Here is a 42,764-nt window from a genome sequence, read left to right as displayed (position 1 = left end):
ACAAAGGCTTTGAGATCTGGGTGCTGCCGATCCTTGCGTACGGACCTCCCACGCCAGACACCCCCTACCACTACAACGGGTACGTATGTCGACCCGGGGCCGACGTGCATCATGCCGGGCAACGCACCCAGTTTTATGAACTCGGCAACGTCTTTGAGACCGAAGCAAAGGCACTGGATGCGGCCTATCATGCGGGTCGCGACATCGTCGACAAGATGAGTGACAACGGCTGAGTAGCCGCTGACTAGCGACCGAGCGGCGGTGAATTTCAAGTCCACCACCGCTTTTCCATTACTGCGATGCCACGCTCAGCAGCACCGGTTTGTCGCGATACAGCGTCGGATAAAGGCGCTTCAGGTTCTCGACCTTCGGCATGTCATTGATCGCGATATACGGTGCATCCGGATGCAGCGTCAAATAATTCTGGTGATAAGACTCGGCGGGATAAAAGCCCTTGAGCGAATCTGTCTTCGTCACGATCGGCGAGGAAAATACATGCGCTTTGTCGAGTTGCGCGATATAGCTTTGCGCGATGTGTTTTTGCATGTCGTTGGCCGGGAAGATTGCCGAACGATATTGCGTTCCGCTGTCCGGGCCTTGCCGGTTCAATTCCGTCGGATCGTGAGCGACCGAGAAATAGATCTGCAGCAACTTGCCATAGGTAATCTTCGTTGGGTCATAAGTGATCTGCACAGACTCGGCATGACCCGTCTGACCCCCGCTGACGGTCTCGTATTGCGCGGTCTGAGGCTGACCACCAGAGTAGCCCGACACAACTTTCGTCACGCCATTGACGTGCTGGAAGACGCCTTGAACGCCCCAAAAACAACCGCCTGCCAGCACTGCGGTTTCCTGGTGCGCTCCGTTCACGGGTTCGTCGAGCGTGGGCGGGGCAATGACGACCGCGGCTTCTGATGAATGTGCTGGATGCATGGATGCGAACAGGATACCGACGCCCAGGCCAATGGCCGTCAACAGCGCCGCGCCCCGCGAACGCAGAAACGTGGCAGGATTTTGCTTCGTGGAAATCATGGAGAACCTCCGGGTTTGAGGACGACGCGCTTTAACTGACGCCCGGCGATCACATGCCCGGGCGGGCGCTTAAGCGTCGTCCTTTTGCGCCATGGTAGCGCGCCCGGAGACGGGTGGAAGCTTGATGACAAAGATGTCATCGACAGGTCATGGAAAGGTCAGGACGAGGTGCCGCAGTGTTGCCGAGGTGCTGCAAATCACGGGGTAAACAACGAGCAGGGAATGCTCGTCGCCGAAGGTTACAGGCACGACGCGGAAAGTACAAACCGCGCGCGCCAGCACAGTAAAGATTGCTTGGTCGATGTGCAAAAAATCTTGTGCATCGACCTGCGCTTGCCCTCTCCTGCTTGCCTCGTTCGTTACGTCGCCTGCGGAACGGGTGCGCGTCGCGGTGTGACCATTGATACAACAAACGCCACCACAATATTCAGCGCCAATGCAATCAGGCCGATATACAGCGGATACGTCGCCCCACCCAGATGCAACGCGAACACCGGCTTCAAACCCTGCGCGATCGCCATGCCGGTTCCGAGCACGATTCCGGCCAGCCAGCCGAGGAACAGCCCCGGCGTGTTCAGGCGCCGTGTATAAAGCGAAAACACAATGGCCGGGAATATCTGCAGGATCCACACGCCACCGAGCAATTGCAGATCGATTGCATATTGCGTCGGCAGGAACACGATGAACAGCAGCGCGCCGAACTTCACCACGAGCGACACCAGCTTGGCTGTCTTCGCTTCCTTCTCGGGCGTGATATCACGCGCCATCAGCGGCCACAAATTACGCGTGAACAGGTTCGCTGCACCAATCGACATGATCGCGGCCGGCACAAGCGCGCTGATCGCGATGGCCGCGGCTGCGAAGCCAACGAACCACGACGGGAACAACTGGCCGAATAACGCGGGCACGACGTCGGACGCGGATTGCACCTTGATGCCCGCAGCAATTGCCATGTAGCCGAGCAACGCGATCAAACCGAGCAGCAGCGTATAAGCCGGCAGGAAGATGGCGTTCTTGCGTACGGTGGCAGCCGACGACGACGACAATACCGCGGTCATGGTGTGCGGATACATGAAGGCCGCGAGCGCTGAGCCTAAAGCAAGCGATGCGTACGCGGTGAATTGCGTCGGCTTGAGGAGAATCCCGGTCGCACCGCCCTTGGCCTGGAAGAACTGATCGGCGGCATCGAACACATGCGCATAGCCGCCGAGTTTCGATGGAATCAGCCAGACTGCCGCGATCACCACGATATAAATCATGATGTCCTTCACGAACGCGATCATGGCCGGCGCGCGCAAGCCGCTGGTGTAGGTGTAGAGCGCGAGGATCACGAACGCAACAATCAGCGGCAACTCGCCGCTCACGCCCAGACCCTTGATCACGACCTGCATACCCACCAGCTGCAATGCAATGTACGGCATGGTCGCGACAATCCCCGTCACCGCCACGGCCGCCGGGAACCACTTGCCGCCGTACTCGCCTTGCACGTAATCGGCTGCCGTAATATGGTTCTTCGCGTGCGCGACCTTCCATAGCTTCGGCATGACGGCAAACACAAACGGATAAACAATGATGGTGTAGGGCAGCGCGAAGAAACCATAAGCGCCTACGGAATACACCAACGCGGGTACGGCAATGACGGTATAGGCGGTATAGAAATCGCCCCCTACCAGGAACCATGAAATCACAGTGCCAAACTGGCGGCCGCCCAAACCCCATTCATGCAGTTGCGTCAGGTCGCCGCGCTTCCAGCGCGCCGCGAAAAATCCCACCACCGTCACCAGCAGGAAGAAGGCGATGAAGACGGTCATGGCTACCGGATTGACCGGAACGATATCGCTCATTTGACACCTCTATACACGATGTAAATGATGAGCGAGGTCAGCGGCACCCATAGGAACTGGTACCAGTAGAAGAATGGGAAGCCGGCGAAAGACGGACGGATATCGTTATAAAAAGGCAGCCAGAGCAAGGCGACGTAGGGAATGAGCAAGACCAGCCAAAGCCAGGAATGCTTTGTCTCTTCTGATGTTTTCATAGTAGTTTGATTCGTGATAGAGGTTCGACCTGTCGCGCTTCGCGGCAGCCGGGCGCTGCGGCGAAGCCCGGAATAAGGACACCCGGAATTATGTTCGAGTTTTCGAAGATGTGCTGAATGCCCCGGGCAGGAGGGCTTGGAATGCTGATGGATCGGGGAGATTGAAGCAGTCTGCGGGGAGCAGTCGGTTTTTAATGCACGTCGGTCTTCGGCCTCTATCCGTGCCAGTGCGGAATACCGCTTCGTTCCTTTGCAAGGCCGCAAAGGAACGAAGCCTGGAAGCATGGAACGCTTAGGACTGTTGCCCGAGCAAATCCGCAAGTGCAATCGCAACAGTTTTTGTCGCGACCTTCAAGTCTTCGAGTGCAACCCGCTCATCGGCCCGATGTCCGTTAGCCTCAAGCAGCGTCCGCGGACCGGCGCCGTAAATGACAGTCGGTACACCCGCCTCGCAATACAAACGGGCATCGGTATAAAGAGGCACGCCCTCGGTAGGAATGTCGCGCTGCAACGTAACCAGCGCTGCGCGTTGCAACGCTTGTGACAAGCGCTCTGCGCCGTCAAGCGAGCGCAACGGCGACGTAACCAACACCTCTTCTATCTCCACGCCAATGCCTGGCAGGCCTCCCACCGACGCCATGATCAGCGTCTTCAATTGCCTGAGCACGTCTTGCGGATTCTCCTCCGGCACCACGCGCCGGTCGAGCCGCATACTCACCTTGTCGGGTACCACGTTCGTGTTGATGCCGCCTTTGATCAGACCCACCACCAACGTAGGATGATCGATGCCCGGCGTCTCCGAATGGATCTCGCGCAATGCGGCCCTGTGTGCGTACAGCGCATTCAGCACCGCCGTAGCGGCCTCCAGCGCGTCATGCCCGGTATCGGGCCGCGCCGCGTGCGCCGACTTGCCCCGTACCGTGACTTCCAGATGGATCGCGCCATTGTGTGCGGTCGTGATCGAATAGGAAAAACCTGCACAGATGGCGTAATCGGGCTTCACAATGCCCTGCTTCAGCAACCACCCCGGGCCAATCAGGCCGCCGGTTTCTTCGTCATAGGTCAGGTGCAGCTCCACCGTTCCGCCGAGCGTCGCACCACTCTCGATCAATGCCTTCAACGCGAACGCATAAGTGGCGAAGTCCGACTTCGATACCGCCGCTCCGCGCCCGATCATGAAACCATCGCGAATCTCGGCACCGTAGGGATCGGCGGTCCAGCCATCGCCGGGCGGCACCACGTCGCCGTGCGCGTTCAGCGCGATCACCGGCCCCGCACCAAAGCGATGGCGAACCACCAGGTTCGTCGCGCTGATCATGCCGGCGCGCGTGACATCGTCGGCCGGCACGACGTGACGCTCGACCGTGAAGCCGATCCGTTCAAGCCATTGTGCCGCCATCTCAGCGTGGCCCGCGCAATCGCCCGGCGGATTGTCCGAAGGTTTTTGCACAAGCGCGGCAAGAAACTGAACCTCCTGGTCAAAGTGATGATCGACGCAGTCGGTAAGGGTCGAGGCGAGAACGGGTGAGGTCATGAGCGGCGGTCTATCTAGGTAATTGGCTGGGGGTTGGCTGCATGGTAACGAGTAACGCTGCTGCCGGCGAGCAGCGCCAGCTTAGCGGACCCGCCCCATCAATGGGTGAGCGCACCCGAATGCCGCCCATAACAGATCGCAATCAATTTATCGCGCTTAAGCGCGGTTTTCATCGAAGAATATTGCACCGGAGCGTAAGCGCCGCGTTTGTTTCGCAATCAATTAACGGCCATTCTCAGCTAAGCTTTCAGGCATGGGCACGCGCTCCCCAGACGGCGGCGAGACGCGGATTTCCGTCAGGCACGGACACAATAATTCACCGGAATACGCTTCAATGAACCATAGAGACGATGCTGCGGCGCTCGACCGCGACGATCCACTAGCCGGTTTGCGCGACCAGTTCGCGCTCGGCCACGACACCATCTATCTGGACGGCAACTCGCTTGGCGTACCGCCCAAGGCTTCAGCCGCACGCGCCACCGCCGTCATAACCGGCGAATGGGGCGACGGTTTGATCCGCTCGTGGAATACGGCGGGATGGTTCGCGTTGCCCAAGCGGCTTGGCAACAAGCTGGCTCCGTTGATTGGCGCAGCCGAGGACGAAGTGGTCGTCACCGACACCATCTCCATCAACCTGTTCAAGATCCTGTCGGCAGCGCTGCGGGTAGCCAACGAACGCGATCCCAAGCGTCGTGTCATCGTCTCCGAACGCTCGAATTTCCCGACCGATCTCTACATTGCTCAAGGCGTGATTGAACAACTGGATCGCGGATACGAACTGCGTCTCGTGGATCACGCATCCGAGCTCGCCGGTGCTATCGACGAGAACACGGCCGTTGCCATGATCACGCACGTGAACTATCGCACGGGGGCCATGCACGACATGGCCGCGCTAACCCGTATGATTCATCAAGCGGGCGCGCTCGCGGTGTGGGACCTGGCGCATTCGGCAGGCGCGGTTCCGGTCGATCTCAACGCCGCCGGTGCGGATTACGCCGTCGGCTGCACCTACAAATATTTGAATGGCGGACCGGGTTCGCCCGCGTTCATCTGGGTGCCGAAGCGGCTGCAGAATGTTTTCTCGCAGCCGCTGTCCGGCTGGTGGGGCCACAAAAAACCGTTTGAAATGAGCCCTGAGTACCGGCCCGATGACGGTATCGGACGGTTCCTGTGCGGCACGCAACCTATTGTCTCGATGTCGATGATCGAATGCGGCCTCGACGTATTCGGGCAAACCGACATGGCCGCGTTGCGCCGGAAATCGCTGGCGCTGAGTGACTTGTTCATTGAACTCGTGGAGACGCGTTGCAGCGAATTTCCGTTGCAGCTCGTGACGCCGCGGGCACATGCTGAACGCGGGTCGCAGGCAAGCTTCGAACATCCGCATGGGTATGAGGTCATGCAAGCGATGATCGCGCGCAACGTGATCGGCGATTACCGCGAGCCGCGCATTTTGCGCTTCGGCTTCACGCCGCTTTATACGCGCTATGTGGATGTGTGGGACGCTGTTGAAACATTGCGCGACGTGCTCGCGACTGAAGCATGGCGTGCACCCGAGTTCGCCGAACGTGGCGCGGTTACCTGACACAAGCGGAGAACGCGCGATGACACAATCACACGAAAGCGAAGGCACGGGCGGCTGTCCCATGGGGTATGGAACGGCAGGAATCACGGGAACCACTGGAACGGCAGGCGACGCTGCGCAGAAGCCCGAAGGCTGGCATGACGCACAGCTCGACTTCTCCAGTTCGATGAGCTATGGCGACTATCTCTCGCTCGATACGCTCCTGTCGGCGCAGCACCCGCTCTCGCCTGATCACAACGAGATGCTGTTCATCGTGCAGCACCAGACGAGCGAGTTATGGATGAAGCTCGCGCTGTATGAGCTCCATGCAGCGCTCGCCGCCGTGCATCGCGATGATCTTCCGCCTGCGTTCAAGATGCTTGCGCGTGTTTCGCGCATACTCGATCAGCTGGTCCAGGCGTGGAGCGTTCTCGCCACCATGACTCCCTCCGAATACACGGCGATGCGGCCTTATCTGGGGGCATCGTCCGGATTCCAATCGCATCAGTACCGGCAAATCGAATTCCTGCTTGGCAACAAGAATGCGCAGATGCTCAAGCCGTACGCGCATCGTCCGAACGTGCTTGCCGAGGTCAAGGCGACGCTTGACGCCCCCTCGTTTTACGATGAAGTCATTCGCCTGCTTGCACGCCGCGGTTTTCCGATCGCACCGGAAAGGCTGGAGCGTGACTGGACCCAGCCGACCACGCACGACGCCAGCGTGGAAGCCGCGTGGCTCAAGGTGTATCGCGAGCCGACCCAGCATTGGGAGCTCTATGAGATGGCGGAAGAGCTCGTCGATCTTGAAGACTCGTTCCGGCAATGGCGCTTTCGCCACGTCACCACCGTTGAGCGGATTATCGGCTTCAAGCAAGGCACGGGCGGAACCAGCGGTGCGCTCTATTTGCGAAAGATGCTGGATGTCGTGCTGTTTCCTGAGTTATGGCACGTCAGGACGTTGCTCTGAGCGTTTGATTGAGTGGTTCATTTAGAACAGCGCTTGTCGCACGGATCTTCGAAAAACCCAAAGGCCGTGCGAGTAAAACGGACACGCTCTGACAAGCGGCCCGCTTTGTCCGATAATGTCTCGCATGAAAATGCTCCCTACCCCCCGTCTCATGCGGCGTGCTTTCCTGGCGTTGCCCGCAGCCATGCTGCTAGCGTCGTGCGCGACACCTACCGCACCGATATCACTCGATACCGCCATTGCCGCGCCGTATCGTGGCGAAAAAGCGCAGGCGCGCGATGTTTATAGACACCCGAAAGAGACGCTGGAGTTCTTCGGCCTTGCGCCTAACCAGAGCGTGCTGGAGATCGCGCCGGGCGGCGGCTGGTACACGGACATCCTCGGGCCTTATTTGCGCGCACGTGGCACGCTTTACGAAGCGCAATATCTGCCGCCCCAAGGGGGGCTTCCTGCTGGTGAAGCAAAGAGCAACGCCTTGTTCGAGCGTAAGCTCGCTGCCGCGCCCGACGTCTTCGGAACGGTTGTGGTCGGCACGTTGCAATCAGGGCAGTTCAGCGGCTTTCCCGCCGGGCTGCAAGTGGATCGTGTGCTGACGTTCCGTAATATTCATAACTGGATAGAAGACGGTCAGGTCGATGCCAACTTGCGTGCGTTCTATTCGGTCCTGAAACCGGGCGGCGTGCTTGGTGTGGAAGAGCATCGCGCAATACCGGGTACATCGGTTCAGCAAATGATCGATACCGGCTATATGACAGAAGCCTACGTGATCGAGCATGCACGGGCAGCGGGTTTCAAGCTTGCGGCGCGTAGCGAGATCAACAGCAATTCCCGCGATACGAAGGACTATCCAAACGGCGTGTGGTCGTTGCCGCCGACCTACCGTGGCGGCGATACTGACCGCGCACGCTTCGCAGCCATTGGCGAATCCGACCGGATGACGCTGCGTTTCGTCAAGCCGTAGGATCGTCAAGCGGGTGGTTCTCAACCCGTAAGCAAGCACGCGCGCCCGCAAGCCCGCCGCGACGCGCGCTAGCCGATCTCACCGCCGCCAGTTTGAATCACCTCTCCTGCGAAAAGAATCATTTGCAGAGATAGGTCTCGTGGACAACACGTTCATTACGCGGCATGTCAGCGGATGCCGACGCTGGATGGGTCGCAAGCGGGACCGTAGCTTGCGTGCCAGTCGCAGATCGGCAGACCACTCCTTTTCCAACGTTTGAATCACAAGGCTATTCATGATCGAAGTCCATCATCTAAACGAATCCCGGTCGCGCCGTATTACGTGGCTGCTCGAAGAACTTGGACTCGACTACACCGTCCATGCTTACCAGCGCAATCCAAAGACCCGGCTTGCGCCGCCCGAACTAGAAAAGATTCATCCGCTGGGCAAGGCGCCCGTGATTCGCGACGGCGACGAGGTCATCTTCGAGTCCGGTGCGATCATCGAATACCTGGTGCGCAAGTATGGCAACGGCCGTCTTGCGCCCGCGGCGGATTCGCGTGACTACAATCGCTATTTGCAGTTTCTGCACTATGCAGAAGGTTCCGCGATGTTGCCGCTCATGCTCAAGCTCTACACGAGCCGGCTTGGCGATGGCGCTGCACCATTGCAGCCACGCATCGAAAGTGAAATGCAAAGGCACCTTGGCTTTCTGAACAGCGAGCTCGCAGGACAGGACTATTTCATTGGGAATGAACTGACGGGCGCGGATGTTCAACTGTCGTTCGCGGTCCAGATGGCCGTGAAGTTCTGCGGCGAAGAGGCATACCCCAACCTCACCGCGTTCGTCCGGCGTATTGAAGCGCGTGACGCGTATAAGCGGGCGATCGAGAAGTCGGGGGAGTGAAAAGCTTTGTGCGTCGTTGGCGGGGGCAAGGAACGCTTGCTTAGCCAACGACGCTCACGCCAATCAACAGTGGCTATTAAATTGCCATGTTAAGGGTAGCTATTGCAAGCTGTTTCCTAACGGCCACGACCGGCAGCAACGCTCGCGAAGCCCTCAGCCACGGCGTCGCCAAACACAGCGGCTGCACCCTTTAGATTGCCTAACTGAACAGAGTGGATCAGCCAGATATCGAGACTTAGTGAAAAATCTTTCACCTCAACAATAGATAGTTCGGCATACGAATCACTCCGGCGAAGCACAGTCCGCGGCACAAGCCCCAAACCGAGCCCCGCAGCAATCAACTTCAGTTGCATCTCGGTGCCGTGCGTATCCACGCTCAACTTGAGCTCGCGCCCGGCGCCTTGCATCGCCCGGTCAAGCGCGGCACGGTAGCCGCAACCCAACGGATTCAGGATCCATTCCTGCTCCGCAAGCGCCTTGATGGTTGAACGACGCTCAACCACCGGCCGCCTTTTGCTCTGGACCACCAGCACCTCGAGCGTTGTGATAAGCCGGCCTGCCATATTGTCCGGCAGCGTGCTGGGAGAGGGCAACAGCAACGTGGCCGCGTCGAGTTTCCCAAGACTGACCTGCTGCAACAAGCCCGTGCTCCACTCGGTATGCGACTGAACCTCTAGCGCCGGAAATGCCGCTTTCAGACGCATCACCGCGTCGAACAAAACGATCTCCGCTATCACTTGCGAAAGGCCTAGGCGAAACGTCCCGCTCGGCACAGCGTCTTCCCGGGAAATCTCAAGCAGTTGATTCACGCTGCGCATGAGCGGAACAGCGTGTTCGTAGATTCGGCGCGCAAGCGCGGTTGCTTGAGGCGGCTTGCTGTTTCGGTCCAGGAGTTCCGCGCCAAGTACAGCTTCAAGATGCTGAATCCGCCGCGATATGGCCGATTGCGTCAGCGACAGCACATCCGCCGCCCGAGTCAACGAATTTTGGTCAATTACCGCAACCAAGGTTTTAAGATCTTCGAATAACATGCTTGATTCTCATGGTTCGTATGAAAACTATGCGCTTGATGCAAGTTATCACCTAGTCTAATCTTCAATGGCGAACCATGCGAAGCGATATTTTTTAATGCACGGCGCAAATTCTGACCGCCACAACTTGCCACGCATGTCGTGGCCAGCGCGCCCTTATTTCCCACTTAATCCTGAGGTCAAAGCCATGCCACTCGTTCGAATTAATCTCGCGCAAACTGCGTCACCGGAAGTCGTTCAGGCAATCAGCGACATCGTGTACGACGCAATGATCAATGTCGTCAAAGTGCCCGAGCACGACAAGTTTCAGATCATCACGCGCCATGCGCCTGACGAATTGATCTACCCGGCGGAGGGATACCTGGGCGTGACCTACACGCCGGGGATCGTATTTATTCAGGTGACATGGAACACCGGCCGCACGACTGAAATGAAGAAAGCGTTTTACCGCGCGGTGGCGGATGGCATACATGCCAAGACGCGCGTACGAAAGGAGGATGTCTGGATCAACCTGGTCGAGGTGAACCGGGAGGACTGGTCGTTCGGCAATGGCGATATGCACTACGCGCCGAAGTAGTCGCCATGTCCGGGCAGGCGTAATGAAGCACTGCCGGTCGCGCACGAACGTGCACAAACGCGGCCGGCGGCCATTCGATCACGCGTTAATGCGGACGCCTGTGATTCAAAGCGATGAACACACCCATCAGCGTGACAAAGGCCAGCACGAGCAAGCTTGCGTTGAGCAGCACATGCGGATAGCCAAGTTCACCGACATCAATAAACGGATACGGATAAAAGTCCGACGTACTGCCGCGCCAAAGCGTGATGCAAAGATAAGCTAGCGGATAGATCAGCCACAGCAGGCATTGCCGCAAAGTCAGATGAAAGCGCGGCACGAACAGCACCCAGTAGATTGTCGACAACACGGGAATAACAGTGTGCAGACATTCGTTGAGCATCGCCCGGTATCCCGAAGGCGTCCATAGGTGACGCAGCAACAGGTTATAAGCCAGCCCGACAAACACGATGTACACCACGACCGCTGTCACCACCGGCGGCTGGCGAAAAAATCTCCCGAACGGCGAGCGGCCAAGCGCGGCGACACACGAAAAACAAAGGGCAACAGCAAATACGGTCAGGTTCGTCAGATAGCTGCTAAGGCGCTCAATCCCATCGAATACGCTTAGGCCCCTGGCTAGCATCCGGTGGACCGTGATATCGGTTTGCGCCGCGAGCGCGAGCCACGCTATTGTCGCGATGCACGCGGCCAGCAATAACGACGCCGTGCCGGGCGTACGCAAGGGCAACGCGTGCTCTGCCCCCGCCGGTGGTGGGCTTTGCATAGCGCGGTGGGTCTGACTTTCCGGCGGCGAGGAAATCGAGGAATTCGGCTTGAGCATGCCTCGATTTTATACGCGGCCAGTCAGCGCTGCAGAGCTGCAGAGCTGCAGAACGGCGACCAGCCGGCGCAAGCACGTGCAATCAGGCTCAGGATATCTTGAAGATGTTTTGCGACCCGCGTACGTACAGCCCCTCGGCTTTCAGGAGGATGCGTTCGCGATAAAGATCGAAGGCGGCGAGTACGGCGGATTCGTCCGACCCCATTTGTGGATTGAAACTCGATAGAGCTGCATCGTCTATCTGGAATGATATCTCGCGCGAACCGTCATACCCCCAGAAGCACACGCAGTGCCGGGAGTTGTCGTAGGAACGGCTAGGGTTCGGGAAATTGAGTTTCATACGTCATCCTAGTCCTATTAGCGTGACGCGCGCGACGGTGTTATTCCTAGTAGTTACCCTGACTTGGCGATCCTCACGACAAGCATAATGTTCCGACTCCAGGAAAAATCAGGAAGCAATTGCCACTAGCAGCCAACAGGCACTTAAGCCTTAAGCCGCACTCTCCTTGTACGGCTTTTGTAATGAACCTGGGACATCGACGCTCTCGCATCGCGCCCTCCGGTTCAAGTAGACTCTGGTGCCACGCAAGCGATCGAACCCTCGGCGCCTTGGTTGCAGGCGCGTCGCTGGCTCTACCTGAAATACCTTCGCCGCCTTGTGAAACCTGCCAACTTCCGCCTCACCGCCGCCGTTGTAGCCAGCGCGCTTTTTATGCAAAACATGGACGGCACGATCGTCGCGACGGCGCTGCCCGCCATGGCGCGCGACTTGGGCGTTGACCCGGTGCATCTGAGCAGTGCCATTACGGCTTATCTGGTGGCGTTGACGGTGTTCATTCCGGCTAGCGGATGGGTTGCCGATCGCTTCGGTGCGAAGCGTGTCTTCATGTGGGCGATCGCAACGTTCACGCTCGCTTCGCTCGCGTGCGCCGCGGCCGCGAACCTCCCGCAGTTGATTGCTGCGCGCATCGTGCAGGGAATCGGCGGCGCCATGATGGTGCCGGTCGGGCGTCTGATCCTTTTCCGTGGCGTCAAACGCGAGGAGTTATTGCAGGCGACTACATGGCTCACCATGCCTGCTCTCATCGGCCCCTTGATGGGACCGCCACTAGGAGGTTTTCTCACCGATACCCTCTCGTGGCGCAGCATCTTCTGGGTCAACGTACCTGTGGGCATCGTCGGTCTGCTGCTGACCTGGCGCTTGCTGCCGGCCGCGCCTCCCGAACATCACGCGCCACCCGACGTTCGCGGAATGATGTTGATCGGCGGGTCGCTGACGCTGTTCATGACCGGTATTGAATGTGCGGGACGTGGCGTCCTGCCGCCGTTTGCGTCCCCTGCCTGCGTTGCGGCGGGCGTGGTGATGTTCTGGATGGCCGTCAGGCACTGCCGCCGCGTGGACGACCCGGCCGTCGATTTCTCACTGCTCTCCATACCCACTTTTCATGCGGCGACTATTGCGGGAAGCTTGTTTCGCGCCGGTGCTGGCGCGCTGCCGTTTCTCGTGCCGCTGACGTTGCAAGCCGGGTTCGGCTATAGCGCTTCCGCTAGCGGCCTCGTCACGTTCGCTAGCGCGCTAGGATCATTTTGCATGCGCCCCATGACATCGCTTGCACTAAGGCGCTTTTCCGTGCGCACCGTCTTGTGTGCGGGGAGCGTTTCGTTTGCCGCCGTGCTCGTGGTGTGCTCGTTCATGTCGCAGAATTGGCCGGCTGGCGGCATCTTCTTGTTGCTGCTCGTGGGCGGATTGTCGCGCTCGCTCAGCTTCGCCACCATGGGCGCACTCGCTTTCGCCGATGTACCCAAGGCCAAGCTTGCTGCCGCCACATCGTTTCAGGGGACCGCTCAGCAATTGATGAAGGCGGTCGGCGTGACAGTCGCGGCGGGGACAATTCAAGTCACCATGATCGTGGCCCCTGGCGCGCATGCTGAACGGTGGCAGTTGGCATCGGCTTTTATCGTTACCGCGCTCGTTGTCATTAGTTCTTATCCGATGTTCATGCGGATGCCCGCTGAAGCAGGAGAGGGAATTTCTGCTTCGCGAGGGTCCACACGCGGGCGCGCGGGCGAGGTCAAGTGACGCTATCAGGAGACGCTAGCTAAGCACCGATCAACACCCCGGTCCTGAATGGGACTGCGCCCGTTACACGGCCCATTGGTGCGCCGGCGATAACAAAGCGGATCGCCCGGCGCATATAAAAGACACCGTCGTTTTTCGTAGTGAGCGTAGTCACCTCGTCCGTGATCGGATCGACGATGTCGAAGACGGGGTCACCGGCTTTCAGATGTGCCCCAACCTGCGCGCGATACACCACCACGCCGCTTGCGGGCGCAATGAACTGCTCGCTGCCCGCCAGCGGCGTTGCAGGATGATTGAGCGGCGGCAACTCGCGCGCCTCGCCTTCGATCACACCCCGATAAGTCAGGTAGTCGACAATTGCGTCCGCGTCCTGCTCGGCGAACTCATAGGACACGTCGCGCTGGCCGCGATGCTCGACCGTCAGCGCAACGTTAGGCGCGGCGAGCGGCGTGCCCTCGCCCAGAAGCGCACGAACGTCGTTCCAGAGTTGCGTATGAACCTCGTCGAATGACTGGCCGCCCGAGTCCCCACAGAGCAGTACGCCGCTTGCACCCAGATACCGCGCGAGCGGTTCGACCGCCGGCCAGCTCGCTGGGCTCGTGTACAGGTGCATGGTCGCTTCAAGCGAACAGTGCAGGTCGAGGATGACGTCGGCATCGGCTGCCATGATCAGCATCTCGCGGCGCAAGGACTCGAATTCATTCTTCGGCTTGACGTCGGCGAGCATGTCGCATACAGCACGCCGCAACAAGCGCGTATTGCTGTCGGCGTCCTGCGTCCACTGGCTGCCGATGCGCTCGACCAAAGCAGCGGCAGCAGGCAGCGGAAAGCTGCGATTGAAGTTGTGGCCGCTATTCAACTCGAAGCGCCCAAGGAACTGTCCAAGCACATGCTGCGAGAGTCCGATCGGGTTCGCGACCGGCACCAGGATCACTTCGCCGAGAATGCGTCCCGCCTTTTCCAGTTCGATCAGCCGTTGCTTCAGGCGCCACGCGGTCAGCATGGCGGGTATTTCGTCCGCGTGCAGCGACGCCTGTATATAGATCTTCTCGCCCTTGCCCGGCGTACCGAAGTGAAAGCTGACGAACTCGCGGCGCGTGCCAATGAACGTGGAAACCAGCGGCGTGCTTTGGATGTGCATCGAATGCTCCTGAAATCTTGTTAGTTGCCGTAGACGTCGAAGTCAAAGTACTTGCGGGCGATCTTTTGATAAGTGCCGTCGGCACGCATGCCGGCAATCGCGCTGTCGATGCTGGCCTTGAGCGCACCATCGTCCTTGCGCAAGCCGATGCCCGTGCCATGGTCACCCATCTCAAGCGGTCCGCCGACAAAACCGAAACCCTTGCCTCTCGGTGTCTTCAGGAAGCCGTTATCCGCTTCCACCGACCCCAGCAGCGCCGCGTCCAGCCGGCCAGCCATCAGGTCTTCAAAGACGCCCTCCTGGCTTTGATACGCGACCACTTCCACGCCGCCCGACTGCCAGTTCTTCTGTGCATACGTCTCGAACTGCGTGCCGCTCTGCACGCCAATGCGCTTGCCGCGCAGACCCTCCGCGCTGACCGTCAACGGAGCGCCGGTCTTCGCGATCAAACGTGACTTGAACTGGAACAGCTTGGTTGAAAACGCGATCTGCTGCATGCGCTTTTCGGTGATGGCCATCGATGAGATGATCGCGTCGATCTTGCGTGCCTGTAGCGCCGGGATCATGCCGGAAAACTCCATCTCGACCCATTGGCAATGCATCGCGATGCGGCGGCAAATCTCGTTGGCGAGGTCGACGTCGAAACCGGTCACCGTGCCGTCCGGCATTTTTACGTCCATTGGCGGATACGTCGGATCAATGCCGAGGCGCACTACGTTCGCGTCTTTCGCGAGGGCCGGCATGGAGACGGTCAAGGCCGCGATCACGGCGGCGGCCAGCAACGAAGAGAGGGTTTTCATCGGCGCTTACTCAGTGGTCAGGACGGTGATGGGGATAACACGCCTGCATGGTACGAGTGCAAAATGCCACCAAACAGGGCCGATTTACTTATCATGATCACTTTTACCTATCACCGTGGGCGGATATCGTGGACCTCACCTTGACGCAACTTCGCGTGTTCGTGGCTGTTGCTGAAGCCGGCAGTCTCAGGGCGGCGGCGCGCAGCCTCGGCATTGCGCAAAGCGGTGTGACGCAACAGTTGAGGAAGCTTGAGACGAACGCGGGCGGTCCGTTGTTCGAGCGTGGGCATCGCGGCGCGCGCCTGACCTCGGTTGGGGAGCGCTTGCGGATTCGCGCCGACGTGATCCTGGGCGAATGCGTTCGAACCGAAAACGAAATGCGCCAGTTACGCGGAGAGTTGACGGGCCAGGTCTCGCTCGGCGCCGCGGCCGAAGCCATGATGCGATTATTTCCCGCGCTGCTGGCGAGTTTTCGCGAGCGCTGCCCGCGTATCGATGTTCACTTGACCAGCGCCACGTCGCGTGTCCTGACGGCGTGGGTGCGCGACGGCAGCCTGGATTTTGCCTTGGCGCTGGCATCGAACGAAGCGGATATCCACGATCTCGAAGCGACCACCCTGTTTGAATCGCCTGTCACCGTGGTCGCGCGGCGTGGTCATCCGTTAGGTCGCGCGCGCTCGCTACGGGCGTTGCAGGACTGCGAGTGGGTCAGCACCCGGCCTCGTCATGCAGGTGATGTCGCTAACCGCTTATCCACTTTGTTCGAGGACGCGGGGCTTGAACCGCCGCGTATCGCGGCCACGACCGAAGCGGTGTTCGATACGCTGCATTGCGTGGCGAACAGCGATTACTTGTCGCTCGAGCCCGTGCGTCTCGCGGCACATCCGTTCTTCAGGGACCACGTGGCGGTCGTTCCGATCAAAGAGCAGGCGTTGAGTACGCGCGTGTGCCTGCTGCGCCGCGCAGGTGTGCCGTTGACACCGGTCGCGCAGGAATTGGCGTCCATGGCTGTGTCGTTTGCGAGAATGCTGCCCGGGACCACGGTGACAGGCGAGGCGCCTGGTCAATGACACTCGATACGATTGCGCCCGCGCTCCTTCGCGCGATATAGGGCGGCGTCGCTGCGAGAGAGCGGTGCGTCGGCAGTTGCATCGGCCGCGTTCATGACGGCAATACCGATGCTGACCGTCAGCGCGATTCGCCAGTCGCATTCCGCCAGCGGCGCTTCCGCCATCCGTTGTTGCACGCGTTCCGCGAATGCCCTGGCATCGACCAGATCGGCATTCGGCAACACCACCGCAAACTCTTCGCCACCAACACGGCCCGCGATGCCCTGCGTACCCAGCTCAGCCTGAAGGATGGACGCGAAATGCCTGAGCGTCCGGTCGCCAACCGCATGCCCCCATGTGTCGTTGATCAATTTGAAGTGATCGAGATCGCACATGAGGATGGTCGCAAAACCCTCTTTCGCGCACCGGATCCGCGCCAGTTCCGCCTCGATCTGAACCATGAAATGGCGTCGATTCGGCAACTGCGTCATGAAGTCGATGGTCGCGAACTCCTTCAGTTCGGCCTCTATGCGCTTGCGTTCCGTCACGTCGGTAATGAAGCCGTGCCACAGCGTGCCGCCGTCTTCCAGCCGCCGGGGTTGCGCGTCACCCTGCCGCCAGCGCAGACCCTGTCGTGGCAATTCGACACGGTATTCGAGGTGCCACGGCGTCAGGCTAGCTGCGGATATTTCAAGGGAAGCGCGGTAAGCCGCGAGATCATCCGGGTGCACGATTGTGTTGATGACCGCCGCGCTCTTGGCAACCTGCTGCGGCGTGAGCTCGTAAATCTCTTCAATGCCCGCGCTCGCGTACGAAAAAAATGATTCGCCGCCCGGCAGCAAGCGATATTGAAAGACGAGACCCGGTACTTCGTTGGTCAGGCTGGTGATCAGGTCAACGTTCTCCTGCAGCCGTTCCGACATAGCGCGCATAGCCGTGATATCGGTAGTGGTGCCAATCATGCGCAACGGCCGGCCCGTGCTGTCACGGCTGACGACCTTGCCGCGGCTGGAGATCCATTTGTAACTGCCATCCTTGCACCGGATGCGATGTTCTACTTCATAGCTTGGCGTCTTCTGATTGAAATGCGCCTGGATGGCCGCTTGAACGTAAGCGAGATCGTCTGGATGGACGCGTTGGTAGCTGTCATTGAGTTGGTTGGTCAGTTCCCAATCCGCATAACCCAGGATGGCTTTCCATCCAGCAGAATAGTGGATCTCGTTGGTAACGATATTGCGATCCCAAATGCCCGTGCCACTGCCTGCAATGGCAAGCGCCATGCGTTTCTCGCGCTTACGCAGCGCGTCCTGGTCTTCTTTTAAATGCGCGGCCGACTGATCGCGCGCAAGGATCGCCTCTGCGAGCCGGGCAAAATCCCGCAAGCATTCGCGCTCGGCGTGGTCGAGGTCGTGGGGCGCGGTATCAAGCAGACAAAAGGCGCCGAGCGTTTCTCCGTTCGAATTCCGCAGCGGATATCCGGCATAAAAACGGATGCAGGGATTGTCCACAACAAGCGGATGGTCTTGAACACGGTTGTCGGCAAGGGTATCCGGTATGACGAGAAGATCGTCGTCACGTGTCTCGTCGTCAGGTATTGCCTGACCGCAAAATGAAAGCGCACGAGGGGTTTGCGCGAAGGCACGACCAGCCGCAAGACCATCGCATGAGCTGAACCACCGCCGTTGCCCGTCAACCCGCATGATGAGCGCGAGGCTCACGCCGAAGTGGCGTCTGGCGAGACGAGTCAGCCCGTCGAATCGTTCGTCCGGAAGCGTGTTCCCGTCGAGCGAGCGCAGGGCATGAACCGGGTTGCTTTCGTCGTCAAGTTTAATGGGGGCCAGCATATCCAGTTCTGTCGACGGTGCCTAGAGCAGTGCATACAGTCTATAACGACAATTCTCGCACGGAGTTTAACCCTGCAAGTCTGCACGGCATGCTCACGAGATGGCGGTTCAATTCGTATAGATCGACTTTGTGCGTACATTCCCCTGCTCAGCCGGCATGCAGATGCCGCGCGCGGCCCAATTTTCCATCATGCCCGTGACCGTGCCTTTGACCATGCGGCGCCGTTCTTCAGGTTCGTTCCGACCGGCTATCATGTTGGCCTGGGTAACGCTTCGAGCTTTGGGAAACACGGTCATGACAAGAAAGAAACCCGCGGACAGCGCGCCCCGCGAAACCGCTGCAATCCTGCGTCACTGGCACGACGCCGTACCCAACGACCGGCTGGCCCACCTCGTCAAGGACGCTGCGCGTTCGATGGTGCGCGCGATGCAAATGCGGCTTGCCGAGCATACCGTGTCGTACGGGCACTGGACGTTCCTGCGAATCTTGTGGGAGACAGATGGCTTGACGCAGCGCGAGCTGAGCACGCAGGCGGGGGTGATGGAGCCAACCACCTTTGCAGCCGTCAAGGCGATGGAGGCGCTGGGTTACGTCGAGCGTCAGCAGATGCCGGACAACAAGAAGAACGTGCACGTCTTCCTGACGACCGAGGGCCGGGCGCTGAAAGAGAAGCTCGTTCCGCTCGCCGAGGAAGTCAATGACGTCAGCGTGGTGGGCCTGAGCGAGCACGACATCAAGACCGCGCGGAAGGTGTTGCTGGCGCTGATTGAAAACCTGGCCGACGATGAACTGGGGTCCACGAATCCAATGCGTCGCGTGCCTTCAACGCGGGAGTTGGGACGGATCATTGCAGAGCGTGGGGATACGGTAGAGGACCGGTGACGGTGCGTTAAGAGGATCTGAGTCGCGTCGTTGCTTTTGTTTCGAATCGGGCGGCGCCACGCAAGTTGAAATCTGCGACTACCACTAGGATTCCTTACGACTCGCGAAATTCCACTCGACACACCCGGCGAGATCCTCGCGGAAGAATGGCTCGCCCCAATGGGCATTACTCAGTACGCGCTCGCGAAAGCCATAGAAGTACCGGCACGTCGTATCAATGAAATCGTGCAAGGGAAACGCGCCATCACGGCTGATACAGCTGTTCGTCCCGGTGCATTTTTTTGGCGTCGATCCACAAAGCTGGATGAACCTCCAGACGCATTACGATACCGAACAGGCGCGTGAAAAACTCGGCGATCGACTCACGCGAATCATGCGTAACGGTGCAGAAAACGGAGCGATCGCGTCGCTGCGCTAACCCTTAACCCACGAAGTGACGGCGGGTGGCGCGCGGCGCTCGCAACCCTCACATGAAAGCGCTGTGTATGCCCACCCGCCCCCTTCTCTACACCGGCGACGGAATGCGATCCGCGAAACCGCGTTGATGCCAGTACGGATACGGCAACGGCAACATGCTCGCTTTATCCAGAGCCGCAATCTGCTCAGCACTCAGCGACCATCCTACGCTGCCCAGGTTTTCGCGGAATTGCTTCTCGTCGCGAGCGCCCACAATCACGTTCGCGACAGTCGGCCGCTGCAGCAGCCAGTTCAACGCAATCTGCGGCACGCTCTTGCCCGTTTCCTTGGCGACGGCATCCAGCGCATCCACAATGCCGTAGACATAGTCATCGGCAACCGGCGGTCCCATGTCGGCCGTCTTGTGCAAACGGCTGTTCTCCGGCAACGGGCTGCCGCGACGAATCTTGCCTGTCAGACGCCCCCACCCCAACGGACTCCACACAATGGTCGAGACCTTCTGGTCCAGTCCCAGCGGCATGAGTTCATGCTCGAAATCGCGGCCGGTCAGCGAGTAATACGCCTGATGCACTGAATGCCGCGCGAGGCCTTCACGGTCGGAAACCGCCAGCGATTTCATCAAGTGCCAGCCGGAGAAATTCGAGCAGCCGATCACGCGGATCTTGCCCGCGCGCACGAAGTCGTCGAGCGTGCGCAAGGTTTCTTCCACGCGTGTCAGTGCGTCGAAACCATGCAGTTGATAGATGTCGATGTAGTCGGTGTTCAGGCGCTTCAGGCTGCCATTGATGGCTTCGGTCAAGTGATGCCGTGTCGAGCCAACGCTGTTCACGTCCGAGCCGAACTGAAACGTTCCTTTCGTCGATACGATCACCTTCGAGCGACGTCCGGCAATTGCCTTGCCGAGGATCTCCTCCGCCATGCCGTCGGAATAAACGTCGGCACTGTCGAACATGGAGACGCCCGCCTCCAGCGCAATGTCGACCAGACTGCGCGCGCCGTCGGCGTCAGTGCTGCCCCACGCCTTGAAAAAATCATTGCTGCCGCCAAACGTGGCGGTGCCCAGGCTCAGCACGGGCACCTTGAAGCCCGTTTCACCCAGTAAGCGATATTCCATGTCCACTCCTTTCCATTGAAAGCCAATGAGCCGCTGCCGCGCCGGCGACGCGGGCAGGCGGCTTCGCTGATGCATCGGCCATGTTAAGAGATCGTTGAAAATCGCGCTTGGACGCAAGGCAGCAGCAGCCGGTCCTGCACTCAAGCGAGAGCGATTACAACCTTTGGATTACAGCCTTTGGATGACATCCAGCGCGGCGCCCACCATGTCCTTCACCACCACTTGAACCTGACTCGCGGCTTCGGGCGCATAGTCGAACGGTTCCGTCTCATCCATGTAGGTCGACTGGCACATTTCCAGTTGTATCGCGTGAACGCCGGTCCCAGGCGCTCCATAGTGACGCGTGTTGTAGCCGCCTTTGAAACGGCCATTGGCGATCCACGTATAAGCGCTCCGCGCAGCGGCATCGGTGACCGCTTGCAAGGCGCCCGGCGCCGCCGTGTGCCCATCCTGCGTACCAATGTTCAGATCAGGAAGCTTGCCCTCGAACAAACGCGGCAACACGCTTGCAATGGAATGCGCTTCCCACAGCAGCACGTTCGGGTGGGCCGCCCGCAAGCGCGCGAGTTCCACCTCAAGCACGTCGTGATACGGCTGCCAGTAAGTGACTACGCGCCGCGCTTTCTCGGCAGCGTCGGGGCCCGCGCCATCGCGATACAGCGGCATGCCACGGAAGGTTTCGCCCGGGCAAAGGCCCGTTGTCGTCTGGCCCGGATAGAGGCTTTCATCGTTCGATGGGCGGTTCAGGTCGATCACATAACGCGAGATGCGTGCACCCAGAATGGTCGCGCCCATCTCGCGGGCGAAGTCATAGAGGCGGTCGAGATGCCAGTCGGTGTCCGCAACGGTCAGCGCAATGTCCGTGTATAACGGCCGCAAGCTTTCGGGAATTTCAGTGCCCAAATGCGGGATCGAAATAAGCAGTGGCGCGTCGCCACGATGCAGGGTGTAGAGATCGGTCATGATGGATTCCGGGCGAAGTAATCGTATGAAAAAGGTGCGCGTATGAAAGAAATTTGGAACAGAGAACAACAGGCAAGTTGATAAGCGTTATTGGAGCGCGTCGTCCGGCAGGTTGGGTAGCGCTTGCTGCAGCGCCGGGCGAATGCGCTGGTCGAGCACACCGCGCGTCAAACTGATCAGTTCGGCCGCAAAACCATCCCATTCGCTCTCACGATGCAGCAGGAAAAAATCGCGACGTGCAAGGCCGCCCGGCGGCAGCGGCAACACATCGATTTCGCCCAGGTAGTGACGCGCCTGCCACAAGCAGAGCGGCGTGGAAATGGCGAAACCAAGACCCGCGGCAACGAGGCTGAGCAGCGGATCGGTGGCGTCGAATTCATAACGGCGCGGGCTGTCGATACCGAGGTGCCGCGCAAAACGCTCGACCTGCTGGCCGATCACCGAGCGCCCCGTATAACGGATCAAAGGAAGATTGCCAGCGAGCATACGCCAGTCCACCGCGGGCCGCGACGCGAGGAAGCGCCGCGACGCAACCGCCACGAACGCCTCGGAGAACAATGGGATCTCCACGATACGCGGGTCCGAAATGACAGTCTGGGTGCATACGGCCAGATCGATCTCGCGATCGTGCAACTGCTTGGTCAGCCCCGGCGTCAGGCCCGACCACAACGCAATCTGCCGGGACGAACCCGAGAGTGCACGAATCAGTTCCGGGCCAACAGTGGCTGCGAACGAGTCCACACATCCGAGGCGCACCGACGCGTTGCCTGCGTCGGATACCTCGTCTATGCGAGCACTTACACGTTGCGCGTGATCGAGCAAGGGCGTGGCGAGTTCAAGCAAGGCTCGCCCTGCGCTATTGGCACGCGGCGGGCGGCTGTCCCGGTCGAACAGGCTTGTACCCTGCTCGCGTTCGAGGGCGGATACCGCCTGGCTGATCGCGCTCTGGCTCACGCCGAGCTGCTTTGCAGCGGCAGTCATGGAGCCTGTATCGCAGACGGCAACGAACGCCTGCAGTGAGCGCAGGTCGATGGGGTGACGCGGTCGTCTCATGGGCGCTCCGGTTTGGCGCGGCGCCGGCTTAGCAAGGACTAAAGGATGCCCGTGCTGCTAAGGACCGTGCGAAGCTGCAGCATTTTCCGTCGATGTCCATAAGTTTGCCTTATGCAAAATGTTCGCGGAAGCGGGGTTTCCTGCAATCGTGGTGAAGTACAGGCTCATGCAGCCCGGGAGCAGGCACGCTTATCTTGTGATGGAAGCCAAGCCATACGCGTGAGACGCGCAGGCGCGCTTGATTGATTGGAGGTGTCCGACTGTCAAGGCGCACACCTCTCAGTCAGGTAGACGAAAGAAGCGTGCGCCGCGGTTATAACGTGCGGCAAGGATTCAGAAAGACTCTCGTGCGATGTGACGGCTTAGCTCGATCCTTCAGGAAAGTCGGCGCCAATAGTCGTCTTTTCCCAAGCGTCGAAGTCGTGAGTCAGCGAAGTGACCTTCTTGCGCGCCAGTTCAAGCGCGGCTTTGCCAAGCAACAGGCGCAACGGCGGGGTATCGGAGAGTGCCGCGTCAATGATCGCCTGCGCCGCGCGCACCGGATCGCCCGCCTGGTTGCCGCTGCGCGCCTCGGTCTGCTTGCGGCGCTCGCCAGCGGTCGTCGCATAGTCATCGATGCGCGTAGCCGACTGCTTGATCGACGGCCCCGCCCAGTTGGTGCGGAACGGTCCGGGCTCAACCACGAGCACGTCAATGCCCAGCGGCTTCACTTCGATCGCCAGCGACTCCGAGATGCCTTCCACCGCGTATTTGGTGCCGTGGTAATACCCCGTGGCCGCGAAACTCGTGATCCCGCCTATCGACGAAATGTTAACAATGAGGCCGCTTTTTTGCGCACGCATGATGGGCAGCACGGCCTTTGTCATGTCGACCAAACCAAACACATTCGTCTCGAACATGGCGCGTACGGCGTCGTCTTCGCCTTCTTCGATCGCCGCCAGATAACCGTAACCCGCGTTGTTCACGAGCGCATCGATACGGCCGAAATGCTTCTGCGATTTCGCGACGACATCGGCAATCTGCTTGCGGTCGGTCACATCGAGTTGCAGCACCAGCGCGCGGTCCCCATAGCCTTCGGCAAGGTCTTTGAGCTTGGACGGATCCCGTGCCGTCACCACGGCGCGCCATCCGCGCTCGAGCACAAGTTTGGCCAGCTCACGGCCGAAGCCGGTCGAGCAGCCGGTGATGAGCCACACGGGATTGTCTCGATTCATCATGGAAAGCTCCTGTTTATCAATCGGAAAGTCAGTTGTATTAGTGCATCTGAATGAGGAAGGTCATGTCGGGCCGAAGCCTGAGGATGCATCGCCGAACCCTGCCCGCGTGTAAATCCGCGCTAAAGCTTACTCGCCAAACGCGAACTCAGCACAACCCGCTGAGGTTGGCGCGCTTCGTTCATTGCTCTCGATTGCCTGATCCTCCTGGCAGCATGCGGCATCGTTCCTGGTTATAGCGGAGTGTCAAAGCCGGCTAAAGTCGAAAGTGATTTCGCTCTACTAGTTTTTGTTCATGGCGAATCCATCCCGGCTTCGACGGCTCAGAAATCGATGGGAAGACAATGCACTGAAACTGATCTCTGCGTCATTTCTGTTGTGCGTTATTGCCCTTTTTAAAGCCATGGCGAAATTCACCATCGCCCTGCGAAGAAGCATTCCATTATCTGAAACCGCAACAGCCATCTTTCAACCGGAAGTACATTACGGCACCGCAAACACGCCGGTCAGGCTTACTGTTATTCAGAAACCACGGTAGCTCTTGCCGCTTGATAATGGCTTTTCAAACCGCATTAGATCTCTTCGCACCGCTGGACCTTGCTCGCTTCCATTGCGCGTATGCGCGGGTGTTATCGCTGCGTGCCATTGCCGGTAATCGGAACCGTGCTAATTCCTCTTATATGTCTCACCTGTCCGGCATTTTGGCGGACACATAGTATTTGTATCTTCCACGATGCTTATAAGGCGGCTTATTCAAATGGCCCGATTCAAATCAGCAACAAATTCTCGATCAAGGAACTGGACAACTCAACAATGGAAATTTTTCCTTGTACTCTGGTCTTCGTCGATGTCGACGCCACCGCCAGTCCGAATAGCACGAGTAAGGATCCGCTATCGTACGCCCGCCAAGCGCTCTGCTTGAACAAGACCTTGCTGCATGCAGGCATGCCCCGGCTTAACGTCTTCACGAACGCACCGGACGCGGTCAACGCATGCTTTTCCGTTGTGCCGGAAGAGCGGCGTCCGCTCGTGCACGAACTGATCACGAGCGTCAACGTTCCAAGAAGCACGGATTTCTACGCGGCGCATTTCAAGCTCGACCTGCTTGAACAAGTGACAGGGCTGCTCGCGCCCGATACCTTGCTGTTGCTGCTCGATACGGACATTGTCGCCATCCGTCCCCTGGACAATGAGTTGCTTCAACTCTGTGCCGACGCAGGAGTCGGTGCGTTCGACATATCGGATCAAGTGTTCCCTGCTTATGGAAGCGCCAACGTCATCAAGGACCTTGAGATAGTAGCCGGACGGCATCTGCTTAATCCGCGTTGGTATGGCGGCGAATTCCTCATCAGCACAAGCGCGTTCCTCAGGGTATTGGTGCCTCGCGCACGTGCGCACTTTGAACGGTACGTCGGAGAGATCTCGCGCTTGCAGCATCACGGCGACGAGTCGTTTGTCTCCGCGGCACTCAATACGCTCGCCGACGAAGGACAACAGATCGTGGAACTGGGAGCGTACCAGGCGATCGGCCGGCACTGGACCGGCAACACGCATCGCGACCTTCGATGGTTCCAGCACTGCTGCTTCGTCCACTTGCCCGATGGCAAGGCGTTGATTGAACGCGAGGCGCGTTATCCCGGCTTCAACCCGAATCGCTTCTGGCGGACGGTGTCGACGGCACACCTTCTCAACCGCGCGCGCTTCGGCATCAAGTTGTGTTTCGACGCGACCCCAATCGCGCCGCAACTGCGCAAGATGCTCGCGCCGGGAAAGCCGGCGGGGTCGGCTGACGGATCAGCTAACGGATCGACTGCCGCGGAGAATTCCGGGTCGGACTCGCCGGAGGCCGGTCCATTCAGCGCACTGCGCACGGAACGTCGCCTGGGCGAAAAGAGCGACGAGCCCGTGTCCTGAGTTTGCAAAGCGGCTGCCTCGCGAGTTCACGCCGCCGCGCTCGCTACGATCGATGCCGCGAGTAGCGCCTGTGTATAAGGGTGCCCGGGCGCTTGCAAAACGTCCATTGTGTCGCCCATCTCCACGATCCGCCCCGCCTTCATGACAGCCACCCTATGCGCCATCGCGCGCATTACGGCCAGGTCATGCGTGATGAACAGATAGGTCAGCGTGTATTTTTTCTGCAGCCGTGTGAGCAAGTTGAGCACCTGCTGCTGTATCGACACATCGAGCGCGCTCGTGGGTTCATCGAGTACAAGTAGTTCAGGCTCGACCGCAAGCGCGCGGGCAATCGCAATGCGCTGCCGTTGGCCGCCGGAAAATTCGTGGGGATAACGCGGCAGGACATCGGCCGGCATGCCCACTTCGTCAAGCAGCGCCACCACACGCTGACGACGTGCCGCTGCCGTTACCTCCGGCCGATGCAATGCAATCCCCTCGCCCACGATCTGCTCGATCGTCATCCGTGGCGACAACGATCCGTAGGGATCCTGAAATACGACTTGTAGCCGCGACGACACGCTGCGCCGTGAGTTCGCGCTCCTGAGCGTGGACAAGGACTGCCCGTCGATATGAATCAGTCCTTCCGCCGGCCGTTGCAAGCCCAGGATGGCGGCAGCGAGCGTTGACTTTCCGGACCCGGATTCACCCACTATGCCAAGCGTTTCGCCGCGTCTCAGCGTGATGCCGACGTCCTGCAAAGCGCGGAAGGAAGACTTCGAAAACACGGACCGCCAGCCCTTCACCGACGTCCGGTAGTCCACCGACAACCCCTGCACCTCGAGCAGCCGCCGCGCGTTCGAGGCTACCGGATCGATCGCGCGTTCGGGCTCGCTGTTGAGCAGACGGCGTGTATAAGGATGCTGCGGATTCGCGAACAGTTCCGCGGTCGAATTGGTTTCCACCAGCACGCCCTTCTCCATCACCGCCACACGCTGCGCGAAGCGCTTGACCAGGTTCAGGTCGTGCGTGATCAATAGCACCGCCATGCCACGCTCGGCCGCCTCCTGTTCCTGCAAGCCGATCAACAACTCCACTATCTGCTGGCGCACTGTCACATCGAGGGCCGTGGTCGGCTCATCGGCGAGCAGCAGGCGTGGCCGGCAAGCAAGCGCCATCGCGATCATCGCGCGTTGCCGCTGACCACCGGAGAGCTGATGCGGGAAGCTGTCAACACGTCGTTCCGGTTCGGGGATACCGGTACGCCGCAACAATTCAATGCCGCGCTGGCGTGCAGCGTTCGGCCGCAACCCTTCGTGCAGACGCAGGCTTTCGGCAATCTGCTTACCGATAGTGAACAACGGGTTGAGCGCGGTCATCGGTTCCTGGAAGACCATGGCGATGTCGCGGCCGCGAATGCCGCGCATCTGCTGCTCGGTCTTTTGCAGGAGGTTGTCGCCATCCAGCAGAATGCGCCCCGTCTGGCGAGCATTGTCCGCAAGACCGAGGATGGAAAGCGCCGTGACGCTCTTGCCCGATCCGGATTCGCCCACCAACGCCACGCGTTCGCCACGCCCGATAGAAAGACTCAGGTCGCGTACGACAGTCTTGTCGCCGAAACCAATCGATAACCCGTCGAGTTGCAACAGAGGGACTGTCACTTCTGTGCGCCTCCGAATGCGGAACCGCGTGTGCGGGTATCGAGTGCGTTGCGTAATGCGTCGCCCATGAAGGTCAGCAGCAGCAAGGTGACAACAAGGCCGCCGAACGCCGCTCCGGAGATCCACCACGCGTCAAGATTGTTTTTACCTTCGGCGAGCAGTTCGCCCAGGCTCGGTGTTGGCGCGGGTACGCCAAGGCCGAGGAAATCTAGGCTCGTCAGTGCGAGAATCGCGGCGCTCATGCGAAATGGCAAGAAGGTGATCACGGGCGTCAGGCTGTTGGGCAGCACATGACGCCACATGATCTGCCAGTTCGACAAACCCATCGTGCGAGCTGCGCGAACGTAATCAAGCGAACGGTTGCGCAGGAACTCGGCGCGCACGTAGTCCGACAGCGTGAGCCATCCGAACGCCGAGAGCAGGATGAACAGCAGCCACAAGGTCGGCTCGAAGATCGACGCGAAGATGATCAGCAGGTACAGGTCGGGCATCGAACTCCATATCTCGATCAGGCGCTGGCCGATCAAGTCGGTGCGCCCGCCGTAAAACCCCTGCACAGCGCCCGTCAGGACGCCCAGCAAGACGCCCGAAACCGTCAGTGCAAGCGCCATGAGCACGGAGAGCCGGAAACCGTACAGCAGCCGCGCGAGGACGTCGCGGCCGAACTGGTCCGTGCCGATCCAGTTGGCGGCCGAGGGTGGCGCCGGATTGGGCGTGGTCGCGAAATAGTCGACAGTGTCGTAGTGAAAATGATTCGGCGGATAGATCGCGAAGTTGCCCTTCGATTCCAGCCGGTTGCGAATGTACGGATCAAGATAATTCGTGCGCGCAGGAAAATCGCCGCCGAATACTTTCTCCGAATAGTCCTTCAGAATCGGAAAATAATAGGTTCCTTCGTACCGGACCAACAGCGGCTTGTCGTTTGCCAGCACCTCGCCGAGCAGGCTGATGATAAACAACCCGACGAACACGATCGTGCTCCAGTAGCCCAGCCGCTGCGCCTTGAAACGCAGCCATACACGCCGGCCGGGCGACTCGGACGGCGGCGGGTGGGTCATGGCCGCCATGAGCGGGTCCGCAGAGACGTTCATGCGCTCACCGGTCGAGCCGGTCGAACTGGATACGGGGGTCGACGAGGACATAACACACGTCCGCAATAAGCTTGGTCACAAGACCAATCAGGGTGAACAAGTAGAGCGAACCGAGCACGACGGGATAGTCGCGCCGGATCACCGAGTCGTAGGAAAGCTGGCCCATGCCATCGAGTGAAAACAATGTCTCGATCAGCAGGTTGCCATTGAGGAACGCACCCACAAATGCCGCCGGCAGCCCGGTCAGGAGCGGAATCATTGCGTTGCGCAGTACGTGCTTCCAGAGCACGTCGCGTTGCGGCGCACCTTTTGCGCGCGCGGTCAGCACGTATTGCCGGCTGATCTCCTCGAGGAACGTGTTCTTCGTGAGGATGGTGATAATCGCAAAGTTGCCGACCACCGCGGCTGTCACCGGCAGTGCAATGTGCCACAGGTAATCGAGTACTTTTCCCACGATGCTGAGTTGATCGAAGTCGTCGGAAGTCAGGCCGCGCATGGGGAACACTTGCCACAGCGTCCCGCCGCCAAACAGCATCAGCAGCAGTACGCCAAGTACAAAACCCGGAATGGCGTAGCCGGTCAGCACGAGCACGCTCGTGGCGGTGTCGAACCGGGAGCCGTTGCGCACGGCCTTCGAGATCCCCAGCGGCACTGCAATGAGGTAGGTCAGCAACACGGTCCAGAGCCCCAGCGTGATGGACACTGGCAGCTTCGACCGGATCACCGCCCAGACACTCTGATGCTGGTAATACGACTGGCCGAGATTGAAGCTCGCATAGTTCTTGAGCATGCTCAAATAGCGCACGAACGGCGGTTTGTCGAAACCGAACTGCTTCTTGAGCTGCTCCACCTGCTGGGGATCAACCCCTTGGCTGCCGTGATACCCGCCAGCCCCGCCCGCCTCGCCACCGTGGTTTCCACCGTGGCGCATCTGGGTCAGGATCTGCTCGACCGGTCCGCCCGGCACGAACTGCGTAACGCAGAACGTCAGCGTGACCACGCCGATCAGCGTGGGGATCATCAGGAACAGGCGTCTCAGGATATAAGCGGCCATGGCACTCTCAGTGTGTTGAACCGGCAGCGGCGGACGGCGCCTTCACGAACCAGTAGTCGACCAGCCAGTCCTCGGCGTAGTAAGAGGTTGGCGAGACCTTTGGGAAGCCCATTCGTGACCGATACCCCACGCGTGTATTTGGTGCGTAGTACTCCGGCACGATGTAATACCCGTTGATCAGGATACGATCGAGCGCGCGCGTCGCGGTCTCAAGATCGCTTAGCGTCTGCGCTTTCAACGCAGCGTCGATCATCGCGTCGGCGGCTTTCGAACGGACACCCGGGTAATTCTCCGAGCCCGGCTGCGAGGCCGCCGCGCTGCCGAAACGCCGCGTCAGTTCGCCGCCCGGAATGGTGACAGGCGCATAGATAAACGTGGTCATGTCGAAATCGAACGCGTCCATCCGCTTCTCGTATAACGCACTGTCGAGTTCTCGCAGGTGTGCCTGAATGCCAAGCGTCTGCAACTGCTGGATGTACGGCAGGATGACCTCGTCCATGCCGGGCTGGTCGTCCATGATCTCGACGGTCATTGGTGTGCCGCTGGCGTTGCGCAACGCGCCGTCACGATACTGCCAGCCCGCATCGTTCAGGAGCGCCTGGGCTTGCCGCAAATTGGCGCGCAACGAGTGAGGCGGCACCGTATCGGGCTGCTTCAGCATCGGACCGAACACGGCGGCGGGGAGCATCGAGCGATACGGTTCGAGCAGTTTCAGCTCTTTCGCATCCGGCCAGCCCTGCGCGCCAAACGGGGAATCCTGGAAGTAACTTCCCGTGCGGCGGTATTGATTGTAGAAAGCCAGGCGGTTCAGCCAGTCATAGTCGAAAGCGAGCGTCAACGCATGACGCACGCGGGCGTCCGCGAACAGTGGCTTGCGGGTATTGAAGAACATGCCCTGCATCTGTGCCGGGCCATCGGGGAACTCGCCTTTCCTGAGCGATCCATTGCTGAAGTTCTTGCCGATGTACTTGCGCGCCCAGGTCGATGACGAATACTCCACGCGCAGATCCGTGTGACCCGCCTTGAAATCTTCCAGCGAGGTGTAGTGATCCGTGAAGAGCCGGAACGTCACGCGCTGGAAGCGGTACATGCCGCGTCGCGACGGCAGGTCAGCGGCCCAATAATCCGGGTTGCGCCTGTACGTGATCTGCTTGTCGTTCTTGCGTTGCTCGATCAGGTAGGGACCGCTCGCCACCGGCGGCACATCCGATATCTGGTCGAACGGCGGCCGCGCGCCGTCCGCTTTCATGCCCCACTTCGGCGAGAAAACCGGCAAGTCACCCGCGATCAACGGTGCATCGCGGCGCGCTTCCTTGAAGTCGAAGCGCACCGTCAGGCGATCGACCACGGTCGCGCGGCTGATGTTGGCGAACTGCGAGTTGTAGATCGGCGCAGCCTCGCGGCTGGACAACGTGTCGTATGAATACTTCACATCGGCAGCGGTGATCGGATCGCCATTGGAAAAACGCGCCTTCGGATTGATATGGAACGTGGCCGACTTGCCGTCCGGGGTCACCACCACGTCGTCCGCGATCAATGGATACTCCGACGCCAGTTCGTCCCAGCTTCGCTGCATCAGTGTGTCGAACATCAGGTTCTTCAGGTCGGGCGCCGGCGCGCCGCGGACCAGGAACGGATTCATCGAATCGTAGCTTTGCAGTTCGTCCCAGTTCTGGAAATTCATGTCGCCGTTGGTCGGCGCGGCCGGGTCCGCGTAGTCGAAATGCGTGAAGTTGGCCGGGTACTTCGGCTCGTCGTATTGCGCGATCGACGGCCGCCCGAATGCTTGCGATGCAACGAGCAGTGCCGTAAAGCCCAGCGTGAAAAGAACCCTGTTCATCGTCGCCTGCCGCCATCGTCTTGAACGGGAATTGCACGACGCCAGTACTTTCAGGGGATGATGCGGTTCGTTCATAGCAAAGCCAGAAAAATGAAACGGGCGTATGCGTCCGGATGAAAAACGCGGCACTGCGCTCAATGCTTGATGATGTACATGTCCGCGCTGCGGTAATGGTCCATTGGGTTTTTCGTGGAATAACCGCCCACGTAACTCTTGACCAAGCGCACCAGCGTGTATTGGAGCAGCGGCAGCATCGGATAATCTTCCATTGCCACCTTGCCCGCTTCGGTCTGCAATGTCTGGCGCGTAGCCGGGTCGGTGGAGTTGGACGCCTGGCGCATCAGCGCATCGGCTTTGGGGTTGCACGCCTGGTTGTCGTTCTGCTCGGAACCGCATTGAACCAGCGTGAGGAAGGTGCTTGCGTCGTTGTAATCCGCCACCCAGCCGTTGCGTGCGATCTGGTAGTCGCCGTCGTGCCGTTTCTTGAGCAGCACCTTGAATTCCATCGCCTGGATTTCCGTATCCAGGCCCAGCTTGGTCTTCCATTCGGAAGCCGCGAAGATCGCCATCTTCTTGTGATACTCACTCGTGTTGGTGACAAACTGCAACTTGGTGCCAGGTTTCACGCCCGCCTCAGCCAGCAGCTTTTTCGCCTCGTCCACGCGCTTCGCCATTGGCCACGAGGCCCAGTCGTACGCACTGACGTCGGCGCCCTTCACGCCCTTCACGATGACGCCATACGCCGGGATCTGGCCGTCGGCAGTCACGCGCTGCGCGAGAATGTCCCGGTCGATGACCATGGACAGCGCCTTGCGCACACGCACGTCCTTCAGGAGCGGGTCTTTGTTGTTGAACGAGTAATAGCGCAAGCCGAGCATGGGTGCCGCGCGCATCTCGTTCGGGTACTCCTGTTTGTAACGGGCATAGGTACCCGAGGGAAGCTGATTCACCCAGTCGTCACCGCCGGACTTGTACAGATCCACGTCCGTATTTTCGTCTTCCACAGGCAGATACGTAACCTGATTCAATTGCACATAAGCGGCATTCCAGTACTGCGGGTTTTTTCCCAGCACAAGGCGGTTGTTCACCTGCCAGTCCTTCAGCATGAACGCGCCGTTGCTGACCAGCTTGCCGGGTTTTGTCCAGTCCTTGCCGTACTTTTCGACGGCCGCCTTGTTCAGCGGCCCAAAGTTCGTATTCGACATCAGGTCAGGCAGGAACGGCACCGGATAGGGCGTCTTGATCTCGACTGTGTACGGGTCGGGTGCGCTCACGCCAAGCGAAGCCACCGGTTTCTTGCCAGCCACAATGTCTGTTCCGTTAAGCAGGAACATGCCGTAGGTGGTTGCGTACGGTGAAGCCGTTTTTGGATCGACGAGCCGCTGGGATCCGTAGACAAAGTCACCGGCAACGACCGGCTCGCCGTTGGACCACTTCGCGTTCTTTCGCAAATGAAAGACCCACGTGGTGGGGTCCTTCATTTCCCACTTTTCCGCGACGCCGGGGACCGTCTCGCCGTCGGCGCGCGTCGCGGTCAGCCCTTCAAACAGATCTCGCGCAACGGTATTGGCCGGTACCGACTCCGCCACGTTCGGATCGAGTGTCTCGACTTCAGTGCCGTTGTTGCGCACCAGTTCCTGCTTCGCGGCGAGTTGCACGCCGGGAGGAACGATTGCCGCCTGCACGGCGCCAGCGAGCATGACGCCGCCCAGAGCAAGTGCCGCGGATGCACGGCGAAGCCGGATGGAAGGACAAGGACGTGGTGCGAAAAACATCTGGAAACTCCTGGTATTCGTGACTTCCGCGCTCGGCTTTGACTGCAGCCTTGAGCACGTCATGCGATGAGGCGTCGAAAGATCGATGATTGAATTGAAAGGTCAGTGATTCCAGAAACAAGGCCGCTCCGGCGCCGCATCACGCGCGCCGAAGCGACCGCTCCATCAGGCAAACAGACTACAGCGGCATCAGAACTTGTACGTTGCGCCGACCTGCGCGAAACGGCCAATGTTCGTGTAGAGCGACTGGTCGTAGCCATTCTGATCCAGCGTGCCATTTGCAAAGACTGCATCGTACGGCGGCGCACGATTGAAGATGTTGTCGATGCCGCCGAAGATCGTCCAGTGCTTGAAGCCCGTGTACGTCATCATCAGGTTGAACTGGCTGTACGATCCCGCGTGGGACGGCCCGGCGGCAACCAGATTCTGCGCGTACGGACCGGTGAACTGCCAGGTCAACGCTGCGTCAAACTTGTTGTACGCCCAGTCCAGGGTGGTGTTCCCTTTCCAGCGCGGGAAGCTGCCGCCGAACGGCTGTGTGAGGGTGAAGTCGTTACCCGCACCATTCACCGGCGACGCACCCGGGGCACCGAGCTTGAAGCTGTTGATGTAAGCCCAGTCCGCGGACAACGTGAACGTCCCGGTCTTCGTCGGCAGCGACTGACGGAATGTGCCCTCGAAACCGTTCGTATCGAGATAGCCGAGGTTCGCGTACGGGATGACCTTGTACAGCAAATTCCCATCCGCGTCGGTGACAACCTGGGAAGGCGAGCCCTGGCCGATCACGTTATCGACACGAATCTTGTACCAGTCCAGGCCGATATCAGTCGTACGGGTAGGCGACAGCTCGAAGCCGATGGTCAGGTTTTTCGTACGCTCCGCCTTCAGGGCCGGATTGCCTTCCGTGATCGACGTGTAGTTCTGACCAGTGGCCTGGTCCACCTGGATACCCATCGTTTGCGAGTTGCTGTTCTCAACGAACGTCGGCGCACGGAAACCACGGTTATACGAGGTGTACATCGTCAGCGCCTGAACCGGCTGATAGCGCAACGCGAAGCGCGGCGAGAATGCACCACCCACATCGCTGTAGTGGTCGTAACGGCCCGACTGGCTGAACGTCAGCGCGCGCACGATCGGAATGTCCACCTGGTAATACACGGCAGCCACGTTGCGCTGACCGTTCACCGTCTGGAGATTCGGGCTGATGACCTGACCTGTTTCGAACGCCGCACCCGGGTTCATCACTTCGCTCTGGTGCGTGAACTGTGCACCGAAGCCGAGGCCTACATCGCCTGCTGGCAGACTGAAGAGGTGAGGAGTAGACAGCGTCGCGTCAACGGTATCGAGCTTCGAGATAGCCAGGTTATTCGCATCCTGGTACAGCCCATTGAGCCCGTTCGGCGTAGCGGCGGGATTCGAGAAATCGAACGTCCCGTTCTGGTAAATATTGGTCAGCGCCGCGGTGTTGAGCTGGTTCGTATAGGTGTTCGAAACCGTGCTTTGCGAGTGACTGACCGAGCTCGCCCAATCCCACTCGCCGTTCGGCAGGTTGAACGAACCCTTGAGGCCCGTTGACGCGCGCCAGTAGGTGGAATACGTGTCTTCCGCTACCGCGTTCGGGAACGCATACGTGAGTGGCGTGGCTACCCCGAACGGGTTGTACGGATTGCTCGCCGGCACGTTGAAGTTGAACGGCGAAAGCAGCTTGGTCTGCGGGTTCCACACGAGTGCGGGGACCTGCGGATTGCCGACAACATTGTTCCACAGACCGTCGTTGGTGGTCGTCTTGTTGCTGCTGATCAGGAAGTCGCCGAACGCCGTCGTCGTATCGTTGATCTTGAAATCAGCGTGAAGCTTCGCGTTCAAACGCTCGGTCATCGGCGCGATGGACGTGCTTTCTGCGGAGTTGAAGCCGCAGATGGTGCCCGGCAATCCAGATGTCAGCGAGTTGGTGCCTGCGGGATGTACTGCGCCACCATTCGCACAGCCGTTCAATGCCTGCACGCTGCCGTCGGGCATATTCCAGTACGACGGCGCGAGCAACGAATGGCCGCCCGGCTGATTGGTGAAATCCTGACCGCTCGTCGCGTCACGATCAGCAAGCGTGAAGCCGTTCGACTTGTAGTAACTTGCCGCGGCCGTCACGTTGAAGCGATCGGCGTTGAGATCGCCAAAGCCGGCGAGCACGCCGAATTTGGTCGTGCCCGCGCCGCCGCCCTGGCTGACGGCGCTGCCATAGCTGCCGTCGAGTTGCAGCCCCTGGAAGTCATGCTTCGTGATGATGTTGACCACACCCGCGATGGCGTCCGAGCCGTATTGCGACACGGCACCGGCCTTCACAATTTCGATGCGCTCGATGGAGTTCAACGGCAGCGTATTCAAGTCGAAGAAGGAGTCGACGCTGTTCGAGAAGAACGCAAACGGCGCAACGCGCTGTCCATCCACCAACACGAGCGTGTACTTTTCGCTCAGGCCGCGCAGAGCGATACCCGCCGCGCCTGCGGCGAAGTTGCCGGACTGGCCTTCGCCCCAGCTGTTCGCCGAGTTGGCCGAGGTCGTGCGCAGATAATCGGCTACGGTCGTGGCGCCGCTGTTCTGAATGTCTTTCTGCGTTACCGTCTGGACCGCATTGAAGCCAACCTTGTCGGCGCTACGAATCAGCGACCCGGTCACTTCAAATTTCTTGATTTGCTGGACGCCCTTTTCAGCAGTCGGTGTCGCGGTGTTGTTGTCCGCGGACGGCGTTGCAGCAGTGCCAGATGCTGGCGCCGCCACTGCCGCTGCCGGCGCACTTTCCGTAGTCGTTGCGCCTGCCGCGGTTCCTGTGGTGGCCGGCTGGCTTTGCGCAAACGCCGGTACGGCGAATGCGGCTGATAATGCTAACTCAGCCCAGACTATTCTTTTGATGGCCAGCGCCAATGCCCGTTGTTTCATTTTTCCCCTTCTCGCTCGTAAGTAAGGCACAGCTGTGTGTGAGGTGAGGTCTTGTGAACCTCGCCACTCGATATACGGCGTTCTTGCGCCGCGCTCCGTTAAAGCTGACCCGCGCTTCTACTGCCCGGCAAACTGGCCAACAGCGCACCAAATTGCACATGCAGACAAAAAGACGGGGCACTTCACATACTTCAATATCGGACTACTTATCTAGTGCAAACGAAATGCGCAGCGCTTCTTAGTTTTTTTAACTTCAACTACTTTGCGTGATGGACCGGGCAATGCCTTTCCATCCAACCGACCAACCTTTCATATAACAATCAGCAATGCTTACAAATACAAGGCGATTGCTTCCAAAGAAAGTACGAAGCAAAGGGGCCTAAAACAATCTGGGTGTGCCCACCCATACAATCACCGCTTCTTCGCGAGCGGTATTGCACCAGGCGTGAGGCACAGTGGACTCGTAATGCGCGGTGTCCCCAGCCTGTAACAAGAACGTTGTACCTTCTAACGTAAGCGATATCTGGCCGCTCATCACGTACAGGAACTCTTCCCCTGCATGTGTCGTGACTTCCGATGGATTCTGTCCCACCGGCATCCTGACAAGAATCGCCTCCAATTGACCGCCGACGGACAGGTTCGTCAGCCTTCCGAAACGATTCGCGGTTCCGTCGAACCCGAAGTAGTTCAGCTCACTCCCTCTACGCACCGATTTGTCTTCGGTTGGCGTGTCAACGAAGTACTGCACCGTCACGCCCAGAGCTCGCGCAATGCCGACCAGAGATGTAATGGAAGGCGTTGCAAGACCTCGTTCCACCTGCGATAAAAACGGCTTGGAAATCCCTGCAGTCGTTGCCACTTCATCCAGCGTGCGCTTGAGCCGTTGGCGAAGCGCGCGAATTTTACTTCCTATGGAAACTGCGACCTGTGCCTTGTTATCGAGTGGCAAAACCATAGCAAGACAGAATCCCGTGGTCAAAATTAGTTTGTATACCAAACTATGTTTTATTGAATGCAGCATCCTCCCTGAGACACTCGCCATATGCCCGGTTAGTTGCCGCGATGGATGGTTCAGTCAATGCGATCGTCGGGACACTTTCGCACTTCTCTAAAGCCGGACGATGCGGACGTTGATTACGTACGCAACCATCGCCCTCTACTTTCGGAGACCTGCGTTCCACACGGCCAGCACGCGCCACCCGGTTCAATGCACTGATAGTTCGGCGGCACTTCGCAGGATGGGACACGTGGGAGCCGGGATACCGTTACTTCGACGCCACCAGCACCCATAATCGGGCGAGGTCAGCTGAACCGTCGGAGCCTTTCACCGCACGGAACGTTTGCACTGCGCGAACTTTGTCGCCTGCCACGTAGTAAGCCACGCCGAGATGCAACTGCGCCTGGTCAGGGTGATCGAGTCCGCCCTTCGCGATCGCCGCCTCCATGGCTGCGAGTCCCTGCTTGGTTTGCCCGGTGAAGACCTGATTGAAGCCGATGTCGACCGGCGCCACAGGGTTCGCCGAATCAGCCGGCGCTTGCGCCCGCTTCACGGCCAGCGCCTGCAACCGCTTTTCGCGATCCGCCTGTGCATCGTGGCCCAGAACGCCCGATGTGAAACCCTGGTCGATCACCTGCTTGCCCTCGGCCGTGGTACCCGCCACGATCGCGAGTTGCGTCATCTCCATGTAGTCGTCGACGGTCGCGAGCGAACCGGTTGCGCGACGCAGCCGATAGGTGTCGATATCGAGCACCGACGAATAGCCCGGCTTCGTGCGGATCGATTGAAACAGATCGTCCCAGTAGGATTGCTTCGGGTGATAGGCCACCAATTTTTCGAGCGCACCGCGGTACGTCGTGTCATCTTTCACACGCTGCGCGCACGTGCCAAGCAACTGCAGTTGCGACTCATCGGGCGCATGGCCGGCACGCACCTGTGCGTCGACCACGGGCTTGAGCAAGCTCACCACATTGCCGCAGTCGTTCGACAGGTAGTAAGACTGCACGAGCAACGTGCGCATATCGGGATCGCCGCCGCCTGACTTCAGGTAGCGCTGCGCGACCTTGATAGCCTGTGTGTAGTTCTTTTCCTGGAAGTAGATGCCCGCAAGTGCCGCGGTGGTGCGTTGTTCGTCGGCGCCGCTCAGGTGCCCTGAGCTCAGCAACGTTTCGTAGGCCTGGGCAGCCACAGCGTTGTTGCCTGCCGCTGCCGCTGCAGCGCCGCGCATTTCTTCGACCATGGTGCTTTCATACGGGGTCTTGCCCGGAACGGCAGCTGCCTGATCGATCTTCGTCAATGCATCGTTGTACTTGTGCGCGCGATACAGATCCTGCGCGGCGTTCAGCGGCTTCGCCACATCCGGGCGCAACGTGTCCGCGGCATGAGCCGTCACCGGCAGCACGACGAGCGCGGACAGTCCTCCAATAGCAGCCGCCATGACGGCCCGTTTGAATCGTTGATGGATCGTTAGCATTCCACTTCCCTATTGCATGTACTGCTCATTGCCGATCAGGCCGATTTTCGTCGCGCCCAATCGCTGAGCGGACGCCATCACCGCCGCGACATCTTTGTACGGCACCAGCTTGTTCGGCCGCAGATGAATTTCCGCCTGCACCGGTTCAGCCGCCACCTGTGCGAGCCTGGATTCGAGCGCCGCACGATCCGGCACCGCTTGACCGTTCCAGGTCGTGGTGCCGTCGAAGTCGATATCGATCTGCACCACTTCAGGCTGCGTGATCGGCGGCGGCGGATTGCCGATCGGCATGTTCATCTTTATGGCGTGCGTCTGGATCGGAATTGTGATGATCAGCATGATCAGCAACACCAGCATCACGTCGATCAGCGGCGTGGTGTTGATATCGACCATCACATCCGGTTCAGCGCTGCCACCACCCGACGATACGTTCATTCCCATTGTGCGATCCCCTGCAAAGCTAGCCGCCCCGCGCAGGCGGCTCAGTAATAAACGAAACCTTGGCGATACCGGCGCGTTCGCACTCGGTAATGACCCGGCCGATGAACTCATAACGCGCGCTCTGGTCACCCCGAACGTGCACTTCCGGTTGCGGCGTCATGACCGATACGGTCTTCAGGCGTGCCAGCAGCGTCGGCCCATCCACCTGCTTCTCGTTCCAGAAGAAATCGCCGTCGCGATTGACCGCAATGACGATACTTTTCGGTGTGGTCTGCAGTGGCTGGATCGTCTCTTTCGGCAGTTGCACCGGAATCGTATGGGTCACCACCGGAATCGTGATCAGAAAGATGATCAGCAGGACCAGCATCACATCGACGAGCGGTGTAGTGTTGATACTGGAGATGACCTCGTCGTCATCATCTTGCCCAACGCTCATAGCCATGACGAACTCCGCTTATTGGGCCAGCGCTGTTTCGCGAGCCGTAGCGCGCGCCGAGCGCCGGCTGCCGGCGAGCAAGACGGTGTGCAGTTGTGCGCCGAACGCACGAACCCGCTCCATCACCGACTTGTTGCGGCGAACCAGGAAGTTGTAGCCAAGTACCGCCGGCACAGCCACGGCGAGGCCGATCGCGGTCATGATCAGCGCTTCACCCACCGGACCTGCGACCTTGTCGATCGAAGCCTGACCAGCGATACCGATTGCCGTCAGCGCGTGATAAATCCCCCACACCGTACCGAACAGGCCAACGAACGGCGCTGTCGAGCCGACTGTGCCGAGGAAAGCCAGGCCGTCCTGCAGGCGGTTCGATACGTTGGTGATCGCACGCTCAACCGAGGTGTCTATCCACGTGTTGCGGTCGACGGCTTCAAGCAGTGCTTCGTTGTGATGTTCGCCCGCTTCAATAGCTGTCTCGGCGATGAAGCGGAACGGCGAGGCCTCGTCGAGCATCTTCGCGCCTTCGACGAGCGACGGCGCTGTCCACAGTTGTTCGTCGGCGCTCTTCGCACGACGATTGGCGCGGAACTGCTCGAAGAACTTGGTGATCATGATGTACCAGCTGCCCATCGACATGAGCACCAGCAGGATCAGCACGAAGCGTGCAACAAAGTCCCCGTTCTTCCAGAGCGCGCCGAGTCCGTATGGGTTGTTGACGGTTTCGGACGTGGCCGGCTCCGGCGGCGGTACCGCCTGGTCTGCGGCTGAGCCGGCCGTTTGCGGTGCGGCGGTGGCGGTGCCAGTGGCCGCAGCTGACGCAGTCGCGTCGCTAGCTTGCGCGTGGGCCATATGTGGTGCCACAAAGGTATCCACCGTGGTTACGGCGAACAACAGGGTTGCCGCCAATGCGGCGAGAGTACGCTTTTTCATGCCTGCTCCATGTTCATTAGTACAACTTCTAAACCAAGACTGATAAATCGCTACCGGTACCGAACAGCCAGTGGGGGATCAGTTCAGGTTAAACGAGAACGGAACTTGCACACGGACGGGTTGGCCTTGGGAAACGCACGTGAACTGCTTGACCGCGTTGAAGGCTGCGCGATCGAGTGAGGAATCGTCTGCCGACTTGGCAACGCGTTCATTCGTGATGTGGCCCTGCGGGTCGACTACGAATTCGATGAGCACATCGCCCGTCACATTGTTGTCCTGAGCTTCCTTCGGGTAGCGGATCGAGGACCGGATCTGGTCCGAGTTCGGACACACGACGCCAACCTCGGTGCTCACCGGCTTGGTCGGGGCGGGCGGCGCCGGTGGAGCGGGTGGCGCTACAGCGGGAGCCGACACCACCGGCGCGGTCTGGTGCGTGATGGTCGGCTGCGGCGGCGTTTGCACCTGCACTTCCGGCGGAGGCACGAACGGCGGCGGCGGCGGTGCAAACTTCGGCGGCGGCAATTGCACGGTGGGCAATGGAGGCGGCGGAGGTGGCTTCACCGGCTCGATGATTTTCGTTTCGATAGGATGCTGGATGACCTGTACGACCTTGGTGGCAAGGCCATTGATGAGTGCATAGATCAGCACGATGTGCAGGAGCAGAACAACAGCGATGCCGCCGAAGCGGCGTACTGGGTTTTGTTGCTTGCGCCCAAACTCACGCGGGCGCCCTGGCCTTCCCATACGGGCCGTTGCTGCCGGAAATTGCCCTTCGACTTTCGTACCCACCTTTACTCCTCCGGCTTGAACCGTCCATTTCTGTAACTGCAGTGCGCTTGCGTACGGCAACCAACGCTTACTTCGAAGCACCGCTTCCGCCGCTCCACCCCTTGATTTGCACTCCAAAATTTATGCTGCAGCGCGCAAACCTGATGCAATGACGGGGGTACGGCTATGAGGCACCTCAGCGGTATTTCCTGCCCGCCGAACGATCGCTTAATAAGACTGTTCGATTAAATTCGACTCACGCAACTCACGCATCTCGTTCTGGCATTAACACCCGGAGGCATTTTGAACAAAGAGCTATTGCTCCTGAACTTTTCAGCGTGATTGTCATCGGCGTTTCATGGGATGCGAAGATAGCAGGACAAAAAATGCATGGTCAAACTTTTTTTGATGTCAGCATACTCAAATTAGAGAGAACGCTCTAACCGAGACCGTATTTGCGTTGTTGCAAAAGAATAACCGTATCTCAAGCGGATAAGTACGCACCTTAAGCAGCCCGGCAATTGGGATGCCACCGCTTATTGCGGCTTTCCATTGCGCACCATGAGCCGCCGCAAGATAGCCTGCACTACGCGGCGTAAAGCCTTACTGGACGGACCTTTGTGCGAATTTCACATGACCAGGACGGAGCGCCGAAGGCCGGTCAGACGTGACGGATCAACCACCGACAAGGGGCCAGCGTCAAGCGCGAGGAAATAAAAATTCCGAAAGCAGCGTTCGAAAGTATTTTTAGCGGTATTTGCGACACTCTAAATAGACATTCTCAATACGTCATTATTAAATTACAAAAATTATTCTAATTAATTACATATAGCCAACGCATTGATAATAGGTTGCGGCAGGTTCGGTAATTAGTGCTCATTGGGCCAATTTTTGCTAGCTCATAACATCCAGTTATAAACCATAATAAATCCGCATTCTCTCGGGTTTATGTTTTTAGACCTCATAACATCTTGTTATAAACCATAATAAATCCGCATCCTGTGGATTATTTGAAGTTAAGCCTGGTGAATAAAACTATTATGTGAATGAAATCTTCCAAGACTGCCGTTTGTCTACTGCCTAGTCTGCGACGTAGCCTGTCCATGAGCATAGGTTTGTCAGCGCGCGTACCGAGACCCCATTGAACTCATTCCGCCATCTGCGTTGCAAGAGGTGGCCGGTGATCGACCTATCGCGGCGGGTTGCTATCAGCTGGACATACCCTGTCATCCGCAACTTGACACTGGGTCAATCACGTCATCAAGATAACTAAGCGATTTCGACGGTGTGTTTCTCGACGCGCGTCACGCTTCGTTACCAGCCGAGCCCTACGTTGACGATGTACGGCTAGTATAGCCACGCCTTCCATGCATTAGCGTTGGGCGAAAACTCGCAGTCGCTCGCCGTCGAAGACATTGTCTATCCAGATGGACGAGATCGGCAACGAGCCATTTATGCCGGCAACAATGACGCCTTACTCCAACCCTTCAGCGCGAAGC

The 42,764-nt window shown here is 59.2% G+C and carries 36 protein-coding genes and 1 pseudogene; 11 read left to right on the top strand and 26 right to left on the bottom strand.

The features are described 5' to 3' along the window. Positions 1-233 (top strand): hypothetical protein (locus tag JWR14_RS34695; RefSeq protein WP_299718515.1); only part of this gene is annotated, 233 nt, incomplete at its 5' end. 58 nt (positions 234-291) lie between these two features. Here JWR14_RS34695 and msrA read toward each other — a convergent pair. The 4 genes from msrA to JWR14_RS34675 form a co-directional block, all read right to left on the bottom strand. Then, a complete protein-coding gene (gene msrA, locus JWR14_RS34690; protein WP_299718512.1) occupies positions 292-1,032 on the bottom strand; it encodes a peptide-methionine (S)-S-oxide reductase MsrA in 741 nt (246 codons plus the stop codon). A 359-nt stretch (positions 1,033-1,391) separates the two neighbouring features. Further along, entirely contained in the window at positions 1,392-2,876 is a 1,485-nt protein-coding gene (mctP, locus tag JWR14_RS34685; RefSeq protein ID WP_299718510.1) for a monocarboxylate uptake permease MctP, read from the bottom strand. Continuing rightward, positions 2,873-3,070: a DUF3311 domain-containing protein gene (locus JWR14_RS34680; RefSeq protein WP_299718508.1), complete on the bottom strand. Its 198-nt coding sequence runs from the start codon at positions 3,068-3,070 to the stop codon at positions 2,873-2,875. The genes mctP and JWR14_RS34680 overlap by 4 nt, the downstream gene beginning before the upstream one ends. Positions 3,071-3,362: 292 nt before the next feature. After that, positions 3,363-4,604: a M20/M25/M40 family metallo-hydrolase gene (locus JWR14_RS34675; RefSeq protein ID WP_299718506.1), complete on the bottom strand. Its 1,242-nt coding sequence runs from the start codon at positions 4,602-4,604 to the stop codon at positions 3,363-3,365. Positions 4,605-4,938: 334 nt separating this feature from the next. On the opposite strand from JWR14_RS34675, the gene kynU reads away from it, so the two are divergent. The 4 genes from kynU to JWR14_RS34655 all read left to right on the top strand — a co-directional run bounded on the left by kynU (position 4,939) and on the right by JWR14_RS34655 (position 8,982). Further along, positions 4,939-6,189, top strand: a complete 1,251-nt coding sequence (kynU, locus tag JWR14_RS34670) for a kynureninase (RefSeq protein WP_299718504.1) — start codon at positions 4,939-4,941, stop codon at positions 6,187-6,189. Between the two features lie 19 nt (positions 6,190-6,208). Beyond that, a complete protein-coding gene (gene kynA, locus JWR14_RS34665; protein WP_299718502.1) occupies positions 6,209-7,135 on the top strand; it encodes a tryptophan 2,3-dioxygenase in 927 nt (308 codons plus the stop codon). Between the two features lie 184 nt (positions 7,136-7,319). Further along, positions 7,320-8,096 (top strand): methyltransferase, encoded by a 777-nt coding sequence (locus JWR14_RS34660; RefSeq protein ID WP_299718521.1) that lies wholly within the window; start codon positions 7,320-7,322, stop codon positions 8,094-8,096. Positions 8,097-8,370: 274 nt separating this feature from the next. Beyond that, the gene (locus JWR14_RS34655) at positions 8,371-8,982 is read left to right on the top strand and encodes a glutathione S-transferase (RefSeq protein WP_299718500.1); all 612 of its coding nucleotides are present in this window, start codon (positions 8,371-8,373) and stop codon (positions 8,980-8,982) included. A gap of 116 nt (positions 8,983-9,098) precedes the next feature. On the opposite strand, the gene JWR14_RS34650 is transcribed toward JWR14_RS34655, so the two are convergent. Further along, positions 9,099-10,013 (bottom strand): LysR family transcriptional regulator, encoded by a 915-nt coding sequence (locus JWR14_RS34650; protein WP_299718498.1) that lies wholly within the window; start codon positions 10,011-10,013, stop codon positions 9,099-9,101. 187 nt (positions 10,014-10,200) lie between these two features. Here JWR14_RS34650 and JWR14_RS34645 point away from each other — a divergent pair, with 187 nt between their 5' ends. Continuing rightward, positions 10,201-10,590, top strand: coding sequence for a tautomerase family protein (locus JWR14_RS34645; RefSeq protein ID WP_299718496.1), 390 nt, complete (start codon positions 10,201-10,203; stop codon positions 10,588-10,590). Positions 10,591-10,675: 85 nt separating this feature from the next. Here the strand turns inward: JWR14_RS34645 and JWR14_RS34640 are convergent, their stop codons facing one another. Together JWR14_RS34640 and JWR14_RS34635 are read right to left on the bottom strand one after the other, a co-directional pair. Next, a complete protein-coding gene (locus JWR14_RS34640) occupies positions 10,676-11,356 on the bottom strand; it encodes a Pr6Pr family membrane protein (RefSeq protein ID WP_299718494.1) in 681 nt (226 codons plus the stop codon). 145 nt (positions 11,357-11,501) lie between these two features. Further along, the gene (locus JWR14_RS34635; RefSeq protein ID WP_299718492.1) at positions 11,502-11,753 is read right to left on the bottom strand and encodes a DUF1488 domain-containing protein; all 252 of its coding nucleotides are present in this window, start codon (positions 11,751-11,753) and stop codon (positions 11,502-11,504) included. Positions 11,754-12,071: 318 nt separating this feature from the next. Here JWR14_RS34635 and JWR14_RS34630 point away from each other — a divergent pair, with 318 nt between their 5' ends. After that, complete coding sequence (locus JWR14_RS34630; RefSeq protein WP_299718519.1) at positions 12,072-13,493, top strand: MFS transporter; 1,422 nt, start codon at positions 12,072-12,074, stop codon at positions 13,491-13,493. Between the two features lie 19 nt (positions 13,494-13,512). On the opposite strand, the gene JWR14_RS34625 is transcribed toward JWR14_RS34630, so the two are convergent. Both JWR14_RS34625 and JWR14_RS34620 read right to left on the bottom strand, forming a co-directional pair. Beyond that, the gene (locus JWR14_RS34625; RefSeq protein ID WP_299718490.1) at positions 13,513-14,634 is read right to left on the bottom strand and encodes a succinylglutamate desuccinylase/aspartoacylase family protein; all 1,122 of its coding nucleotides are present in this window, start codon (positions 14,632-14,634) and stop codon (positions 13,513-13,515) included. 20 nt (positions 14,635-14,654) lie between these two features. Further along, positions 14,655-15,434: a transporter substrate-binding domain-containing protein gene (locus tag JWR14_RS34620; RefSeq protein ID WP_299718488.1), complete on the bottom strand. Its 780-nt coding sequence runs from the start codon at positions 15,432-15,434 to the stop codon at positions 14,655-14,657. 128 nt (positions 15,435-15,562) lie between these two features. Between JWR14_RS34620 and JWR14_RS34615 the strand changes: the two genes are divergently transcribed. Then, positions 15,563-16,504, top strand: coding sequence for a LysR substrate-binding domain-containing protein (locus JWR14_RS34615; RefSeq protein WP_299718486.1), 942 nt, complete (start codon positions 15,563-15,565; stop codon positions 16,502-16,504). On the opposite strand, the gene JWR14_RS34610 is transcribed toward JWR14_RS34615, so the two are convergent. Continuing rightward, the gene (locus JWR14_RS34610) at positions 16,498-18,327 is read right to left on the bottom strand and encodes a diguanylate cyclase (protein WP_299718484.1); all 1,830 of its coding nucleotides are present in this window, start codon (positions 18,325-18,327) and stop codon (positions 16,498-16,500) included. The genes JWR14_RS34615 and JWR14_RS34610 overlap by 7 nt on opposite strands. 295 nt (positions 18,328-18,622) lie before the next feature. On the opposite strand from JWR14_RS34610, the gene JWR14_RS34605 reads away from it, so the two are divergent. After that, positions 18,623-19,210 (top strand): MarR family transcriptional regulator, encoded by a 588-nt coding sequence (locus JWR14_RS34605; RefSeq protein ID WP_299718482.1) that lies wholly within the window; start codon positions 18,623-18,625, stop codon positions 19,208-19,210. Positions 19,211-19,369: 159 nt separating this feature from the next. After that, positions 19,370-19,628 (top strand): annotated as a pseudogene (locus tag JWR14_RS34600) (HigA family addiction module antitoxin). An 87-nt stretch (positions 19,629-19,715) separates the two neighbouring features. Here JWR14_RS34600 and JWR14_RS34595 read toward each other — a convergent pair. From JWR14_RS34595 to JWR14_RS34580, 4 genes are all read right to left on the bottom strand, one after another. After that, positions 19,716-20,741 (bottom strand): aldo/keto reductase, encoded by a 1,026-nt coding sequence (locus tag JWR14_RS34595; protein ID WP_299718479.1) that lies wholly within the window; start codon positions 20,739-20,741, stop codon positions 19,716-19,718. Between the two features lie 168 nt (positions 20,742-20,909). Further along, a complete protein-coding gene (gene hutG / locus JWR14_RS34590) occupies positions 20,910-21,704 on the bottom strand; it encodes an N-formylglutamate deformylase (RefSeq protein WP_299718477.1) in 795 nt (264 codons plus the stop codon). 87 nt (positions 21,705-21,791) lie between these two features. Continuing rightward, a complete protein-coding gene (locus tag JWR14_RS34585; RefSeq protein WP_299718475.1) occupies positions 21,792-22,757 on the bottom strand; it encodes a LysR family transcriptional regulator in 966 nt (321 codons plus the stop codon). A gap of 362 nt (positions 22,758-23,119) precedes the next feature. Next, complete coding sequence (locus tag JWR14_RS34580; RefSeq protein ID WP_299718473.1) at positions 23,120-23,974, bottom strand: oxidoreductase; 855 nt, start codon at positions 23,972-23,974, stop codon at positions 23,120-23,122. 810 nt (positions 23,975-24,784) lie between these two features. Between JWR14_RS34580 and JWR14_RS34575 the strand changes: the two genes are divergently transcribed. Continuing rightward, positions 24,785-25,885 carry a hypothetical protein gene (locus JWR14_RS34575; protein ID WP_299718471.1) on the top strand — a complete coding sequence of 367 codons (1,101 nt, stop codon included), beginning with the start codon at positions 24,785-24,787 and terminating at the stop codon, positions 25,883-25,885. A 26-nt stretch (positions 25,886-25,911) separates the two neighbouring features. On the opposite strand, the gene JWR14_RS34570 is transcribed toward JWR14_RS34575, so the two are convergent. From JWR14_RS34570 to JWR14_RS34515, 12 genes are all read right to left on the bottom strand, one after another. After that, positions 25,912-27,525: a dipeptide ABC transporter ATP-binding protein gene (locus tag JWR14_RS34570; RefSeq protein WP_299718469.1), complete on the bottom strand. Its 1,614-nt coding sequence runs from the start codon at positions 27,523-27,525 to the stop codon at positions 25,912-25,914. After that, on the bottom strand, positions 27,522-28,667 hold the full coding sequence (locus JWR14_RS34565; RefSeq protein ID WP_299718466.1) for an ABC transporter permease: 1,146 nt from the start codon (positions 28,665-28,667) through the stop codon (positions 27,522-27,524). Before JWR14_RS34565 ends, JWR14_RS34570 begins: the two co-directional genes overlap by 4 nt. After that, positions 28,621-29,670, bottom strand: a complete 1,050-nt coding sequence (locus JWR14_RS34560) for an ABC transporter permease subunit (RefSeq protein ID WP_299718464.1) — start codon at positions 29,668-29,670, stop codon at positions 28,621-28,623. The genes JWR14_RS34565 and JWR14_RS34560 overlap by 47 nt, the downstream gene beginning before the upstream one ends. A gap of 7 nt (positions 29,671-29,677) precedes the next feature. Continuing rightward, positions 29,678-31,510: an extracellular solute-binding protein gene (locus JWR14_RS34555; protein WP_299718462.1), complete on the bottom strand. Its 1,833-nt coding sequence runs from the start codon at positions 31,508-31,510 to the stop codon at positions 29,678-29,680. 134 nt (positions 31,511-31,644) lie between these two features. Beyond that, the gene (locus JWR14_RS34550) at positions 31,645-33,285 is read right to left on the bottom strand and encodes a peptide ABC transporter substrate-binding protein (RefSeq protein ID WP_299718460.1); all 1,641 of its coding nucleotides are present in this window, start codon (positions 33,283-33,285) and stop codon (positions 31,645-31,647) included. A 189-nt stretch (positions 33,286-33,474) separates the two neighbouring features. Then, entirely contained in the window at positions 33,475-36,219 is a 2,745-nt protein-coding gene (locus JWR14_RS34545) for a TonB-dependent receptor (protein WP_299718458.1), read from the bottom strand. Positions 36,220-36,598: 379 nt separating this feature from the next. Next, positions 36,599-37,174 (bottom strand): cupin domain-containing protein, encoded by a 576-nt coding sequence (locus tag JWR14_RS34540; RefSeq protein WP_299718456.1) that lies wholly within the window; start codon positions 37,172-37,174, stop codon positions 36,599-36,601. Positions 37,175-37,484: 310 nt separating this feature from the next. Beyond that, positions 37,485-38,690 (bottom strand): tetratricopeptide repeat protein, encoded by a 1,206-nt coding sequence (locus JWR14_RS34535; RefSeq protein WP_299718454.1) that lies wholly within the window; start codon positions 38,688-38,690, stop codon positions 37,485-37,487. Positions 38,691-38,699: 9 nt separating this feature from the next. Further along, positions 38,700-39,131: a biopolymer transporter ExbD gene (locus JWR14_RS34530; protein ID WP_299718451.1), complete on the bottom strand. Its 432-nt coding sequence runs from the start codon at positions 39,129-39,131 to the stop codon at positions 38,700-38,702. A 19-nt stretch (positions 39,132-39,150) separates the two neighbouring features. Beyond that, positions 39,151-39,573: a biopolymer transporter ExbD gene (locus tag JWR14_RS34525; RefSeq protein ID WP_299718449.1), complete on the bottom strand. Its 423-nt coding sequence runs from the start codon at positions 39,571-39,573 to the stop codon at positions 39,151-39,153. A 12-nt stretch (positions 39,574-39,585) separates the two neighbouring features. Beyond that, positions 39,586-40,497 (bottom strand): MotA/TolQ/ExbB proton channel family protein, encoded by a 912-nt coding sequence (locus JWR14_RS34520; protein ID WP_299718447.1) that lies wholly within the window; start codon positions 40,495-40,497, stop codon positions 39,586-39,588. A gap of 78 nt (positions 40,498-40,575) precedes the next feature. Next, the gene (locus JWR14_RS34515; protein ID WP_299718517.1) at positions 40,576-41,241 is read right to left on the bottom strand and encodes an energy transducer TonB; all 666 of its coding nucleotides are present in this window, start codon (positions 41,239-41,241) and stop codon (positions 40,576-40,578) included. Positions 41,242-42,764 lie beyond the last annotated feature (1,523 nt).

The organism is Caballeronia sp., from assembly GCF_028292365.1.
Lineage (GTDB): Bacteria > Pseudomonadota > Gammaproteobacteria > Burkholderiales > Burkholderiaceae > Caballeronia.
The sequence above is the reverse complement of the archived record's forward strand: the minus strand, read 5'-3'. Positions and strand labels throughout refer to the sequence as shown.

Coding starts and splice junctions, on each gene's coding strand:
- JWR14_RS34560 (WP_299718464.1), bottom strand. CDS start 29,670: ATGGCCGCTTATATCCTGAGACGCCTGTTCCTGATGATCCCCACGCTG.
- JWR14_RS34660 (WP_299718521.1), top strand. CDS start 7,320: ATGCTGCTAGCGTCGTGCGCGACACCTACCGCACCGATATCACTCGAT.
- JWR14_RS34645 (WP_299718496.1), top strand. CDS start 10,201: ATGCCACTCGTTCGAATTAATCTCGCGCAAACTGCGTCACCGGAAGTC.
- hutG (WP_299718477.1), bottom strand. CDS start 21,704: ATGACCGATCTCTACACCCTGCATCGTGGCGACGCGCCACTGCTTATT.
- JWR14_RS34610 (WP_299718484.1), bottom strand. CDS start 18,327: ATGCTGGCCCCCATTAAACTTGACGACGAAAGCAACCCGGTTCATGCC.
- JWR14_RS34650 (WP_299718498.1), bottom strand. CDS start 10,013: ATGTTATTCGAAGATCTTAAAACCTTGGTTGCGGTAATTGACCAAAAT.
- JWR14_RS34515 (WP_299718517.1), bottom strand. CDS start 41,241: ATGGGAAGGCCAGGGCGCCCGCGTGAGTTTGGGCGCAAGCAACAAAAC.
- JWR14_RS34520 (WP_299718447.1), bottom strand. CDS start 40,497: ATGAAAAAGCGTACTCTCGCCGCATTGGCGGCAACCCTGTTGTTCGCC.
- JWR14_RS34620 (WP_299718488.1), bottom strand. CDS start 15,434: ATGAAAACCCTCTCTTCGTTGCTGGCCGCCGCCGTGATCGCGGCCTTG.
- JWR14_RS34530 (WP_299718451.1), bottom strand. CDS start 39,131: ATGGGAATGAACGTATCGTCGGGTGGTGGCAGCGCTGAACCGGATGTG.
- mctP (WP_299718510.1), bottom strand. CDS start 2,876: ATGAGCGATATCGTTCCGGTCAATCCGGTAGCCATGACCGTCTTCATC.
- JWR14_RS34680 (WP_299718508.1), bottom strand. CDS start 3,070: ATGAAAACATCAGAAGAGACAAAGCATTCCTGGCTTTGGCTGGTCTTG.
- msrA (WP_299718512.1), bottom strand. CDS start 1,032: ATGATTTCCACGAAGCAAAATCCTGCCACGTTTCTGCGTTCGCGGGGC.
- JWR14_RS34655 (WP_299718500.1), top strand. CDS start 8,371: ATGATCGAAGTCCATCATCTAAACGAATCCCGGTCGCGCCGTATTACG.
- kynU (WP_299718504.1), top strand. CDS start 4,939: ATGAACCATAGAGACGATGCTGCGGCGCTCGACCGCGACGATCCACTA.
- JWR14_RS34525 (WP_299718449.1), bottom strand. CDS start 39,573: ATGGCTATGAGCGTTGGGCAAGATGATGACGACGAGGTCATCTCCAGT.
- JWR14_RS34550 (WP_299718460.1), bottom strand. CDS start 33,285: ATGTTTTTCGCACCACGTCCTTGTCCTTCCATCCGGCTTCGCCGTGCA.
- JWR14_RS34540 (WP_299718456.1), bottom strand. CDS start 37,174: ATGGTTTTGCCACTCGATAACAAGGCACAGGTCGCAGTTTCCATAGGA.
- JWR14_RS34585 (WP_299718475.1), bottom strand. CDS start 22,757: ATGAGACGACCGCGTCACCCCATCGACCTGCGCTCACTGCAGGCGTTC.
- JWR14_RS34575 (WP_299718471.1), top strand. CDS start 24,785: ATGGAAATTTTTCCTTGTACTCTGGTCTTCGTCGATGTCGACGCCACC.
- JWR14_RS34635 (WP_299718492.1), bottom strand. CDS start 11,753: ATGAAACTCAATTTCCCGAACCCTAGCCGTTCCTACGACAACTCCCGG.
- JWR14_RS34565 (WP_299718466.1), bottom strand. CDS start 28,667: ATGTCCTCGTCGACCCCCGTATCCAGTTCGACCGGCTCGACCGGTGAG.
- kynA (WP_299718502.1), top strand. CDS start 6,209: ATGACACAATCACACGAAAGCGAAGGCACGGGCGGCTGTCCCATGGGG.
- JWR14_RS34555 (WP_299718462.1), bottom strand. CDS start 31,510: ATGAACAGGGTTCTTTTCACGCTGGGCTTTACGGCACTGCTCGTTGCA.
- JWR14_RS34675 (WP_299718506.1), bottom strand. CDS start 4,604: ATGACCTCACCCGTTCTCGCCTCGACCCTTACCGACTGCGTCGATCAT.
- JWR14_RS34625 (WP_299718490.1), bottom strand. CDS start 14,634: ATGCACATCCAAAGCACGCCGCTGGTTTCCACGTTCATTGGCACGCGC.
- JWR14_RS34605 (WP_299718482.1), top strand. CDS start 18,623: ATGACAAGAAAGAAACCCGCGGACAGCGCGCCCCGCGAAACCGCTGCA.
- JWR14_RS34595 (WP_299718479.1), bottom strand. CDS start 20,741: ATGGAATATCGCTTACTGGGTGAAACGGGCTTCAAGGTGCCCGTGCTG.
- JWR14_RS34640 (WP_299718494.1), bottom strand. CDS start 11,356: ATGCAAAGCCCACCACCGGCGGGGGCAGAGCACGCGTTGCCCTTGCGT.
- JWR14_RS34545 (WP_299718458.1), bottom strand. CDS start 36,219: ATGAAACAACGGGCATTGGCGCTGGCCATCAAAAGAATAGTCTGGGCT.
- JWR14_RS34535 (WP_299718454.1), bottom strand. CDS start 38,690: ATGCTAACGATCCATCAACGATTCAAACGGGCCGTCATGGCGGCTGCT.
- JWR14_RS34580 (WP_299718473.1), bottom strand. CDS start 23,974: ATGATGAATCGAGACAATCCCGTGTGGCTCATCACCGGCTGCTCGACC.